The sequence below is a fragment of the Corynebacterium sp. KPL1986 genome, assembly GCF_000477975.1.
Classification (GTDB): Bacteria; Actinomycetota; Actinomycetes; order Mycobacteriales; family Mycobacteriaceae; genus Corynebacterium; species Corynebacterium accolens.
Map to the genome: position 1 here is coordinate 2,392,430 of NZ_KI515719.1, position 56,202 is coordinate 2,448,631.

Consider the following 56,202-nt stretch of genomic DNA (forward strand, 5'->3'; position numbering starts at 1 on the left):
CACCAGATCGCCGGGCTGGAGTTGATCGGCGCTGACCTGCTTGCCGATGGCCTGCTGGTCCGCCGTGCGTGGTATATCCACCCCCGCTTGGGAATAGGCCCACTGGGTAAGCCCTGAGCAGTCAAAGCCACCGTTGCCGGTTCCGCCCCAGGTATAGGGCTGGCCCACCTGGCTCTTGGCCGCGGCCACGGCCGCGCGGCCTGCCTCTGAGCCAGCTTCTGCGCCCGCTGATGCGTGCGGCGCGGGTGCAGCACCGAGCTCCGCCGGAGGAGCCACCGCGGTATGCGTCGCCGCGGCGGCCGTGGCCTGCTGGGGCTGGCCAACGGCTGATTCCACCGGCCGCTGGGAGATGGGCAACAGGGCCGCGGCGGTGGTGGTGAGCTCGTCTTTCAGGCGGTTGACCCGGGCCATCGCCAAGCCAATGTGCTCGTCTATCACGGTGCGAAGCGAGGCAAGGGCCGCGGCGCGGGAGGCGGGATCGAGGGAGATTAATCCCATCGCGATGGGCGCAGCGGCCTGGATGAGCCGCGTGCCGATGCCAAAGATATCGCCGGCAGCCGCCGTAACGAGGCCGCGGGCCTGGTTAAGTACTGCGGAGATGGTCTCGTTATCGCCGGTGAGGAGATCCGCGGCGGCGATAAGCTGCGAGGCATCACCGTGCGCGATATCCGCCAGCGGCTGGGCGGCGGAGAGATCTGGGACGCGGGGAAGTTGGACATCGGGAAGCGGCGAAGGCTGCAGCGCGGCGATATTTTTAATGGCGGTAGCAAGCACTTAGATCGCCGCCCCGAGTAAGTCGCGCAGCGCCGCATCGGAGTCTTCCGCCTCGCGCGACATCTGGAAGGAAGACTGCGCGATGTGCCCCATATCGTGGCGCAGCATGGTCATCCGCGCCCCAATATTGTCTAAGGCGGCATGGACCGCTTCATTGAACCCGGTAAAGGCCGAATCTTCGGGCAATGCCGGGTGGGGTGGATTGTCTCCCTGCGCGTTTGCATGCAGGTCACGGGCTAAATGGCGGGCGTGGGCGGTATCTATCTGAAATGGTCTCATGCCCTATTGGACTGGCCAATGGCCCAAGTGGTTCCCAAAAAGTTTAAAGTAGTGGGCATGGATATCCACGTCGTAGACCACCCGCTTGCCGCTTCCCGCCTGACCCTGATGCGCGATGCGCGCAGTGATAACTCTGCTTTTCGCGCCGCGCTCAAGGACCTGGGAACCATGCTCGTGTATGAAGCCTCCCGCGATTTGGCGGTAGAAAACTTCGCTTGCGAAACCCCGGTTGCCACAGCACAAGGCACCCGCCTGCAGGATCCGCCCATCATCGTGCCCATCATTCGTGCAGGCCTAGGCATGGTGGATCCCGCCTTGTCGATGATTCCGGATGCCCAGGTCGGCTTCATCGGCATGGCGCGCGATGAAGAAACCCACGAGCCCGTGCCGTATTTGGAGGCGCTGCCGCAAGACCTGACCGGGCGCACCGTCTTCGTCGTTGACCCCATGCTGGCCACCGGCGGATCCCTGCTGCATGCCCTGCGCCTCTTGGCCGCCCGCGGCGCTACCGATATCACCGCCATCTGCATGGTCTCGGCCCAAAATGGCGTGGATGCGCTGGAGAAATCGGGCCTTCCCGTCCGCCTCGTCACCGCCGCCATTGACCCTGAACTCAATGCGGATGCCTATATCGTGCCGGGGCTTGGCGATGCCGGCGATCGCCTCTACGGCCCGCGCAATATCGATCTTTAAGCTAGTATTTCTCCCTGAAAGCCCGAAGGCGGCTTTCAAAAAGGGGGAAAAGATCGTGAGTTTTATTCAACTGATGTGGTCGAGCTACGGCTACGGATTTTCGCAACAACTGCGCCGCGTGCGCGAGCGGCGCGGAGTATCACAGCAAGTGCTCGCGGATATTTCGGGGGTATCGCGCAGCCAGATTTCCAACTTGGAACGCAATGAAAATGGCCTACACACCATGGCAGACCCGCAATTATCCACGGTGTACAAGCTGGCGCTGGCTTTAGAAATCCCGCCGGCGGTCCTCTTGCCGGCCGGCGGGGACGTGGTGGAGGGCCACTTGGCAGACTCCGCCGTGCTCGGGGTAGAAGATGTGGCGCCCTTTCCGCAGGACTACATCAACCAGCGGCGCTTTAGTGATACGCGGGGCTAACCACCCTGACTTACTGAACCGCATGGTCTAGTTGTAGACTGCCTCCAAGAGATAGTCCAGCAACAGGGAGGCGTGCGCGTGATCTCGGAGTTTATTAACGAGTGGTTCGATGCTCACCGTGCGGAGGTCATTGCGTGGCGGCGCCATATCCACCGCAATCCGGAAACGGCGAACCAAGAGGTGGAAACCACCAATTACATCGCGAATATCCTTGCGGATTACGGGCTTGAGCCGCAGCGCTTCCCGCACACCGGCCTCATGGTGGATATCGGCCCGGATACAGAGCTTGGCCGCTTGGCCTTCCGCGCCGATATCGATGCCCTGCCCATTACCGAGGTAACTGGGCTGGAGTTTACCTCTGAGAAGCCGGGGACCATGCACGCGTGCGGCCACGATGTGCACACCACCGTGGCGCTCGGCCTGGCTTGCGCGCTGGCGGATTTTCAGCGGGTTAATGAGCTGGAGCTGGGCATTCGCATCATCTTCCAGCCGGCGGAGGAAGTGTGGGTCGGCGGGGCCACCGACGTTATTTCTTGGGGCGCGTTAGAAGGCGTGCATTCCATCTTCGCCATCCACGCCGAGCCGAAGCTGCGCGTGGGGCGCATTGGCATCCGTGCCGGGGCTATTACCTCGGCAACGGACGTGGTGGAGCTCAAGATCAAGGGCCCGGGCGGGCATACCTCGCGCCCACACCTATCCGCGGATGTGGTCTATGCGCTGGGCAAGGTTATTACGGAGCTGCCGGCGCTGCTGTCTCGCCGCGTTGATCCGCGCACCGGCACGGTTTTGGTCTTTGGCCAGGTCAATTCCGGCTATGCCCCTAACGCAATCCCGGAAACCGGCATGCTGACCGGCACGATGCGCACCGCGGATATCACCATCTGGCGCCAGATGCAGGAACTCTTCGCGGAGCTGGTGGATCAGATCCTTGCGCCGGTGGGGGTAGAACACGAATTGTCCTATAACCGCGGCGTGCCGCCGGTGCTTAACGATGACGTCGCTACCGCCATGCTTGCTTCTGCCGCACAGTCCATCGACCCGCAAGCCGTGGTCCAGGCCCCGCAGTCTTCCGGCGGCGAGGACTTTTCCTGGTATTTGGAAAAGGTGCCCGGTTCCATGGCGCGCCTTGGTTGCTGGTCCGGGGAGGGGGAGCAGCACGATCTGCACATGGGTGACCTCATCGTGGATGAGCGGGCAATTGGTGTGGGCATTAAGCTTTTCGGGGCCGTGGTCGAGCAATTTATGGGGGAGAATGCGCAGGCGGACTAACGCGCTGGGGTTACCTACGGGTTAGACTCGTAGGCGACTTTAAAAGTGGAGCCTATAAAGGAGCAATTGCGTGTTGAACCAGACCAAGCGAATTGTCATCATCGGCGGTGGCCCGGCGGGCTACGAGGCAGCGCTGGCTGGCGCCAAGTACGGCGCGGAAATCACCATCATCGAAGACCAAGGCATGGGCGGCAATAGCGTGGTCTTGGACTGTGTTCCCTCCAAGTCCTTCATCGCCGGCGCCAATATTAAAACGGACTTGCGCCGCGCGGATGACATGGAGCTGAACGAGGGCATCGGCAAGGCGCAGCTTTCCATCAGTGCGCTGAACCAGCGCGTGCAGGACTTGGCGGCTAAGCAATCCGGTGATATCCGCAATACCATGGATTCCCTGGGCGCCCGCGTTATCGATGGCCGCGCGCACTTCCCGGAGGATCAGCAGGCCGATGCCTTTGGTGGGCACAAGGTCACCGCGGTCTTCAATGAGGATGGACACGAGGAGACGCTGGATGCGGACCTCGTCTTGGTGGCTACCGGCGCCACCCCACGCATTTTGCCCGGCGCCCAGCCGGATGGCGAGCGCATCCTGACCTGGCAGCAGGTATATAACCTTACCGAGCTGCCGGAGCACCTCATTGTGGTGGGTTCCGGTGTCACCGGTGCCGAGTTTGTCTCCGCCTTCGCTGAGCTGGGCGTCAAAGTTACGATGGTGGCCTCGCGCGATCGCATCTTGCCGCATGATGATGCCGATGCCGCCGACGTCCTCGAAACCGTGCTGAGCGAGCGCGGCGTGGAGCTGGAAAAGAACTGCCGCGTGGAAACCGTTAACCGCACCGAGGACGGTAACGTGCTGGTCACCACGCAGGACGGGCGCGAGATTCACGGCTCGCACGTCATCATGTCCATTGGTTCTGTCCCGAATACCAAGGATCTGAAGCTGGAAAACGTGGGCGTGGAAACCGCGAAGTCTGGTCACATCCAGGTAGACCGCGTCTCGCGCACCAATATTGCCGGCATTTACGCAGCCGGTGACTGCTCCGATCTTTTCCCGCTTGCCTCCGTGGCCGCGATGCAGGGCCGTGTGGCGATGTACCACGCGCTTGGTGAAGGCGTCTCGCCGCTGCGCCTGAAGACCGTGGCTAACGCGGTCTTTACCCGCCCGGAGATCGCCGCGGTCGGCTTTACCCAGGCTGAGATCGAGGCCGGTGAGGTCGCCGCCCGCGCCATTACCATGCCGCTGAATACCAACCCGCGTGCGAAGATGCGCTCGCTGCAGCACGGTTTTGTCAAGCTATTCTGCCGCGCAACGTCCGGCCGCGTGATCGGTGGCGTCATCGTCGCGCCGACCGCCTCCGAGCTCATCCTGCCCATCGCTATGGCAGTGACCAACCAGCTCACGGTGAACCAGCTGGCCGATTCCTTTGCGGTCTACCCATCGCTATCTGGCACCATCACCGAGGCCGCCCGCCGCTTGGTGGCCCATGATGACCTGGAGTAAACCTCGTTCCTAGAACGTGGAGTAAGCATGCTCCGCAGTGCGGTTAAGCTCGATTTTGATCGGCCTATCTGCCTCCGGCAGGGCGCGCTGTGGACAGAATTCGCGGGGGCAGGCCGTACAGCCTGGGCCAATCGGGGTGGCGGCGGAACTGTCCAGGTTCAGGGCATCGGCATAGACGATGCGATCGGCCTGAGTGATATCGCAGCCTAGGCCCACCGCGAATTCCTTGCGCGGGGTGCCCCACGACTTGGCGGTTCCCTGCACGAAACGCCCGATCCACAGGTAGGCGTGGCCATCCGGCATGGCGGCGACCTGCCGGGTAATGCGGTTCGGGGTTTCAAAGGCGCGGTGGACTACCCACAGGGGGCAGGATCCACCAGAGCGCGCGAAGTGAAAGGCGGTAGAGGACTGCCGCTTGGAAATATTGCCCGCACGGTCAGTGCGGATGAAGGAAAACGGCACGCCCTTAAGCCCTGGGCGCTGGAGCGTGGCAAGGCGCTGCGCGGTTGTTTCAAACCCGGTTCCAAAGTAGTTGCATAGCAAGTCGATATCGTAGCGGGTATCTTCTGCCATCGTGAGAAAGCGCTGGTAGGGCATGGTGACAGCCGCCGCGAAATACTGCGCAAGGCCTAGGGTTGCTAAGTCTTGGGATTCGCCTTCGGGCAGTTCAGATACGAGGTTGTCACAGATATCGCCGTAGGCAAGTAAGCAGTATTGCAGGGCCATTTCAAAGACCAATTGCGCCTCAGATAGCCCATCGCGCAGCGAGAGTTCGCGCGTATCTGGGTCGAAGCTGCGCCGAGGTCCAGGCCGGGAAAAGCGCACCGTAACCCCCAGATCCTCATGCATGCGGGAGGCGAGCCGGCCGCGGCGCAGGACGCGATCGCCCAATTGTCCGGCGAGTTCTTCTGCGAGCACGTCGAGCTCGTGGATGTAATTATGCGCGTCATAAAAGAAGTCCCGCACCACTTCAAAGGGGGAGGGGTCCGCGGCGGGCGCGCGGGAAGCAACATCAACAAACCGCGGCATCAACTCGGGAAAGCGAGAGGCGAGATCCGAGAGCGTTTCTTCAGAGGCATCGGGGAAGATGTGGCGGAGCTCGGTAATCGTATGGATATCGCGGTCTTCGGCGAAGTAGCTGGGATCCACGGTAAAGCGCTGGGCTAGCTGCATTAACACGGTGACGGTCAGCGGGCGCTGGTCGTTTTCTAGCTGGTTGAGGTAGCTCGTGGATAACCCCAACTTCTTCGCCATCGCCACCTGGGTGAGCCCGCGCTGCTTGCGCAAAGCGTGAATCCGTGCCCCCGCGTAGTGCTTGGTCATGCGTCCCCGTCCTTCCTTAAAGGCCCCTGCGCTGTGAAAATCACAAGTTTTGCAAATTTCACAAAAGAAGTCCGCTAATTTTCACAAACATTACCTATAGCGTGTACCACATGCAAGCATATACTGTGATGTGCAACGCATTCTTGATGAAGGAGGACGCAACCAGTGAAAAACCATGAGGTACGCACTCATAAATCCGCCGAGGACTTCCCCTACGAGGAGCACTTGGCGTACAAGGTGGCCGAGGTGGCTGCGGACCCCGTAGAGGTCCCGGAAGAAACCACCGAGATGATCATCAACCGCATCATCGATAACGCCGCCGTAGCTATGGCCTCCGTTGCCCGTGGCCCCGTCACATCCGCGCGAGTTATGGCAGAAGCCCACCCCGTGGACAAGGGTGGTTCCACCATCTTTGGCATCGATGGCACCTATTCCGCGGAGTGGGCCGCACTGGCCAATGGCACCGCGGTCCGCGAGTTGGACTACCACGATACCTTCCTTGCCGCCGAGTATTCCCACCCCGGCGACAATATTCCACCGCTTCTTGCCGCAGCGCAGCACAAGGGTCTGAGCGGCCGCGACCTTATCCGCGGCATTGCGACCGGCTATGAAATCCAGGTCAACCTGGTCAAAGGCATGTGCCTGCACGAGCACAAGATCGACCACGTGGCGCACTTGGGGCCATCGGTAGCCGCAGGGCTTGGCACCATGTTGGGCCTGGATAGGGACACGATTTACCAGGCCGTCGGCCAGGCGCTGCACACCACCACGGCAACCCGCCAGTCCCGCAAGGGCCTGATTTCTTCGTGGAAGGCCTACGCGCCGGCCTTCGCGGGCAAGATGGCCATCGAGGCCGTCGACCGCACCATGCGCGGCGAGGGTGCCCCGGCACCGATCTGGGAGGGCGAGGACGGGTTCATCGCCTGGATGCTGCATTCACCAGAGCGCACCTACACCGTGCCCCTGCCAGAAAACGGTGAGGCCAAGACCGCCATCCTGGATACCTACACCAAGGAACACTCCGCGGAATACCAGGCGCAGGCGCCCATCGATATGGCCTTCGCGCTGAAAAAGACGCTGGAGGACAAGGGCCTGAAGACGGCGGATATCGAGTCCATCGTGCTGCACACCTCCCATCACACCCATTACGTCATCGGCACCGGCGCGAACGATCCGCAGAAGATGGATCCTTCTGCCTCCCGCGAAACCCTGGACCACTCCGTGATGTACATCTTCGCGGTCGCGCTAGAAGATGGCGTCTGGGACCACGAAACTTCCTATTCCCCTGAGCGCTCCAACCGCCCGGAGACCATCGAGCTGTGGCAGAAGATCTCCACCGTCGAGGATCCCGAGTGGACGCGCCGCTATCACTCCAACGACCTTGAGGAAAAAGCCTTCGGCGGCAAGGCCGTTATCACCTTCAAGGACGGCACCGTCATCGAAGACGAGCGCGCCGTAGCTGACGCCCACCCGCTGGGCGCCCGCCCCTTCGCCCGCGAGCAGTACATTGCCAAGTTCAAAAAGCTTGCCGATGGCGTCGTCGACGAGGCCGAGCAAGAGCGCTTCCTCACCGCCGTGCAAGACCTAGAAAACCTCACCGATCTAACCGAACTCAACGTGCGGGTCAGCGATGAGCACCTTGCCACCGCGCCCGAGAAACCGGAGGGAATCTTCTAATGGCTGGACTATTTGGTTCTACAATCAGCAACGCAGAAAAGCGCGCGAATTTCCGCAAATCCATCGAATCCGGATCGATCACCACGCTGCCGGGCGCGTTTAACCCGCTGACCGCCCGCCTTATCCAGGACATCGGCGGCTTCGACGGCGTCTACGTATCCGGCGCGGTGCTGGCCAATGATTTGGGCCTGCCCGATATCGGCCTGACCACCTTGACCGAGGTAGCCCAGCGCGCCGGGCAGATTGCGCGCGCTACGGACTTGCCCGTGCTTGTCGATGCCGATACCGGCTTCGGCGAACCTATGTCCGCCGCCCGCACCGTCGCCGCCCTCGAAGATGCCGGGCTGGCCGGCTGCCACCTGGAGGATCAGGTCAACCCGAAGCGCTGCGGGCACCTCGACGGCAAGGAAGTGGTGGACAAGGAAGTCATGGTCCGCCGCATCAGCGCGGCCGTCAACGAGCGCCGCGATCCTAATTTCATCATCTGCGCGCGTACCGATGCCGCCGGTGTCAATGGCATCGATGACGCCATCGACCGCGCTAAGGCCTATGCCGAAGCCGGCGCGGACCTCATCTTCACCGAGGCGCTGTATTCCCCCGCAGACTTTGAAAAGTTCCGCGCCGCCGTAGATATGCCGCTTTTGGCGAATATGACGGAGTTTGGCAAAACCGAGCTGCAATCAGCACAGACCCTCGATGGTCTGGGATACAACGCCGTGATCTGGCCGGTTTCCAGCTTCCGCGTGGCCATGGGCGCTACCGAAGAATTCCTGCGCGACTTGCAAGATACCGGCATCCAGACCGAGTGGTTAGAGCGCATGCAGCACCGCTCCCGCCTGTACGAACTGGTCCGCTACCAGGAATACAACGAGTTTGACCAGTCCGTATTCACCTATTCCAAAGACAGCTACCAACCCACTTTTGAAAGCTAAGGAGCCAGTGACCATGTCCGATAAGAAAAACGAAACCCCAGAAATCCGCAAGGGCCTTTACGGTGTCGTTGTCGATGAAACCGCCATTTCCAAGGTCGTTCCAGAGACCAACTCTTTGACCTACCGCGGCTACCCGGTCCAAGAACTGGCCCGCTACTGCTCCTTCGAAGAGGTCGCTTACCTCTTGTGGAATGGCAAGCTGCCGGGGCAAGAATCCCTCATCCGCTTCTCCGCGCGTGAGAAGGCATTGCGTCACCTGGACCGCCACCTCATTGACTTGATCATGTCCATGCCGCAAAGCTGCCATCCCATGGATGTACTCCGCACAGCCATTTCCTTCATCGGTGCCCAGGACGCGGAGGAATACACCAAGGACTCCGAGCACGTGCGCCGTACCGCGCTCGAACTCATGGCGAAGATCCCCACCATCATCGCGCTCGATATCCGTCGCCGCCGCGGTGAGGGCTACATCGAGCCGTCCCGCAAGAAGGGCTTTGCCGAAAACTTCCTGTGGATGGTTTTCGGCGATGAAGAAGGCTCCCCAGCGGTCAACCGCGCCGATATCGAGGCCTTTGATAAGTCCCTCATCCTTTATGCCGAGCACTCCTTCAATGCCTCCACCTTCTCGGCACGCGTGGTTACCTCCACGATGTCTGATACCTACTCCGCCATCGTCGCCGCCATCGGCGCTCTCAAGGGACCTTTGCACGGTGGTGCCAACGAGGCAGTTATGAAGAACTTCCTCGAGGTGGACGATCCTGCCAAGGTAGAGGAGTGGACCAAGAACAAGCTGGCCAATAAGGACCTGGTCATGGGCTTTGGGCACCGCGTGTACAAGAACGGCGACTCCCGCGTTCCCACCATGGAAGCCGCATTCAAGGAGCTGGCCGAGCAGCACGACCAGACCAAGTGGATCGAGATGTACGACATCATGGCCAAGACCATGGAAGAAAACACCTCGATCAAGATCAAGCCGAACTTGGACTTCCCGGCCGGCCCTGCCTACCACATCCTCGGGTTCGACATTCAGTTCTTTACCCCGATCTTCGTCATGGCCCGCATCACCGGCTGGACCGCGCACATCGTGGAACAAAACGAGAACAACTCGCTGATTCGCCCGCTGTCCGCCTACGTCGGTGAAGACCAGCGCTCCGTTCCACCGAAGTCCTTCTAAGCGCTCGGTTACCCGCGCGTTTGCGTCCCTCGGCTGGCGGACCGTATATGCTCCCCGTGCTTGGCGTGGGGAGCATTTGTGTGTCTTCCGTGCGATAACGGAGCAATCCGCGCTCAAGGATGCTGCAGTTTCGCCTCAGGTATTGCATAGGAGGATGCGCATGGAGCGGCTCAGCCTGCGAAAAATTTGCCGCCTGGAAATTTGCAGAATTTGCAGAATTGTTAGGACTGTTATTACTGGTTGGCTGGCAGAAATTACACATGCGGGGTTTAAGTTGCAGGTGAGTGTAGAAAATCCTGTTGTAGAAAAGGGATGATAAAAACTATTGTTATCTCTAAACTGAGAGACGGATCACCCCAGTGGGGATGTTGCAACGCAGCGTCTTCCAAGTTGAAAGGAACACCCAAGTGGCCAATTCCGCCCTTCCATCGTTCGACAAGATTTTGGTAGCCAACCGCGGTGAAATCGCCGTGCGTGCTTTCCGCGCTGCCTTTGAAACGGGGGCGAAGACCGTCGCCGTCTATCCTCGTGAAGATCGCAACTCCTTCCACCGCGCCTTTGCGGATGAAGCAGTGCGCATTGGTAACGAGGGACAGCCCGTCAAGGCGTACCTCGATATCGAGGAAATCATCCGCGCTGCCAAGAAGTCTGAAGCGGACGCGATCTATCCGGGTTACGGTTTCTTGTCAGAGCGCGCCGATTTGGCCCGTGCCTGCGAGGACAATGGCATTAAATTCATTGGCCCCACCCCAGGCACGCTGGATCTCACCGGTGATAAATCCGCTGCGGTTAACGCCGCGAAGGAAGCAGGGCTGCCGACGCTGCAGGACTCGGAGCCGACCACGGACATCGATAAGCTAGTGGCAGACGCTAGTGACTTCAGCTTCCCGGTCTTTGTTAAGGCCGTCTCTGGCGGTGGCGGCCGCGGTATGCGCTACGTGGAATCGGAATCTGAGCTGCGCGAACGGGCGGCAGAAGCCTCGCGCGAGGCCGAGGCGGCCTTTGGCGATGGCAGCGTGTACCTCGAGACCGCGGTAATTAATCCGCAGCACATTGAGGTGCAGGTGCTCGCGGATTCCCAGGGCAATGTCATCCACCTCTTTGAGCGCGATTGCTCCGTGCAGCGCCGCCACCAGAAGGTCGTAGAAATCGCTCCCGCGCCGTCGCTGGATCCGGAACTGCGCGAACGCATCTGCCAGGATGCCGTGAACTTCTGCGAGCACATCAACTATGAGGGCGCCGGCACGGTGGAATTCCTTGTGGACGAGCGCGGCAACCACGTCTTCATTGAGATGAACCCCCGCGTGCAGGTGGAGCACACCGTGACTGAGGAGGTTACCGGTGTGGACATCGTCAAGGCGCAGATGAATATCGCCGCCGGCGCTTCCTTGGAAGACATCAACCTGTCGCAAGAAAATATCACCATTACCGGCTCTGCCCTGCAGTGCCGCATTACTACCGAAGATCCGAATAACGGCTTCCGCCCAGATACGGGTACGTTGACAGCGTACCGCTCGCCGGGCGGCGCTGGCGTGCGCTTGGATGGTGCGACCTCCGTGGGTGCTGAAGTCTCGCCCAACTTCGACTCCCTCTTGGTGAAGATGACCTGCCGCGGCACCACCTTCGAGCAGGCTGTTCACCGAGCCCGCCGCGCGTTAAACGAGTTCCACGTATCCGGCGTGGCCACCAATATCGGCTTCCTGCGCGCATTGCTCAATGAGTCTGACTTCGTCAATACCCGCGTCGATACCGGATTCATCACCGAACACCCAGATCTGCTCAAGGCCCCACCGGCGGTGGATGAGTCCGGCCGTATCCTGGAATACATCGCGGATGTCACCGTGAATAAGCCCAATGGTGACCGCCCCACCGCGCTGCGCCCATTTGATAAGCTGCCGAAGTTTAATGCGGAAGAGCCGCTCCCGCGCGGTTCCCGCGATGACCTCTTGGAGCTCGGGCCGCAGAAGTACGCGGAACAGATTCGCGCCAAGGATTCCTTGATGGTTACGGATACGACGTTCCGCGATGCCCACCAGTCCTTGCTTGCTACCCGCGTGCGCAGCACGGCCTTGGTCTCTGCGGCAGAAGCCGTGGCGCGCCTGACCCCAGGCCTCTTCTCCGTGGAGGCGTGGGGCGGTGCGACTTATGACGTCGCCATGCGCTTCCTCCACGAGGATCCCTGGGTGCGTCTGGACCTGCTGCGCGAGGCCATGCCGAACCAGAACATCCAGATGCTTCTGCGCGGGCGCAATACCGTGGGCTATACCCCGTACCCAGATTCGGTCTGCCGCTCTTTCGTGCAGGAAGCGGCCAAGTCCGGCGTGGATGTCTTCCGCATTTTCGATGCGCTCAATGATGTCTCCCAGATGCGCCCCGCCATCGATGCCGTGCTCGAGACCAATACCACCGTGGCCGAGGTTGCCATGGCGTATTCCGGTGACCTTTCTTCGCCGAAGGAAGACCTCTACACCTTGGATTACTACTTGAAGCTCGCCGAGCAGATCGTAGAATCCGGCGCGCACATCCTGGCCGTCAAGGACATGGCCGGCCTCCTGCGCCCAGAGGCCGCAGCGACCCTAGTGACCGCGTTGCGCAAGGAATTCGACCTGCCGGTTCACGTTCACACGCACGATACCGCCGGTGGCCAGATTGCTACCTATTTCGCGGCGGCGCGGGCTGGCGCCGATATCGTCGACGGTGCCTCGGCACCGCTGGCTGGCACCACGTCGCAGCCATCGCTTTCCGCGCTCATCGCCGCCTTCTCCAACTCCAAGCGCGATACCGGAATCGACCTGCAAGCGGTCTCGGACTTGGAGCCGTACTGGGAAGCCGTGCGCCAGCTCTATGCTCCGTTTGAAAACGGCATTCCTGGCCCGACCGGCCGCGTGTACAAGCACGAGATTCCGGGTGGTCAGCTGTCGAACCTGCGCGCGCAGGCCGTCGCATTGGGCCTGGCGGATCGCTTCGAGGTCATCGAGGATAACTATGCCGCCGTCAACGAGATGCTGGGCCGGCCTACCAAGGTCACCCCATCTTCCAAGGTGGTGGGTGACTTGGCACTCCACCTCGTGGGCACTGGCGTTGCTCCGGAAGACTTCGCGGCCAACCCTACGAAGTACGATATCCCGGATTCCGTGGACCAATTCCTCCGCGGCCAGCTAGGCACCCCTCCGGGTGGCTGGCCTGAGCTGCGCGATAAGGTCCTTGATGGCCGAACCGAAACCGGTGCGCAGATTAACGATGTCCCGGCTGAGGAACAGCCGCACTTGGACTCGGATGACTCGGATGAGCGTCGCGCCAGCCTGAACCGCTTGCTCTTTCCTAAGCAGTTTGAGGAATTCAATGAGTTCCGCCGCAAGTTTGGCAATACCGAGGCGCTGACGGATACGACCTTCTTCTACGGTCTGACCGAAGGCGAAGAAAAGGTGGTGCATTTCTTCCCAGAAAACTCCACCGATCGCTCCAACCTTAAGCAGATCGTGGTCCGCCTCGACGCGGTGGGTGAGCCAGATGAGAAGGGCATGCGCAATGTTGTGCTCAACGTCAACGGCCAAATCCGCCCGATGAAGGTGCGCGATGAAAACGCCGAGTCCACCGTGGCCACGGTGGAAAAGGCGGACCCGTCCAATGACGGCCATGTAGCGGCCCCGTTCGCCGGCGTGGTGAACCCCACGGCAGAGGCAGGCGACGAGGTCAAGGCCGGCGACCAAATCGCGGTCATCGAGGCCATGAAGATGGAAGCTTCCATTTCCGCCACCAAGGATGGCGTGGTGGACCGCGTGGCCATTGGCCAGGCCACCAAGGTGGAAGGCGGCGATCTCATCGCCGTGATCAAATAGCGCGCTAACTAGCGCAGGCACGTAAATCCCCTCCCTGCTTGGATGAATATCCAGCTAGGAGGGGATTTCTATGCCGTAAGTGTAGCGCGGCGGGTTAGAGAACCATTGGTGCAACGATGACGCCGACGATAGCGGCATTGAGCATATTGGTAAGGAAGCCACCGAAGAGTGCGCGCGGGCCAAGCTTGGCTACTTCACCGCGGCGCTCAGGGATGAGGCCACCGATGGAGCCAATCTGGATGCCGATGGAGGACAGGTTGGCGAAGCCAGCGAGGGCGAAGGAGGAGATCAAGACGGCCTTATCGCTGAGCTCATCGACGCTTTCACCGAATGCGGTGTAGCCAACGAACTCGTTGAGGATGGTCTTTTGGCCGATGAAGTTACCCACCTCGAGGGCCTCGTTCCAAGGCGTACCGATAAGCCAGGCCACTGGGGCGAAGATGATGCCGAAGAGGCCTTCCAGCGACCAGTTATCTTGGCCGAAGAGGGAACCAATGCCGCCGAGGATGGCAGAGAGCATCACGATCGAGGCGATGAAGGCGATGAGCAAGCAGGCAACCGAGATGGCGATCTTACCGCCGGCCATGGCACCGCTACTGATGGCGTCAATGATGTTTTTAGATTCGGTATCGCGGACGTCTTTAACGGTGGCGTCGAGGTTTGTTTCTTCCGTCTCTGGCATAAGGCCCTTGGCGACGAGCAGGGAGCCCGGCGCATTCATGAGCGATGCGGCGAGCAAGTACTCCAGGGGCGCGCCCAAGAGCGAATAGCCGATCAACGTGGATCCGGCCACGGAGGCAAAGCCGCCGACCATACAGGTATAAAGCTCGGATCGGGTGAGCTTGGGAAGGTAGGGTTTAATCCCCAGTGGGGCCTCGGATTGCCCGAGGAAGATCACGGTGGTGGCCCAGACCGATTCCACCTTGGAGGTACCCATGAGCCATTTGATGGCGGAGCCGACGTATTCCACGAAGTACTGGATAACCCTAAGGTAGTACAGGGCGGCGATGATAGCACCCAAGAAGATGATCACGGGCAGCACATTGAGGGCAAAGACAAAGTCGTCACCGAAGAGTCCACCGAAGACGAATTGGGTGCCCTCGTTGGTAAATTCCGTGAGCTTTGTCAGCCCATTGGCGATGCCCTTGAGGGCTTTGAATCCAGGTTCCCACGCGAGGACCAAGAAACAGAAGACCACCTGCAGGACAAGGCCCACGCCAATGGTGCGCCACTTGATATTTTTACGCGAGCTCGACAGGACGTAGATCACTGCAAGAATGGCAATGATGCCGAGCAATCCTTGTAGACGTTCCATATTTTTCTGACCGTTCTTTGAAGGGACTTTTTAGTTAGAGTGACTCTGGGCCAAAGGAATGGGGGAGGATTTCGGCAAAGTCATGGCTGCGGGGCTTTCCATCGACGGAGACGATGACGCGCTCGCAGTTAAACTCCCGCAGGACTTGGCGGCAGGCCCCGCAAGGGTAGCAAGGCGCGGACTTTAAGCCGACAATGGCAACCGCTTTAATCTGCGGAATACTGGGCAAGTGGCCATCGGTGGCCGTTACGTCTGCGGTGGTGACCATGTGTGCAGCGGCGTTGCGTTCGGCGCAAATGCCCAGCGGGCTGGAGGCGTTTTCGACATTGCAGCCGGTGACAATGCGGCCATCGGCAAGCAGCAAAGCCGCACCGACTGGGAAAGAGGAATAGGGTGCCCAGGCGTGGTGGGCTGCCTTTTCTGCGAGGCTGAGCAATTCGGCATCGGTAAAAGGCGCATCCGGGGTAGCGTTCATTGCGGTATGGACTTTCTTTCTACGGGGTGAAGAGAGTGTATTAATTCTCTATTAGAACAAAAAGAAAAATTCTCGTTGACATCTGTTCTATAGGGAATGATAATTGGACGTGGTGAAGTGTACAACCGCTATATATAGTGCAGTAAATCACAATATGTGCTTGTGCGCTTCGGTTTCCAGATCATTACAGGAGGAGTCGTCGTGGCCGAGAAATTCGATGCGGTAGATGTTATTCGCACCAAGCGCGACAAGGGGGTGTTTAGCCCGGAGGAAATCGACTGGGTCATTGATGCCTATACGCGCGGGGTGGTGGGCGATGAGCAGATGGCTGCACTCAACATGGCTATCTTCCTCAACGGCATGAACCGCGAGGAAATCTCGCAGTGGACCAAGGCAATGATTGCCTCCGGTGAGACGATGAGCTTTGACTCCTTGTCCAAGAAGACTGCGGACAAGCACTCCACCGGTGGCGTCGGCGATAAGATCACGCTGCCGCTTGCACCCCTCGTGGCCGCCTTTGGCGTGGCGGTACCGCAGCTTTCTGGTCGCGGGTTGGGCCACACCGGCGGCACACTAGACAAGCTGGAGTCCATCCCGGGCTGGCAGGCGGATATTTCCAATAAGCGTTTGATGGATATCCTGGAGGATCCGGGCTGCATCATCTGTGCGGCAGGTTCAGGGCTGGCACCTGCGGATAAGAAGATCTATGCCTTGCGCGATATCACCTCCACCGTTGAGGCCATTCCACTTATCGCTTCTTCCATCATGTCGAAGAAGATTGCGGAGGGTACCTCGTCTTTGGTGCTCGATGTCAAGGTGGGTTCCGGTGCCTTTATGAAGGATAAGACCTTGGCCCGCGAGTTGGCGCAGACCATGGTGGACTTGGGTAACGACGCCGGTACGGCCACCACGGCACTATTGACGGATATGTCCACCCCGTTGGGCCGAAAAGTGGGCAACGCGCTCGAGGTCGAAGAATCTGTCGAGGTTCTGGCTGGCGGCGGGCCAAGCGATGTCGTCGAGCTGACCCTAGCGCTCGCGCGCGAGATGCTGGAAGCAGCGGGCGTGCACGATGCCGACGTGGAAAAGGCGCTCAAGGATGGCCGCGCCATGGACAAATGGAAGCAAATGATTAAGGCACAGGGCGGAGACCCAGATGCCCAGCTTCCTCAGGCTACGCATACCCATGATGTCATTGCTGAATCCGATGGTTACTTGACTGAACTCGATGCCCTGTCCGTAGGTATAAGCTCTTGGCGCCTGGGCGCTGGCCGCGCGCGGAAGGAAGACCCAGTCCAGGCAACCGCAGGCATTGAATTGCACGCGGTAAAGGGTGAGAAAGTATCCAAGGGCCAGAAGCTTTTCACCCTGCATACGGAGACCCCAGAACGCTTCGAACGCTCCCTGGAGACCTTGCAGCAGGGCTTCAAGATTACGGATGCCCCGCTGGATAAAGAGCGCCAGATCATCCTGGACCGCATTAGCTAATTCAGGATGAACGGAAGCGCAATCGATCCGATGATGATGAGCGCCATGACGACGAGAAAGACCTTCGCCTGCCACGTGGCGTAGTTGAAGGAAATTCCGACGCCTAGGCGCCTTTCCACCAGCACCGCTGGGTCATCGGGGTTGTAATACAGGATCCCCCACTTATAATGCTCGTCATTATCGGGGGATTCCTTGTTGTCATCGGGAAATTTCACTCCGCGCAGCTGATCCTCGAGCCGCGATTGGGCGCGAAGGATCATCGCCACGATGGCAATGGAGCCACCAATGGTCATCACAAGCATAGTGATAATGGAGAGTCCTACTAAGTCCTGATAGCCCGGTAGCGGGCCGGTGATCTGCATAAAGGACAGCCCGAGGGACATGAGAAGCAGCAAAATGCCCATCGCTTCATTGGAGGCTGCTAGATTTGCTTGATTGCGCAGCCGCGCCTTGATGGAGCGCTCCGAGCGCGGGCGTACCGCGGCGTATTGGATAAACCAGCAGATGGCTGCGAAAAGCAGCCACACCCCCAGTGCAATAAACGTGAGGAAAAAGACGCTGCCTATAGACTTTTCGCTCCAACTATCGGGCTCCATAGAACCATCCCAGTGCACCGGCACGGGATTGGGGATAGTGGACCAATTGGCGGCGACGATGAGTGCGCCAGCGATGATGGCAAGCAAGGAACCTAGCATGGTTAGCCAGGGAAAAGACGGGGTTGGTACATCAATATCCTGCACAGCGTCAGCGTCCCGCCCTGCTACTCGGGCACTGACGGCGGTTTCTACCCCGTCGAACCAGCCGCCCTCCTTCTTGGCCGCGATGATGTAGCGGCGCTGGGAGAGGTAAGCCCACATGCTACCGAAGACGACCAGCAGGGAAGACAGGGCCGCCACCCACGAGTGGTTAACGTAGAAAAGCGAAATAACCGTTGCGGCGATGCCCACTATCCACGTCCGGGTTTTAAAACCAGAAATGGCGCCGACCACAACCGGATCAGAAAGATGACTCTTAGGAACGCGGACGCCGAGCGGGGCCCCTTGCGCCGTAAGGGCCGGGATTGTGGTCATTATCCACGTTATTGTCAACGTGGTGGCGGCCATGAGGACGGTAAGAATCATGCAAGCTCCTTCAGTGTGGAATCGAGATAGCTGTGGAGCTCCTCAGTGGAAAAGCCCTGGGCGCGGGCGAGGGTTGCCACGCGGCGCAGGCGTTGCCGAACCTGCTGTTCTTGCGCCGCGGTGTGCGCGCCGGGCCGGACGATCGATCCGGAGCGACCCGCGGTTTCGACGAGGCCATCAGCAACGAGCAAGTCGTAGGCGTGTTTTACGGTGGCCGGGTTGATACCAATATCCGCGGCGACCTGGCGCACGGGATCGAGCTTGTCGCCGGCAAAAAGCTGCCCGCGGGCGATGGCCAGCACGATTTCATCGTGAATCTGCTGGAAGACCGGCACATCCACGTCGGGGTTGAGTGTGATGAGCATGAGCTACCTCCTCCGACTATTTTTGTATTACTAATAGTAGCACAAACTGTACTAGTGGGAGTGATACAGAGTGAAGGCTGAGGGAGCTAGATATGAACCTGCGAGGTTAAGCTGAGCTCGTTGCAGAAGCCCTCATCATGGCTGACCAGCAAGTACGCACCCTCGTAGGACTCGAGGATCTGCACGAGCCACTTTATGGTGGTGATGTCCAAATTATTGGTGGGCTCATCAAGCAAGAGGAATTGCGGGCTGGGCTCGGCCAAGAGCACCCGGGCAAATTCTGCGCGGAAGCGTTCGCCGCCCGATAGTAGGCCTGCGCGGCGGTGCACTTGGTCCTCGCGAAATAATAGCTGCGCCAATTGATCGCGGATGGATTGTGGGCTAGCAGAGGGATTAGCCTCCGTGACCATTTCTAAGATTGTGCGGTCTTCTGGCAGGGTGATTTTCTGCCGCAAATATCCACAGTCCAAGCTGTATTCAACGTCACCGCGCGAAATCGCATTAAGGAATGTAGTTTTCCCGCTGCCGTTTGGTCCCATTAGGCGTACATGTTCAGGTCCGGTTAAATCCACGATGCTGCTGGTGAGCACGCGGGTGCCATTAGGCAACCGCGTTCCTGGGAGATCGAGGTGGACATGTTCGTCAGGGCGGATCTTATTTTGCGCAGCTTGATAGGCATCAAATGCTGTCTTTACCGAATCGGATGCCTGGGCTGAGCGCTTAGCCGCGGTATTTTGGGAGCGATTCTTGTCGTTTCCCATCGCCAGTCCGGGTTTTCGGTGGTTGTGAGAGAAGGCTGTGCCGCGGCGTTGGTCCCTGGAAATGCGCACCTGCATTGCCGCGCGCTCGCGCACCTGCTTGCGGTGCTCGGCTTTGGCTTCGCGAGTTTCTGCTTCAGCAACGCGCTGTTCGGCTTCAATTGCCTGCCGGTAGGAGTGATAATTTCCGGAAAATATTCTCAAATTTCCCGCGTAGAGCTCTGCAATGTACTCGACATGGGAAAGTAGGTCTAGATCATGGGAGATGACCAGAATGGGCGTAGGGGAGCTGGAGATAAGCTCGGTGACCTTAGATTTTCCTGCTGCGTCAAGGTTATTGGTCGGCTCATCGAGGATGACAAAGTCTGGGTGATCAAAAAACGCGGCGCTTAGCGCGATGGTTACCGCTTCGCCCCCGGAAATCGTGCCGATGGTGCGATCTAGCTGATATGGGATCCCCGCGTTATGAAGGCAGGCATGAATCCTGTCTTCGATATCCCAGTCATTGTCAATAGTTTTCAGCAGATCCTCGGAGTAATTTCCCGCTTCTAGTGCATGGAGCGCGGCAATCTTTTCCGCCGCGCCAAAAACTTCAGCGATGGTTAAAGAGTCATGCAAGCCAAGATTTTGGTCCACGTACGTGACCTCTGGCGCCGAGAACGTGCCCGAGGATGGTGCGATCTGGTGGGAAAGGACCTTAGCAAGGGTTGATTTTCCGGATCCATTATCGCCAATCATCCCGGTGATCGAGTCAGGGATTGTTCCGGAAAGCTGAGAGAAGCAGGGTGTACCGTCTGGCCACGACAGGCTGAGTTGCGAAAAAGAAATCGGCATGAAGAATCCACCTTTAAAACGAGTGTGCAAGGGACGTCGTATTAGGCGGAAATCTTCATAGCCTTTAACTGTAGTAGCGATGGTGAAGAATGCAAGGCTTTTCGTTAAAACTTATCTCTTACTGGCGCCGCAGGCCTGCCAGAAAAAGCGCCAGACTAGAAGCGGCGGAAGAACTTACCTGGGGTGAGCTCCTCGAAGCCCGGTAGCGGCGTGGCGGATGCGATGCCGGGGGCGGTTTGCTCGGCCGCGAGGTCTGTAGCGTTGGCAACGAGCAGGTCGTGGACGCGGGAAGCCTCGTCGTCGGTGCCATTCGTGGCGACGATGAGCTCGGGGATGTCCTCGGGATCGAAGGGGGTGAGCCAAGCGGCATCGTCAAGCGGGTCAGCTTCCGGATCACCCATGAAGGCTGGGCCCTTCGTAGCGGCGGGGTAGTAGCGCAGGAGCGCGGCCCCCACGGGCTCTACGGTTGGGTCCTCGTTGGCGGCAAGGGGCAAAGCGATGACGCCGCCATCGACGATGGGGGACCAGTCCGCGATATGGGAAGGGAAAAGGCCCGCGAGGTAGTCGCGGTCCTCTTCCTTGGCCAAGCGAACACCAAGAGAAGAATCAGTCATTCTTCCAGGTTAGCTGGCACAGCTATTTAATTTCCAGCAGCTGCGCGCCCTTGGTGGTGGATGCACCGGCCTCGACCTCCAGGCCGGTCACGGTGCCGGACTTGTGGGCCTTGACGGGGTTTTCCATCTTCATGGCCTCGAGGATCATGACGATGTCGCCCTCTTCTACCTCTTGGCCTTCTTCCACGTTGACCTTGATGACCGTACCTTGCATCGGTGCGGTGACGGCATCACCGGAAACCGCGGCCTTAGCGCCGGTGCCCTTGCGCTTTTTCCGCTTGCGCGCGCCGGTAATGCCAAAGGTGGCGGGCAGGGCAACTTCGATGCGGCGGCCATCGATTTCTACGGTGTGGACCTGGGAGGCCTCGGGTGCGCCGGCTTCCGCATCGGTGGAATCATCATGCGGCGTCAGCTGGTTATCCCACGCCTCTTCGATCCACTTGGTGTAGACATCGAAGGAACCGTTTTCCGCGGTAAAGGCGGGATCGGCGACGATAGCCCTGTCAAAGGGGAGCACGGTGGGCAGGCCCTCAACCTGGTATTCAGCCAGGGCGCGGGCGGAGCGCCGCAGGGCGGTTTCGCGGTCCGGTCCCCAGACGATGAGCTTGGCCAGCATGGAGTCGAATTGCCCGCCGATGACGGAGCCCTCGACGACGCCCGAATCCACGCGCACGCCCGGGCCGGCTGGCTCGGAGTACTTGACGATGGTCCCGGGAGCGGGCATGAAGCCGGCCGCGGCGTCTTCACCATTGATGCGGAACTCAAAGGCATGCCCGCGCGGTGCCGGGTCCTCGCTGAGCGAAAGCTTTTCGCCCTGGGCAATCCGGAACTGCTCGCGCACGAGGTCCAGCCCGGTGGTCTCCTCCGAAACGGGGTGCTCCACCTGCAGGCGGGTATTGACCTCGAGGAAGGAAATCAGGCCATCGGCGCCGACCAAATACTCCACGGTGCCGGCGCCGCAGTAGTCAGCTTCGCGGCAAATGCGCTTGGCGGACTCGTGAATGGAGGCGCGCTGCTCGTCGCTCAGGAAAGGTGCCGGCGCTTCCTCTACGAGTTTTTGGAAGCGGCGCTGCAGGGAGCAATCGCGCGTGCCGACGACCACCACATTGCCGTGCTTATCCGCCAAAACCTGGGCCTCCACGTGACGGGCCTTATCGAGGTAGCGCTCGACAAAGCACTCGCCGCGGCCAAAGGCGGAGGTGGCCTCGCGGGTCGCGGATTCAAAAAGCTCCGGAATCTCTTCGGCGGTGTGCGCGACCTTCATGCCGCGGCCGCCGCCACCAAACGCCGCCTTGATGGCCACGGGTAGGCCGTGCTCATCCGCGAAGGCCTTGACCTCGTCCGCATTGGCTACTGGGTCCTTGGTGCCGGGGGCCATGGGGGCGTCGGCGCGCTCGGCGATGTGGCGGGCCGTGACCTTATCGCCCAAAGCGCGGATGGATTGGGGAGGCGGGCCGATCCAGGTCAGGCCGGCATCGATAACGACCTGAGCAAAATCGGCATTTTCGGACAAGAAACCATAGCCGGGGTGGATGGCATCCGCGCCGGACTTAGCGGCAGCGTCCAGAATCTTGTCAAAGACAAGATAAGAATCAGCAGAGGTGGAACCGCCGAGGGAAAAGGCTTCATCGGCAAGCGTGACGAAGGGCGCCTGCGCATCCGGTTCGGCATAAACGGCGACTGAGGAGATCCCGGCATCGCGAGCAGCACGAATGACGCGCACGGCGATCTCACCTCGGTTCGCTACGAGAACCTTGGAGATCTTCTTGGTTTCTACTGCCACGGCAGTAACCTCCTGAATACACTTCGTTTACTACGGGATCTATTGTTGCACACCAAAATATTAATTCGTCCGTTTGGCAATAATTGTTACGTTTAAACAAAAATAAACCCACATCGTCACGATGTGGGTAATTAATGACCGGACGAAAATCTACTTTTCAATCGGCATATTGACCATGTTGCCCCACTCAGACCATGATCCATCGTAGACCTGCGCCTTTTTAAAGCCCAAAAGGTAGGTCAGTACGAACCACGTAAACGCGGCCTGCGCGCCCACGTGGGAATACAAGATGGTGGGGGTATCCGGCTCCAGCATGCCGTAGTTGACCTTGAGGTCATCAACGTTGCGGAAACAGGAGTTGGGGTAGGTTGCGCGATCCCACTCCAAATTGATCGCACCCGGAATGTGGCCGTGACACATGGTCGTGCCATACGGCGAGTTTCCATTCGGGTCGAACTCCGTCGCTTCACCCGCGAATTCCTCCGGCGGGCGGGTATCAACCAGGGAACCGGTTGCCTCGCGGACATCGGAAACAAAGGCGCGCAGGAGGGAATCGTCCCGGGCTACCTCGGGATAATCCGACTCCGGGAATTCCGGGACCATAAAGGAGGTATCGCGTTCTTCTGACATCCACGCATCGCGCCCGCCATCGAGGAGGCGGACGTCCTTGTGTCCAAAGAGGGTAAATACCCACAGCGCATAGGCCGCCCACCAATTGGACTTATCGCCATACAAAACAACGGTATCGTCTTCGTGGATGCCCTTTTCCCGCATCAAGCGGGTAAATTCCTCGCCGTTGATAAAGTCGCGCGTCAGCGAGCTCAACAGCTCGGTGCGGAAATTAATCCGCGTGGCCGTGGGAATGTGCCCGATATCGTACAAAAGGGAGTCTTCATCGACCTCGATGACGCGCAGCCCTTTAACGCCCAGGCGCGCAGACAGCCACGGAGCGGAGACAAGCCGCTCTGGGTGCGCATATTGCTGGAATGGGGGATAGGGGTCTACTTCTGCCACTGCCCGCCTGCCTTTCTAATAAAACGGGATGATTCGCTCCCACCACTCTAACCCGATGAATGCCAAATTGATCACTTGGGAGGCCGTAGTGTGGTATTCCATACAATAAAACAGCCGAGTGGGCGGGTCAGCATTTAACATAATAGTGCTTTTACTCGAGGTCGCGATTCTACAAGTTTTCCCGCTGCATTACTCAAGTCGCGCCCCCAGTACCTCTTCAGCGCTACGTGGAGCCGCGAATTTTAATCAATTTCACACCACGCCAGGCAATGAAACGGTCTATAGTCAGATCGTTCTGTTTTCTCCCTAGACCTAGGAATATGGGCTGCGATTATGGCTGATCATAGCGACAACACCACCAATGACAACGAGGAGTTCTCGAAGGGCTTCGTTGCCCGCGATTTCTCTGAGGGACCGCGCCAAGACGGTACTGAGGACTTCGGTGCTTTTGCGGACAATGATGCGCGGGCATTCGGCCCCCACGGCACCCCGCAGGCTGGCCAGGAACAAGGCTCGCAAAGCAGCCAAGAGCAGCACCCGCAATCGGGCCAGGAACAGGCGGCTTATCAGCACCCCGAGTACTCGCAGCAACCGGGTCCAGCGCAACCGGGGCCCGCGCAGCCGCCGCATTCCTATCCAGAACAGGGCAATTCTTGGCAGGGACAGCAGGCGTGGAACGCGCCGAATGGGCAGCAGCCAGGATTTACTGCGTATCCGAATAACAGCGGGCAGTTCCCGCCACAGGTTCCGCGCACGAAGACGCCAACCGATGGCTTCTTCTCCGGCCTCTTGGACTTCAGCTTCGATAAATTCATCACCGTAGGCTATGCTTCGGCGATTTATGTCATCGGCATGATCATCCTTGGCTGCACGTGGTTGTTGGGCCTACTTTTAGGATTCGTTTTCTTTGGTCCGTTCGGGATTATCACCGCCATCTTGGTTACGCTTATCTGCTTTGGCGAGCTCATTGGCTTGAGGCTCTTTTTAGAGTTCGCAGTCGCAAATATCCGGACGACGCAATATACCCGCGAAATCCTGCACCGGCTGAACTAGGCATAAGCTACAAGAAAAGCACATTCTCCTCTGGGATTGAACAGGGAGAATGTGCTTTTTATATTGGCCTAATAAGCCGCAGTGTGGGCTTAGTCGAGCAGCTGGGCAACGCTATCGGGGTCGGCATCGGAAAGCATCTGGCGAATGCGGTCGTATTCGTCGTCCTCGCCGATGGCCTTGGCGGCGCGGCCAAGCGCCGCAATCGCGCGCAGGACACCCTGGTTGGGCTCGTGGGAGAAGGGGACCGGGCCCCATCCCTTCCAGCCGTTGCCGCGCAGGCGGTCTAAGCTGCGGTGGTAGCCGGTGCGGGCGTAGGCATAAGCGGTGATGTACTCGTTGGGATCCGCGCCCTCGAGCTTGTCGAGCTCCTGCTCTGCGAGCATGGCCCACAGCAACGGGGAATCCGGGTGGTCTACGATGCCGGCCGCAGGCGCGGCGGCGTCCTTAGCGCCGGGATCGGCGGGCAATTTAATCGGTTCTGGGGCAAGCATGTCTTTCATTTCCATAAGACACACTCTAGCGATGCTCGTGCGGGCCTACCAGAAATCAGAAACGCTGAGCCCAAAAGAGTAGAGCGCGCGGCGCACCACCGGTAGGGACAGCCCAATGACAGAGGAGGGATCGCCGTCGATACTATCGATAAACCAGCCACCCATGGCCTCCAAGGTAAACGCGCCCGCGCATTCTAAAGGCTCGCCGGTGCGGGCGTAGGCCTCAATATCGGTGGCAGAAGCCTCTGCGAAGCGGATGGTAGTGGTGGAGGTTTCCACGTGGCGCTGCGCGCCAAAAATCAGGCAATGGCCGGTAAGCAGCTGCGCGGTGCGGCCTGCCTGGTGGTGCCAACGCTCGATGGTGGCGTCGACGGTGTGCGGTTTGCCCTGCAGTTGGCCATCCAATAGCAGCATGGAATCGCCGCCGATGACCGGCTCGTCGGGGTACCGGGAAGCAACCTTCTCGGCTTTGGCGGTGGCAAGCTTTGCCACGGTATCGGCAGGTGAGTGCCCCACCAACTGGTTTTCTAGGGCGCGCTCGTCAATTTCGGCGGGCTCGAGCACCGGTTCCACGCCGGCCCCGCGCAGGATGGCGGCGCGCGAGGGCGACTGCGAGGCCAAAATGAGGCGCATTAGTAATACCGCACGGTGTGGAAGGCGGAAGGATTAAAGACGCGCTGCGCGCCGTAGTGGTCGAAGCGCTCACCGGGCCTGCCCCAGTGGTTGCGATCCCCAAAGGCACCGGAGTGGTCCTTTTTCATCTGCTTGAGCACCGTCGATAGCGCGGCGCGCTCTTCTTCCGTGGGGTTTCCCTTCAGGACTTTGATTTCGGTTTCAGACATTTTTTCCTAAACAGTTCCGTGCTTCTTGGGTACCTGGGCCACGACCTTGCGCTCTAGCAGGCGCAGGCCTTCAACCAGGTAGTGGCGGGTGGCGGAAGGCTCGATGACATTATCGGCCAGGCCGCGCTCGGCGGCGGCGTAGGGGTGCAAGAAGAGCTCGTCCATCTCTTCCTGCTTATCCTTATCGCCGTAGATGGCCAGCGAGGTCTCGGCCGCCTCGGCGACGGAGATTTCCGCGGTCGGCCAGGCATAGACCAAATCCGCGCCCAGATCCTTGGACCCCATAAACGCGTAGGCCGGGCCAATGGCCTTGCGGGTGACCACCGTAAGCTTGCCGACGCTCGCCTCCGCCTGCGCATACGCAAACCCCGCCGCCCGGCGCAGGAGACCGGCCTTTTCTTCCTCCGGCGTGGCAACGAAACCGGGCGAGTCCACGAACTCGATGATCGGGGTATTAAAGGCATCGCACAGGCGCACAAAGCGCGTCGCCTTTTCCGTCGCGGCCGAATCCAACGCGCCGCCAAGTGAAAGCGGTTGGTTGGCAACGATGCCCACGGCGCGGCCATCCACGAAGGCAAAGCCGGTAATGATATTGGGCGCAGCCTCGGCCGAAAGCTCAAAGAAGGAGCCCTTATCGACGACCGCGTTGACCACCTCGCGCATGTCATAGGCATCCTCTGCTGAATCCGGGATGACGGTATCCAGATCGAACTCGGCGACCTCGCGCGTATCGATGCGCGTTGCCTCGGCGCGGTTATTGGCCGGCAGGTAAGCCAGTACGTCGCGAACTAGCGCGAGGGCTGCCTGCTCGCTCGGGGCGCTGAGCTGCGCGGTACCGGACTGCGCGTGGACTGCGGCACCACCAAAGGTTTCCGGTTCCGCGTCGGCCACCTCGCCGGCTGCCTGGTGCAGGCTGGTGCCGTGGGTGACAATGAGGACATCGGCAAGCGTGGGCGCAAAAGCCGCAATGCCGCTTGTATCCCCGGCCACCACGGAGATCTGTGGAATAAGGCCGGAAGCCTCGGTTGCGCGGGCGAGGATGCGGGCGTAGCCGGCCAGCGTGACGATGCCCTCTTGCACGCGCGGGCCGGTGGAATCATAGATGCCGACGAGGGGCACGCCGGTTTTCAGTGCAAGGTCATAGACCTTGGTGAGCTTTTCCGCATAAACCTCACCCATCGTGCCATCAAAGACGGTGGCATCCTGGCTGAAGATGCACACGCGGCGCCCATCGATGGTGCCGTAACCGGTGACGATGCCATCGGTGTACGGGCGATCGTGTTCGCGGCCAAAGTCGGTGGAGCGGTGGCGGGCCAGTGCATCGGTTTCTACAAAGGACCCCTCATCGAGCAGCTGATTCACGCGGGTGCGGGCGGCTGGCTCGCCTTCCCCCAACGGCGCGCGGGACTCGGCGAGCTTGTTGTCCAGGTCCTCAATCTTGCCAGCGGTGGTCTTCAGGTCAGTCATAGGCGTTGAGTTTACTAGTGGAAGGCTAAAGATGCGGAACTTGTCTGGTTTCGCGCATCACTACAGGCTCGGTGGCGGTGGGCTGTCGGTGCGGTATAGGCGCGGCATCGGTGGGGCTGGGCCTTTAGGAAGCATTAGATCCCCTTTATTGGGGGATGGGGCGCGTGGCAATCTCTGGCATTTCTTACCAGTAAGACGGTATTTTCCCACCGCACGGCGGGTGAGAAGGCATGGGTGAAAAATTCTGTAACTGTTGAGGACTTATAACAGCGGGCTTAATATTAGCTGCGTCTTCACGAATAATTTCTTGTATATTTCACAACCACAAGGATGGTCTTCAGGTGATTTCAAAGAGACTGAGATTCATCGCCCCACTTGCCATCGCGGCGCTGATTGCCCCGGCGGCACAGGCGCGCGATATTCCTCCAATGCCACAGGCATATCCCATTACCAATCTTTACAAAAGCTGCAGTGCCGCCGGAGATAACGCCGAGCGCGAATGGCGTTTTGCTGAAACCGGGCGTCGCTATTTAAGCGATGGCACCCTGCAATTTAAAAACAGCACCGACCAGGAAGTGCCGTATACCGCAGAGGTAGAAACCGGCACCAACCACGAGATTGATGCCAATTCCAAGGCCAAACTGCCCTCTGGCTGGGATACCACCGCTAAATCCGATATCGGCCTAAAGCTGGCCAACGGCTGGCGAGACAAGGAAACCTTTGGCCCCGTCAAGCTCAAGCCGGGCGAATCCTTCCGTGTGGAATACGGCGTGGTGGAAAAGGACTTTATTTCCATGTTCGTCGGCTGCAATGATGATCGCCTGGAAAACATTCCCGGGTCCAACGTCATCCGCGGTAAAGGCCCAGCAGAGCGCTATGCCTTTGCCTATATCATCAAGGCCGATGGCTCCGTATCGGATCTGGCCATGGAAATTCCTTCCCGCTCCGGCAGCACGAATTCCAAGCCCATCGAAGGAAACTACACCGCGGTCTCCGGCCCCAGCCTGGAAAAGATTGCTGACCCAGACAAAGACGAGATCGTGCAGCCGGCCGCCGAACCCCAACGTGATCCCGCGTGGCCCAAGGAAGGCGATACGTGCGAGGCCAAAGATAAGTCCTGGTACCCGCTGGATATCACCGCGGTGCAGCCAACCTTCCGCAAGCCCGGTTATTCCACCGACTTCCTCAACTGGTCGCACGGGGACTATGAATTTGCGCCAGTGACCGACTTCGTCGTCGGCGCCCAGCACGATCCGTATACCAATTGGCGGGGCAATAGGGGCGATATCCCACAGGGCTGGCTCGAATCCGTCGGTGCCGTCAAGCGCGCCTATATGCCTGTTGGTACTGAGCTTAAGCACGTACACCTCGAGCCCGGGGAACGCGTGCGCGTGGAGTACGGCACCACCATGACCCGCATCAACTACCGTGAGGTGCACTGCGGAAAATCCGGCAAGTACGACCTCACCTCGAACTATAAGCAGACCACCGCCCCGAGCGGTTTCTGGGCCGAGGCCACCATCACCTCCAAAGATGGCAGCACCCGCACCGTAGACGTCACCCCTGACGAATACCGCGACCTGCCCGTACCCACCCAAACCATCTACTAACTACCTTTTAGGAGCACACCTCATGCGCATGTCCAAGATTGCGTCCACCGCCGCGGCTTTGGCCGTTGCCACCGGCGTATTCGCTGCCCCAGCCGCTCACGCATTGCCGCAGCGCGACCTGGGCCCAGCAAACCCCACCACCATCGGCGAGCGCTGCGCTAACCCCGGCGATACTGGGCAGACCGTCGACATCAAGCGCACCTATTTCGACGGCTCCGCCGGTACCTGGACCATCTCCAACTACAACGACGAGCCGCTTCCAGTGACCCGTTCCATCAAGGAAACCAAGACCAAGGAATGGAACGTTTCTGCTGGTGTGGACTTCAAGCTGCTGGATCTGATTAACTTCACTTTCTCCTCCAGCTACACCTCGAGCCAGTCCTATGAGGTTGGCGAACAGATCGGCCCATACGATATCGCGCCGGGCAAGACCGCTGTGCTGAAGGCCGGATGGGTAGTTTCTGATTTTGAGGGCCAAAAGACCGTGTGCGGTTCCGACCACACCTGGCAGGCCAACGGCGATACCTTTACCGCAACCCTGCCCAAGGAACGCCACGTCGCGGTCTCCACCCGCGATAACGACGATTGGGGTTAAACCGTGAAGGCGAAGTCCATCGCTAGTGCGATCGCGCCGCTGAGCCTGGTGGCCGTCCCCGTCGCCCACGCCTCTGACTTCGGCGGAGACTTTGAGCTGCCCCAGCGCTGGAACGATGACTTTAAGCCCGGCACGCATTGCGCAACGCCGGGGGAGAACTCCACCTATGTCACCGCGAAGCGCCGCTGGTTCAAGCAAACCGATGCCGCCAGCGTGGCAAACCACAACGCTGAGCCGCTGCCGGTTAAACACACCGTATCCAAAGCGCGAACGGAAACCGTTCAAGTGTCTGGCTCCGTGCGCGGTGAAGGCGATCTGGCCAAGATCCTGACCAAGACCTACGGCTTCAACTACGTCAGCGAACAGCACTGGAAGATTAACCAGGTAGTTGGGCCATATACCTTGCCGGCAAATTCCCAAGGCAAGTTGGTGTGGGGCTTTACCATGCTGGATACCGACGGCCAGGATGTGCGCTGCAATCAAGATCAAGTATGGGAAACGGTGGGCAAACCATACTCGGCCACCGTTCCAGAGTCCCGTTATTCCGAGCTGCGCTTAGAAGACGCCCCGGACTGGAGTTAAGTCATAAGGAAATGAGCCCAGCCGCACCCTGTGAATGGGGGTGTGGAGCTGGGCTCTTTGTGTGGCGGCTCAGCGCGCACTACCCGTGGCGCGCACAACCCGTAGCGCGCACCGCCCGCTTTGTAGAAGTGCATCCTCCAAAGTGCACATTCCAAAGTGCAGGGTCCCCTGCAACAGTTGAGGAAGGTTTGCGATATCTGAGGGCTGGGTTTGCTCAGTTATCGCAGTGGAGGATGCTCAAAGTTAAGCCGGCAACCACGCGTACCCGTAAGGCCCGACCTCGACGGGGCCTAGGTCAACGGAGCGGTCGCTGAAATTGTGCAGGCACAAAAGGTCGCCGCGCTGGTAACCCAGCACGCTTTCTTTTCCGGTTTCCACCGGCTCGCAGGGTGCCGTGCCCAGCTCGGGGTGCGCGTGGCGCTCCGTGATCATGGTGCGCACGCTGTGCAGCAGGGAAGTGGCATCATTGAGCTGCGATTCCACGGATGTGCCGCCGACGATGGGCAGCCGCGCCGGGGTGCGGGAACTAAAGCCCGCGGTTTGGCTATCGTCCCATTGCATAGGGGTGCGAACGGCATAGCGGTCCGGCAAAGAGGTGTCATCGAGCATGCCAATTTCATCGCCATAATAAATAAAGGGCGCACCCGGCAGGGTCATCAGCAGCGAAAACATCAGCTCCACCTTCCGGCGGTCCCCGCCCATGAGCGGCATGAGCCGCCTGGCGATGCCCACATGCGCCCGCATCCCTTCTTCTGGCAGGTAGGTCTGATACATCAGCTCGCGGACGTCATCGTCGACCATTTCCAAGGTCAATTCATCGTGGTTGCGCAGGAAGGTACCCCACTGGCAGCCCTCGGGCAGCGGCGGTAGCTGGTCGAGGATGTCGTAGACGGGGGTGGCATCGCCAAGCGCGAGCGCCTGGTACAGCCGCGGCATGACCGGGAAGTTGAAGACCATGTGGAAGCGATTGCCGGAGCCGTAGTACTCCATCGTCTCCTTGGGTGGCTGGTTGGCCTCCGCAATGAGGACGGCCTCGGGATAGTGGGTATCCATAAAGGAGCGAATCTTTTCCACGAACTCCACCGTCTCCGGCAGGGATTCGCCGCCGAGCTCATCGCGCTCGAAGAGGTACGCGATGGCATCGAGGCGCAGGCCGTCGAGGCCCTTGTCCATCCAGAAGGACAAGATATTAAAGACCTCATCCTGCACGTCCGGGTTATCGTAATTGAGATCCGGCTGGTGGGAGTAGAAGCGGTGGAAATAGTACTGCTGGCGCTCCTCGTCCCAGGTCCAGTTGGAGGTCTCGACGTCGGTGAAAATGACGCGGATTTCGGGGTAGCGCTCGGGGTCATCGCCCCAGACGTAGAAATCCCCAAACGGGCCATCCGGGTCGGACCGCGATGCCTGGAACCACGGGTGATCGGAGCTGGTGTGGTTGAGCGCCAGGTCCGTCATGATGCGCATATCGCGGCGGTGCAATTCCTCGACCAGTTCCTCGAAATCCGCCATCGTGCCGTAATCGGGGTGGATGGAATAATAATCGGCGATATCGTAGCCGTCATCGCGCAGCGGCGAGGCATAAAACGGCGAGAGCCAGAGGCAGTCCACGCCCAACCACTGGAGGTAATCCAGCTTGTCGATGACCCCGCGCAGCGTACCGATGCCCTTATTCTCGGCCTCGTTATTGCTGGAGTCCTTAAAGGAGCCCACGAGGGCTTGATAGAAGACGGCGTTGTGGTACCAGCTCATTGCAGATCCTTTCTTTTTGCCCGCCAGGCAAGGTAGGTCAGTGCGCACAGCGCGTCGGCCACTAGGCCGGGCCATACGGCGGGAGAGTCTTCAAATAGGTTCACTACGGCTTGGATAACCGCAAGGCACGCGAAGAAGCCGAGGAATCCGAGGAGCGAATCCCACAGCAGGGACCGGCGCATTAGGCCTTGACACCTCCTGCGGTAAGCCCGGCGACGATGCGGTGCTGGAAAATGAGCACCATGATGATAAGCGGAATGGTCACCAATGCACCAGCCGCCATGGTTGCGGCATAAGGGTACTCGAAGGCCGAGGGGCCAGAGAAACGGGCGATGGCCACCGTGACCGGCTCGGTGCCCGTCGTGGATAGCTGCTTGGCCAACATGAATTCATTCCACGTGGTGATAAAGGCAATGATCGCGGTGGTAAAGAGCGCCGGTGCGGCCAACGGCAGGAGGATGAGGCGGAATGCCTGGGCGCGGGACGCGCCATCCACGCGGGCGGCCTCCTCGAGCTCCCACGGCAGTTGCCGGAAGAAGCTGAGCAGGGTATAGACCGTCAGAGGCAGTGCGAAGGAGATATTTGGGATGATCATCGCGCGGTAGGTGCCGATCCACTCTAGGCGGCCAAAGAGCTGGAAGAGCGGGGTAACCAGCGCGATGGCAGGGAACATGGAAGCTGCCAGGATGATCCCTGTGACAATGCCCTTGCCGGGAAAGTCATAGCGGGAGAGCGCATACGCGGTAAATACGCCGACCAAGACGGCTACCGCGGTGGTTGCGAGCGAGATGAACAGCGAATTGCCTAGCGCGCCGAGGAAGTCATTGCCCTTATCCGTCGCGAGGGCATCGCGGAAATTATCGAGCGTGATATGCGTTGGCCAGGGCGTGGTATCAAAGGTGAATTCCTGGCTGCGCAGGGCGGTGACCACCATCCAATAAAAGGGGGCAAGGCCCCAGAACATGATGAAGATAATGCCCGCGTAGTGTCCGAATTTACGCATTATTTTGCACCCTTTCTACCGGAGACATCCGCGCCGAGGAAGCGGATGAGGATGAAGGCGACGAAGAAGATGAGCAAGAAGATAAGGGTGGACAGCGCCGAGGCGGAATTGAAGTTACCTTGGCGCATATCTTCCACCACCAGCTGGGAAATGGTGGCGGTAGGGGAGTTAGACGAGCTCGAAATCATGATGACGGGAAGGTCATACATACGCAGCGCATCCAGGGTGCGGAAGAGCACGGCCACCATCAGGGCTGGGCGCACCAACGGCAGGGTGATGCGGAAGAAGGTTTGGATGCGGTTGGCGCCATCGACGCGGGCGGCATCGTAGACGTCCTTGGGGATCATCTGCAGGCCAGCCAGGATGAGCAGCGCCATAAACGGCGCGGTCTTCCACACGTCTGCGATGATGACGGCAAAGCGCGCATAAAACGGGTCCGTGGTCCAGGCGATATTCGTACCAAGCAAGGAATTGACTATGCCCTCCGGGGCGAACATGAACTGCCATAGCTTGGCCGTCACGGCGGTAGGAATGGCCCAGGGGATGAGCACGGCGGCGCGCACTAAGCCACGGCCGCGGTATTCGCCGTTCATGATGATGGCCATGAACATGCCGAGGATGGTCTCCAGGGCGACGGTGACCACGGTGAAAAACAGCGTGATTTTTACGGCGGGCCAGAAGTCGGTGGCGATAACACCGGGCGGGCACGTCGTGATTTCACCCGCACCGGAAACACAGCGGTTATTGATCCAGTACAGGTAATTGTCTAGGCCGGCGAAACCGCCTTCTTCAAAGATGCCCGTTTGTGGATTAAGCTGCCGGTTGCCCTGGAAAGACAGGATGACCGCGCGCACGATGGGATAGCCGATGATAATGCCCAGCACGATAAGCGCCGGGGCGATCAGCGCGGCCGGCCGCCCGAAATTGGCAAACCTGCTGGAGCTAGGGCTGCGCTTGGGTTTCTTCGATGATGGGTGCGTCTGTTGCGTCGGCGAAGTGGTGACCACGGTTATTCGCCTTTCTGGTTCAGATAATTTCTGGTGCGCTAGATTCTATCCCCAACTAGGGTGGGAAAACCACAAAGGGTGAGGCTATGGCGTATGCGCCTTCCTCACCCATTTGTGCACTAGCGGTTCGCTATGTATTTCTCGGTTTTCAGCAGGCTCCCTGCTCGTGGGATACGAGGGGCAGGGAGCGTATCTTTAACCCTGCGAAGCAGAATCGATGGCCGCCTTCATATCGGAGGTGGCATCCTCGACGGACTTGCCATCGGTCAGCGCGGCATAAGCGTTGTCCTGAATGGCCTTAGAGATGGCGGAGTAGAACGGCGATACCGGGCGCGGTGCGGCATTTTCCAGGGATTCCTTCAGCGCTGGCAGGTAGGGGAACTCCTCCTGCAGCTGCGGGTCATCGTAGATGGAGGAAAGAACCGGCGGGAAGGACTGCTCAGCAAAGGACTTCTGGTTTTCCTCATTGATGATGAAGTTCATGAAGTCCAGGGCGGTGCCCTTGTTCTTGGAATTGATATTGATGCCGTTGTTGTAGCCGCCCAAGGTGGACACGCCAACGCCGTCCTTGCCCAGCGGTGCCTGGACCTCAACGTCGATGCCGGCATCTACGGCATTGGTGTACATGTAGGGCCAGTTTACTGCGAAGGCGGTCTTGCCCTCGGTGAAGGCCATGTTGGTCTCTTCCTCGGTGGCGGCGGTGGAGTCCTTGGAGATGATTTCGTCTTCATACGCATCCACCATGGCCTGCAGGCCTTCCTGGGCTTCCTTGGAATCGACGGTGGCATTGCCGTCATCGTCAAGCACCGAGCCGCCCCAGCCCTCCATGAAGCCGGCGGTGTTCAGAGCCAAGCCCTCGTACTGCTTGAGCTGGGTGGTCAGGCACTTCTTGCCATCTTCCAGGGCCTTGCAGGCGGATTCGAGGTCAGCGAATTTCTCCGGGGTAGCGTCCGCGAGCTCAGTATTGCGGAAGAGGAGCTGGCCATTGGTGTTTTGCGGCAGCGCATACAGCACGTCATTGTAGGTTGCCGATTCCACGGTGGCCGGCAAGAGCTCCGAAGTATCGGTCTCGAAGTCACCATTGAGCGGCTGGAGCCACTGGTTGGCGGCGAATTCCGCAGTCCAGACCACATCGAGGGCCATGACATCGTAGTCATCATTGCCAGCCTGGAGGGACTGCACCAGGGTCTCGCGCTGGGCATCGGCCTCGCCCGCGAGCTCCTTGAGCGTGACCTTTTCATCCGGATTTTCTTCATTCCACTTATCGATGATGGGAGTGATCTTATCCGTGTCGTTTTTGCCCATGGCAAAGGTGATGGGGCCGTGGGAGTCAGCGCCGGAACCGGAACCGGATGCGGAGCCATCCGCGTTATCTGCACCATCGTCAGACGTGGAGCAGCCGGCAAGGGCCAGTACCGCCGTGGTGGCGACTGTGGTGCGAATGAAGTACTTCTTCATGGGGGATTCACCTTTCAGAAAGCTTGGGTGTTCCTTAAAAATAATTTACAAACACCGCGCGCTGAATAGATTTTGATTATTCACCTCTATACGGGGGTGCTTTAGGTGGTGATGCGCTGCCCGGTTTCTGGATCGAAGCGGTGTGCGGCGCTTTCATCAAAGGTCAATACAACCTCCTCGCCGCGCTGCGGCGGGGTGCCTTCGCAGCGGGCAACGAACCGCGCACCGTCCACAGTGGCGTAGACAAAAGATTCGGAACCCAATTCTTCAACTAGGTCGACCACGCCGCGGAGGCCCTCCGCCTCCTCATTGAGGTGCATGTTTTCCGGGCGCACGCCCAAACGCTCGCCGTTGTGGTCAAAAATATTCATCGCAGGCGATCCGATAAAGCCAGCCACGAACTCGTTGGCTGGCTCCGCATAAAGCTCGCGCGGCGGGGCAACCTGCTGCAATACGCCATCTTTGAGCACCGCTACCCGATGCCCCAGCGTCATCGCCTCGACCTGGTCATGGGTGACATAGACCGTGGTGGTGCCCAGCCGCTGCTGTAGGCTCGCAAGCTCCGTACGGGTTTGCACGCGCAGTTTCGCATCCAGGTTAGATAGTGGCTCATCCATGAGGAACGCCTTAGGGTTACGCACAATGGCGCGGCCCATGGCTACGCGCTGGCGTTGGCCGCCCGAGAGATCCTTGGGTTTGCGCTTTAAAAATTCGCTTAAACCCAGCATCTCCGCTGCATCCTGGACCTTTTGTTTGATCTCACCTTTGGGGAGCTTGGCCAGTTTGAGCGAAAAGCCCATATTTTCTTCCACCGAGAGGTGCGGGTAAAGCGCATAATTTTGAAAGACCATCGCGATATCGCGATCGCCTGGTTCAAGGCCCGTGACGTCTGCATCATCAATAGAAATCCGGCCACTAGAAATTGGTTCAAGGCCCGCCAGCGCGCGCAGGGTCGTGGACTTGCCGCAGCCAGAGGGGCCTACCAAGACAAGGAATTCGCCGTCCGCGATTTCTAGGTCTAAGTCCTTGACGGTGGGCGCCGCAGCGCCGGGGTAGGTGATATTTACCTTTTCAAAAGTGACCTTTGCCATGCGCAACACACTAGCACCACCGACGGGCGGTATCTTGGAATCTATGACTGCACTTGATAAGCACCGCATCCGCACCGCCCTGGCAGAGGACTTCACCACCATCGATTTTGTGGATCAGACCGGTTCCACCAATACCGATCTGATGCAGGCCACCAACATCGCCGATGGCACCGTGCTGCTTGCCGATGAGCAGCTATCCGGCAAGGGTCGCCTCGGCCGGGCGTGGACGGCGCCGGCCGGATCCCAAGTGATCTTTTCCGTGCTGCTCTTGCCCGATTCCCTCGATTACTTGGGGACGCTTCCGCTGGCTGCCGGCCTGGCCGTGACCGATTCCATCGAGGGTTCTGTGCTCAAGTGGCCGAATGATGTGCATATCGATGGCAATAAACTCTGCGGCATCCTTGCCGAGGCCGGTCCCGTGGGCCAAGCCTTCAAGTCCGCACCGAAGACCGAGATCAATAAGGCAGAACTCAATAAGACTGAGTTGAACAAGGCCGAGATGAATAAAGCTGAAGTCAATAAAGCCGAGGTAAATAAGGCCGTCGGCGGGCAGGCGCCCTCCGCGCGCGTGGTCGTAGGCATGGGCATTAATGTCACGCTCACCCGCGAGGAATTGCCCATTGAAAAGGCGACCTCGCTGGCGCTTGAAGGCCGCGATACCGACCGCACCGAGCTGGCCATTACCGTGCTGAAAAACCTGCGCCGGCGCATTACGCAGTGGGAGAACCAGGATCCGCAGCTGATGCAGGATTACCGCGCGGTGTGCTCATCCATTGACCAAGAGGTGCGGCTGGAGACCCCGACTGGCGATGTCATCGGCCGCGTCGAGGGCATCGGCGATGACGGCCGCATTAACGTCGCGGGCGAGTACTACTCCGCCGGCGACGTGACGCATCTGCGTCCGGCGCGATAAGCGCCGCACGATAGGCATCGCGCGGCAGGCGCTGCGGAATCCGCGCAGTCCGAGAAGCACTGCCTCGCACTGGTACTATCCATGGCTATGGGATTGATGAAGATGGGCCAAGGCGAGGTAAAGCGCGCGGACGTATCCGCGCCGTTTCGCGCGCTCGTTTTCCCATTCTTGGAGCTCATCCTCATCACCGGCGTGCTGTGGATTGCCATCGGCTGGTGCGATGCCGAGGGGGTAGAACCAATACTGCGCAATGGGCTCGTCGTTTTGTGGGCTGGGCTGAGCACGTGGCGCTTCCTTATTCCTTTATATAAGGCCCGCCGCAAGCGGTTCATCGTTACCAATCGCCGCGTCATCGTGCGAGAGGGCCGCCACATCGATTCGATTCCGCTGGAAGATATTCGCGGCGCCCGCAAGCGCCGCGGCGGTATCTCCATTGCGCTCAACGGCTGGGACAGGGCCATGTATTTTCCCACCGTGGCCAAGTCAAAGCAGGTGGCGGAGATTATTAATGATCGCCCCTGGTTTTAACCTCGGTGGAGTGCAATTGCTTATCAAGATCCTCCGGCGCGAGGTTTGCGCGGCCGAATTCTTGGGTCAGCGGCAGGCGCAGTTCTAGATCGGAACCGGGGCAGAGCTCGATTTTCGCCTCATCCACGGTGTAATCCAGCACGTGTCCGCCGGACTTACGCGCGGCGTCGATAAAGTGCACGTGGCAGCCGGGCACCGAAATCCCGCGCTCATATACGGGAGTGCGGAAGCCACCGATGACGCCTTCGACATCGCTAAAGAGCATCTCTTTATCGCCGCCGACCGCCTTGGTCATTGGGGGATAGGGCTTGGTTTGTTTGACCACGGTGCGCGTTGAGACTTCAGAAAACCTGCCCGTGATGCGGACGGCGTACATGTAGTTGGCGGAAGGCTCCACCTCGTCGATGAAGGCGGAAAGCTCGTTGCGGCGCAGGCCCCGTGGGGCATCGACAAGAATGCGAGGCACAAAGTTAGTGGCCACGGCATAAGGAGTCTGCTGGTCCAAGTCCGCTACCCGCGCGGAGCCATCGCCGCGCAGTTGGTAGCAGGTCCCGTCCAGAATGATCATTTCACCATCGAGGCCGTTAAAGGTACCGATGCCAAAATTGCCCTTTCCTAGCAGTTCAGAAATGGTCATCTCGCCGTCATAGATGCCATCAAGGAGGGCGCTCATGAGGGAGTTCTGGAAGATCGAATGACGGGTAAACATGGTATCCAAGCTAATATTGTGTGCGTGAGTGTCTCAAAACCTATTGTAACTGTCTGTGGCGATGGTCAGTTGGCGCGCATGATGCAGCCTGCCGCCGCGGAACTCGATATTCATCTGCGGATTCTTGCTGGTAGCCCGGATTCTTCTACCGCGCAGGTCACCCCGGATATTGTGGTGGGCGATTACCACCACTACGAGGATTTGCTCGCAGCAGCACGCGGCGCGGACGCCATTACCTTCGAGCATGAGCATGTGCCCAATGAGCATTCCGCCGCGCTTATCGATGCCTCCTTTAACGTCCAGCCCCAGCCCAGCGCCCTGCGCTATGCCCAGGACAAGCTGGACATGCGCGAAAAGCTCTCCGCTCTGGGTGCGCCCGTTCCGCGGTTTAGCGCCATCGAATCCGTTGCTGATGCCCGCGCTTTTTTCGATGCCGTAGACGGGCGCGTTTGCCTCAAGGCCCGCCGCGGTGGCTATGACGGCAAGGGCGTGTGGTTCCCTTCGGATGCTGATCTCGATGACCTCGTCGCCGAGCTATTAGATGCCGGCACGCCGCTCATGGCCGAAGAGAAGGTGGATCTGACCCGCGAGCTATCCATCTTGGTAGCGCGCCGCCCATCCGGTGAGGCCAAGGTCTGGCCCATTACCCAGTCCCGCCAGGCCAACGGCATCTGTGCCGAGGCCATCGCGCCCGCGCCCGATCTCTCGCCTAAGCTGGCCGAACGCGCCTCTGCGCTGGGGCTAAGCATTGCCGAATCCCTTGGCGTGACCGGCGTGCTGGCCGTGGAGCTTTTCGCCTTCAACGGTGAAGGTGGCGAAGATATCTCCGTTAATGAATTGGCCATGCGCCCGCACAATACCGGCCACTGGACCCAGGATGGCTGCGTGACCTCGCAGTTCGAACAGCACCTGCGCGCCGTACTCGACCTGCCCTTGGGTGCGGTGGACGCCCTTGCCCCGGTGACCGTTATGGCCAATGTGCTCGGCGCGGATGCAGATCCCAAGATGCCTATGCCGCAGCGTGTTCGCGAGGTCATGGAACGCTACCCACACGCCAAGATTCACCTGTACGGCAAGGACCACCGCGCTGGCCGTAAGATCGGCCACGTCAATGTCGCTGGTACTTCTCTTGAGGAGACCCGCGATGCTGCTGGCCAAGCTGCGCACTTTCTCATGCACGCGACCTGGGCTTAACCAATTCTAGAAAGGACATTATGGAACCGCAGGTAGGAATCATCATGGGCTCGGATTCGGATTGGCCCACCGTCGAACCCGCAGCGGAAGTCCTCGCGGACTTCGGCATCCCCTTTGAGGTTGGCGTGGTCAGCGCCCACCGCACCCCGGAAAAGATGTTGGCCTACGCCAAGGGAGCGCACTCCCGCGGCCTTAAGGTCATCATCGCCTGTGCCGGTGGCGCCGCCCACCTGCCGGGCATGGTTGCTGCGGCCACGCCGTTGCCCGTTATCGGCATCCCGCGCGCACTCAAGGACCTCGATGGCCTAGATTCCCTGCTTTCTATCGTGCAGATGCCTAGCGGCGTTCCCGTGGCCACCGTCTCCATCGGCGGCGCAAAGAATGCCGGCCTGCTGGCCGCCCGCATCCTGGGCGCCGGAGACTCCGCCCTGCAAGACAAGATGGTCGCCTACCAAGAAAAGATGGCAGAAGAAGTTGAGCAGAAGGATAAGAACCTGCGCTCGAAGCTGCTAGGGGAGTAGGGAGGAGCTCCCCTTTCTTTTTCGGCTGAAAGAGAGGGGACTCCAGTCAGCTACCGTTTAGAATTCTTGGAGTCGTCGTGGAACCACTCTTTGATCTGCATCCAGAGCAATCCACCAATAAAAACGACGAAACCTAGTATATAAGAAACCCAGAATTCTTTCGGTACCGATTCTTCGCCATTGAAAAGCCACTCAGTGCCGCCAAGGTAAAGAGCAAAAGGTAAGGGGACAAGCAGAAATATCAATAGCGAGATTAAAAAGGCTTTCCATTTTTTAGGCTCGCTCTTACCGCTTCTCTCATTATTCTTTCCAAGGCTCTTATGCATGATGGCTGATGCGACCTTCCATTGCAGTGACTTTATAGCTGGACGCTTCTATTTCTGCGTGACCTCTGGCAACCTCGAAGAGGTCGTGGGATAGGACGGCTGGGCGCCGGCGCTGGTGGCGGCGAAGGCACCGACGCGGGCGGCGAAGGTGGCGGCATCGACAAGCGTGGCGCCTTCAAGGAGCTTGGTGCAAAATGCTCCGGCAAAGGCATCGCCGGCGCCGGTGGTATCGACCGCGGCGATCTGTGGGGTGACGATGTCCGTGTTGGATTCGGGCGTTGCCACGTAGGCGCCTTCGGCCCCGAGGGTCAGCACCACCGATTTAAAGCCGGCGGAAACGAGGCGGTGGGCGAGCTCGCGCGGGGTGCCGGTGGAAGAAAGGCCTAATTGTTCGAGGATAAGCCCTGCTTCGTGCTCGTTGGCCATGAGGGGATCTGCGTGGAGGAGGGCATCGCGATCCACCTCGATGACAGGGGCAAGGTTTACCACTACGCGTCCTTGGGCAGCGTCGACTACGGCTTTGAAACCGGAGGCAGGAATCTCGCCTTGGAGTAGAACCACGTCCGCATCAGCGATGGTGGATTGGCGGGCGGTGACGAAGGGGGCATCGACAAGAGCGTTCGCGCCGGGGGAGATGACGATGGTGTTTTCGCCATCGGCGGAGACCGTGATGACCGCCAAACCAGTAGTGGTATCGGACTGTTCCACCGCGCTGAGATCGATGCCCGACCGCCGCATGTAGTGCATGGCGGGCTCGGCATAAGGATCGGAGCCGACAGCACCGACGAAAGCTACGTTGGCGCCCAACTGTGCGGCGGCGACCGCTTGGTTAGCGCCCTTGCCGCCAGCTAGAATCTCACCGCCAGAGCCCAGCAGGGTTTCGCCGGGGTGGGGGTGGCGCTCGGCATGGACGATGAGGTCAGCATTGATGGAGCCGACGACGGTTAGCTTGCTCATTGGAATTCCTCCACGGTGTCTTTGGTGACGGTAATTACCTCTACAGGGACATTCTTTTCTGCGCTTTCGCCATGTAGAAGCGCTGCTGCTTGTTCAATTGCGCGGGCGCCAAGCTCGGCAGGCTGCTGGGCGATTGTGGCTTCCAGCTTGCCATCTTTTACGGCTTTGAGTCCGTCAAAAGTGCCATCGAAGGCAACAATTTTGACTTCCTTGCCGGCTCTGGAGCCGAGGGCTTCAACAGCTCCTAAAGCCATCTCATCGTTTTCTGCAAAAATGGCGCTGATATTCGGGTTCGCCTGCAGCAGATTGGTCGTTACGTTGAGGCCTTCAGTGCGGTCGAAATTCGCGGACTGTTTGCCGGCGATCTTGATGCCGGGGTACTGCGCGATCCTTTCCTCAAACCCCTTGCCTCGTTCGCGCGAGGCAGAGGTACCAGCGGTTCCCTGCAGGATCAGAATTTCGCCTTCTTCTCCGATAGATTCTGCGAGCTTATCCGCCGCTTGGGCACCACCGGCCTCGTTATCAGAAGCCACCATAGAATCTAGTTCCACGCCGTTGACGTCTCGGTCGACTCCGATGACTGGCACACCATCATTTTTGATGCTGCGTACAGCGGGGGCGACGGCATCAGAGTCGGTGGGATTAATGACCACCACTTTTGCGCCCATGGATGTCGCATTTCCCAACTGATTGACCTGTTGAGCCGGGTCATCGGAGGCATCTTGGATATCGAGGGGAACGTCGAGCTCTTTGGCCTTATCCTGCGCGCCGTGGAGTAATTCTACGAAGAATGGATTAGTTTGCGTCGATACGGACAGGGTGATGCGGTTTCGATCCTCCTCGGAGCGGTTGCACGAGGCTAGACCCAACGCTAGTGCTGGGACGATGAGTGAGGCTAAAAGTTTCTTCATGGTCTCCTGCCTAATTCGCGGTCTTATTACGGAATACGTCGAAGCCCACGGCTAGGGCGATGACCAAGCCGATGACAATCTGCTGCCAGAAAGAAGAAACATTGAGCAGATTCAATCCGTTGCGAATCACGGCCAAAAGGATGGCGCCAACGAGTGTGCCCGTGGCTTTGCCTTGTCCGCCGGAAAGGGAGGCACCACCAATGACAACGGCTGCAATAGCATCTAGCTCATAGCCGGTTCCGGCTTGTGGCTGTGCGGATTCAAGGCGGCCCGCCATAACCATTCCTGCCCAGGCGGCGAAAAATCCGGAAAGCGCGAATACTGCGATTTGGATACGCCTTACTGGTAGACCAGACAGGCGCGCGGCTTCAAGGTTTCCGCCAATGGCATACATCGAACGGCCAAGGACGGTGCGCTCTAAGATAAACCAACAAATAACGCCAGCGATGACCATCATGATGATGGGAACAGGGAAGCCGAATACGTCACCGCCGAAAGCGTTAACTGTGGGTGCAGTTTCGATGGGCGAACCCTGTGAAATTACGAGCGTGATGCCGCGGGCGATGGACATCATGGCCAGAGTTGCAATGAAAGAGGGAATTTTTCCCCAAGCAGTGGCCATACCGCAGATAGCACCGGCGAGCGCACCGACGAACAAACCGATAAGCAGAGTAAGCCAGCCGGGAAGCCCAGCGTTGGAGAACATGTAGGCCGAAACCATTGCTCCCAAGGCCGCCACCGAGCCAACAGAAAGGTCAATGCCTGCAGTGACGATGACGAAAGTCATGCCGAAGGCCAAGATGGCCACCGTGGCAGCTTGAATACCTACGTTGAGGAGGTTAGCCACCGTAAGGAAATAGGGAGTGGCGATAAAGAGCGCGATACACAAGGCGATGAGCCCCACGAGCGCGCCATTATTCATGGCCCAGTTGGCAATGCGATTCTTGGTCATGAGTATTCCTTATTTTGTAGAGGCGGAAGGTGGTGTGGCGGATTCGGTGTTGACTGCGGAGACTTCCGTAGCGGCAGCTACGTTGGAAACGGCAAGTGCCATGACCTCGTCTTGAGTGGAATCCTTGGGTAGCTGTCCCACCAGTTGGCCACCGGACATTACGAGGATGCGGTCAGACATACCGAGGATTTCGGGCAGATCAGAGGAAGCCATGAGTACTGCTCCGCCTTCTGCAGTTACTTCGTTGATGATGTTGTAGATTTCTACCTTTGCACCAACATCGACGCCGCGAGTTGGTTCATCAAGCAATAAGACTTTGGAGCCGGCCAGTACCCACCGGCCGAACACAGCCTTCTGCTGGTTACCACCCGAGAGATCACGGATGGGTTGGTCCAGCCCGGCCATACGGATCCGAAGGGTTTCGGCAACCTCACCGGCCCGTTGGTGTTGCCCCTTGCGGTCTGCGAGCCCTGCCTTCGCCGTGGGATACAAGGTGGCAAGGCCAAGGTTGTCGGATACTGAAGCATCGAGAATCAAGGCCTGAGATTTACGGTTTTCCGGAATATGGCCTACCCCTGCAGCGATAGAGGAACTGATATCACCGTTGGGTAAAGCATTTCCTGCGACGTATATGGTGCCCGAATCATACGAATCCGCACCGGCGATAGCGCGGATAATCTCGGTACGGCCCGCTCCCACAAGGCCGGCCAGCCCGACCACTTCGCCGGCGCGCACTTCAAACGAGACATCGTGAAATGCGCCTTCGGAGGACAGGTCTTTAACTTCAAGCAGTGCCTCGCCAGGCTGAGCCGAAGCTTTTCGCGGATACTGATTTTCAATCTCACGGCCAACCATGAGGCGCACCAGCTCGTCCTTTTCGGTATCAGCGGGGACTTCAGCGATGAAGGCGCCGTCTCGCAGCACACTGATGGTTTCTGCGATTCGCGCCAGTTCATCGAGGTGATGGCTGATAAAAACCATCGCGACGCCCTTGGCTTTCAGGTCCTCTAATACCGTGAAAAGGGCATCGACCTCTTTGCCCGTCAATGCCGCGGTTGGCTCATCAAGAATGAGGATGCGCGCATTCATCGATAGGGCTTTGGCTATTTCTACCAATTGCTGCTTGGCGATGCCCAGCTCGCTTACCGGTTGATTTAAATCAACGTCCAAGCCGATGAGGTCTAATGCTGCTTTAGCTTGTGCTTTGAGGTGTTTTCTGTTGACTAGGCCAAACTTATTCGGCGTCCGCCCGAGCATGATGTTTTCTGCCACAGACATCGTGGGAACGAGATTGAGCTCTTGATGGATTGTGGCGATGCCAAGCGCTTCGGAGGCTTTGGTATCGGGGATTTTCACCTCGGATCCATCAATGAGGATTCGTCCTGAATCCGGCTCGTGTACGCCTGCGATCATCTTGATGAGTGTGGATTTCCCGGCACCATTTTCACCGAGGAGGGCTTGAATCTGCCCATAGCGTACGTCTAAATCTACGCCTTTGATGACCTCGACTGGTCCGAAGGACTTAGTAACGTTGTCGAGTTTGAGGACGGTATCGCTCATGTGTTTTCTCCCTGCACCTCGTGGGCTGTGGACATCCGCGGAATATAGCGGGTGGGAAGGACTTTTCCTTGGGGTTGTCGTTTGTCTTCGATGGATGCGATGAGTTCAGCAGCGGCGGCTCGGCCCATGCAGGCGACATCTTGGTCCACCACGGAAATTGGGGCTGCTTGAAACCGCAGATAGATAAAATCATCGAAACCAACGAGCGCTACTTCTTGGCCGATGGATTTACCGGCGTTATGACAGGCCTCTAATGCGCCGGCAGTCATCATGAAATCCCCGGCAACAATTGCGGTGACTTCTGCTTGCAGCAGTTCGATGGCGCCCTTATAGCCTTCCTTGTGCCGAAAGTTGCCTTGGTGGATGTGTATATCCATTCCCTGAGCGGCCTGCTTAAACACTTCGAGGCGCTGGCGACCAGTAGATGTTTCCTGCGGCCCTGAGAGATAACCAATCTTGGTATGGCCCTTGTCCTTGAGTTGGGCCACGGCGTCGTTGATTCCAAGGGAGGGGTCCGAAACCACGGCTGGCAGCGAGTCGAGTTCGCGGTCAATGAGAACGAGGGGGCGTTGTTCCTGCGATTGCGCCAGGGCATCCTTTGCTCCAGCGAGTGGTACGGCGATGATGCCGTCGACTCGTCGTTGTCCCAATGCTTCCAGTGCTGTCACTAGGCGTTCCGGATCTTCCCCGCAACTGGTAATGATGGTGGCGATGCCTTGGGCGTTTGCTTCTTTTTCCACCGCTGCTGCCATGGCGGCGAAGTAGGGGTTATCCAGGTTGGGAATGATGAGCCCGATGGCGTGTGAGCGCGCGCTGCGCAGGGCCCTCGCTTGAGCATTGGGCCTGTAATTAAGCTTATTGGCGATGTCTTGAACCCGAGTCCGCGTGGCTTCTGAGATCGAGGTATTTCCCGCCAAAGAGCGTGAGGCGGTGGAAATGGACACCCCAGCAGCCGCGGCGACGTCTTTCAGCGTGGTTGTAGCCATGCCGAGCTCCTCATAGATGGGAAATTAACGACTAAGTGTGCAATCGTTTGCACGATTATTTTAACTCTACGGTTTGGCTCTTATAGGTGTCAAGGGTTCCCGCCGGTCTAAGCTAATAATCATGGACAATTCCCAGCGCGATCCGCTCCTTGTTTTGGGCTCCCGTGTCACCCACGGTCACCCGGGCGCCATGCTGCGGTCGCGCTTGGATAAGGCGCTCGAACTCTATTCTGGACAGACGGTCATCGTCTCTGGCCGCGGGGAAGCGGGTGCGATGGCTGAGTACTTGATCCAGCGGGGTGTGGATCCTGCGGATGTACTTGTGGAACCGGCCGCTACCAGTACAAATGAGAACCTAGAAAACACGCATAGCCTCGCACCAGATGCTGTGTTGCAGGTGGTTACCAACGATTTCCATGCACTGCGCACCACATTGTGGGCCTGGCATTTGGGCATTGCGATCAACGTTCATCCCGCACGCACGCCGTGGCTCTCGATGCCGAGCAATTACCTGCGCGAGCTTGTGGCGACCCCGCATTCCGCGGCGCGCATCCTGTGGCGGCGACTGTGCAAGTAGTGGGAAGCGATTGTGCAGGGGGTGATCTCGTCTGGCTTGGACTGCTGGGAGGCCAGTATTCCTCGCATTCTGGGGGAGAGGTAAAAATCAATCTCAGGCATGTGGGTACGCAATGGTGTGGGTATGTACACCGCAGTAGCCCTGAAATGGGTCAATCTTGCAGTGGCCGAGCTGGCCAAATGCTCCTTTTAAGGAGATGGTTGTGCAAACGATTGACTTGATTTTGCGCGAGATCTTAAGCTGATTTCAATCACACGTTATAGCCAGAAAGGTCGTTAATATGACCGGTTATACATCGAATGAAGAGCGCGCCGACATTGAGTGCGTCAGCATCTCTCATGGCGATTACTTAGCCGAAATTGCCCTATGGGGCGGCGGCGTGAAGTCCCTGACCTTTCAGGGACGGCCGCTGTTAGAAACCTATAAGGACAAGCCCCCGATGATGGCTGGGGTGGTACTGGCGCCGTGGCCTAACCGCACCGAAGACGGTCAATTCACCTGGCAGGGCGAGCACTACCAGCTGGGCATTACAGAACCAGAGCGCAATAACGCTATTCATGGGCTTGCAGTGGACTGGTGGAAGCTAGTTGAACAGCATAAAGACGAGGTCACGCTAACTTTTAGCATTGGGCCCCACAATGGCTGGCCTTGGACTGTAGAGCTAGTAGCCACCTACGCCGTGGATGACAGCGGCTTGCATTCTCATGTGAAGGCCGTGACCGAGCACGCCGAGGAGATTCCATTTGCTTATGGGCTTCACCTTTACTTGTCTGCGCAGGGTGCGCCCACGCACGAGTGCGTGCTCAACCTGAATGTAGATGAGCACCACCTTCTGGGTGAAAGAAACCTGCCCACCGGTGAGGTGCGCCCGGCGAAGTTGGTGGACACACCGCTGGACCGTGTGAACTGGGATGACTGTTTTCACGGACACGGCCCGCTTGTAGCGGACTATACCGCCGATGGCCGCGGGGTCCGCTTGGCCATGGATAGCGGTGTGGAGTGGGTGCAACTGTATACACCGGAGAATTTTCCCCGCGATGTAGCACCATCGGGCAAGGCCTTGGCAGTTGAACCTATGAGTGCGCCACCTAATGCCTTGCGCAGTGGGATAGATCTTGTGCGACTAAAGCAGGGGAAACCGCAAGTTTTTAACCTACATTTGTCTGCCGTAGAAAAATAAAATCGAGAAAGGTCAGCGATGGAAACAGCTGAATCCGTATTGAGGCTGGATGCCTCATGGGTGGACTACCTGTTGGTAGCCATTTACTTCCTATTCGTTTTGGGCATCGGCTGGGCGGCAAAGGCCCGGGTCTCAAACTCCATTGACTTCTTTCTATCCGGAAGGGGTCTGCCGGCTTGGGTAACCGGGTTGGCCTTCGTTTCCGCCAATCTGGGTGCGGTAGAAATTATTGGTATGTCCGCCAATGGTGTGGAGTATGGCTTCCAGACCATGCACTACTTCTGGATCGGTGCCGTTCCCGCCATGGTATTTCTTGGCATCGTGATGATGCCGTTTTATTATGGCTCCAAGGTGCGTTCGGTCCCAGAGTTCATGCGCAAGCGGTTTGGCAACGCAGCACACTTGGTGAATGCGATTTCCTTTGCCATCGCTCAGCTGCTCATTGCCGGCGTGAACCTCTACCTTCTAGCCACCATCGTAGAAGCCTTGCTGGGATGGCAGATGTGGGTATCTCTGCTGGTAGCCGGGATTATCGTGCTGTCCTACATCACATTGGGTGGCCTTTCCGCAGCCATTTATAACGAGGTATTGCAGTTCTTTGTCATCGTGGCGGCACTCGCACCTTTGACGATTATCGGCCTTAACCGAGTCGGCGGATGGAGCGGCTTGAAAGATGTCGTTGCTGATGAATCGCACTTTCACACGTGGCCGGGCACGGAAATTTCCGGTTTCGAAAACCCCGTGTGGTCGGTCATCGGAATCGTCTTGGGTTTGGGCTTTGTGCTGTCTTTCGGCTACTGGACCACGAACTTCGTCGAGGTGCAGCGAGCAATGGCCTCAGATTCCATTTCCGCTGCTCGCAAGACTCCGATTATCGGTGCCTTCCCAAAGATGTTTATCCCATTCTTGGTGGTAATTCCGGGCATGGTGGCTTCGGTATCGGTTGCGGACCTGATGGAACAACGGGCTGAACCGAATGATGCCATCTTGTTGCTGATGCGTGATTTGCTGCCTAATGGCCTTTTGGGCGTGGCCATTGCGGGCTTGTTGGCATCCTTTATGGCTGGTATGGCCGCCAATATCTCTGCCTTTAACACAGTTATGTCCTATGACATCTGGCAAACGTATGTGGTTAAGGATCGTGAGGACGATTATTACCTCAAGTTCGGGCGATGGGCTACGGTAGCGGCGACGGCGATTGCGATTTTCACCGCGTTGTTGGCGAAAAACTTTGGCAATATCATGGATTATCTGCAAACGCTCTTTGGATTCTTTAATGCGCCGCTCTTCGCCACGTTCATCTTGGGCATGTTCTGGAAGCGGATGACTCCGCACGCCGGTTGGTCGGGCTTGGTTGCCGGTACGGCTTCGGCGATTGCGTTCTGGTACGTAGCTACCTTCACTGACGCCATTAATCTTCCGGGGCAGGGAACTGCGTTCGTTGCTGCTGGTGTCGCCTTCGTTGTGGATATCCTTGTGTCCATCATCGTCAGCATGTGCACCCAGCCCAAACCTGACAGCGAGCTCGTGGGCTTTGTTTCTTCCGTGACGCCTAAGGGCCACTTCGAGGACTACACCGAAAAGTCCCTGCCGTGGTACCAGCAAACTGTCCCATTGGGCATTATTTGCCTCGTTATTGCCGTTGGCCTCAACATCATCTTTGCCTAAGGAGTAGCTCATGTCTGATAAAAAGCACGCAGGCGCGTTTGACCTGCGCAATGTGATTGGCGCCTTATTAGGCCTGTACGGAATTATTCTCATTGCTTGTTATTTCTTCCTTGACCCTGGCGTCAACCCGGATACCGCAATGCCAAAAGAGGCGGCGAATAACCTGTGGGCAGGCCTGGCAATGCTCGCGGTAGCAGCGCTTTTTGTTCTGTGGGCGCGCCTGAAACCAATCAGGATCCCAGGAGAAGACTAATGGTTGATATCACTCACGCTCAGCTTGCCGATGGCCGCGAGATCATCTACTTCGACGATCAGCCGCATTCCGACCGCGTGCTTGATGATGCCCGCGATATTCCCACCGTTGCTCCCGCTTCCGAAATGCGGCGCGATCCATTGACGGGAGATTGGGTTGCTTTTGCCGCACACCGCATGAACAGGACCTTCATGCCGCCGGCAAATGAGAACCCTCTAGCCCCGACGCGGCCAGACCAACTGCCTACTGAGATTCCCAGCCCCAGCTATGACGTGGTGGTTTTTGAAAACCGCTTTCCCTCTTTCTCCATGGCCGCCACGATTGAGGAACCGGATAAAGATGAGCTCCTCGGCATGGTCCCGCGTCTGCCAGCCCAGGCCCGTTGCGAGGTGGTGTGCTTTACCGAAGACCCAACCCTTTCATTCCGCGATCTGCCTGAATCCCGTATTCGCACCGTGATCGAGGCCTGGGCACACCGCACCGCCGCATTATCCGCCATCGATGGAATACAGCAAGTATTCCCCTTTGAAAATCGCGGGGAAGAAATTGGGGTTACCCTCCAGCACCCGCATGGCCAGATTTATTCTTACCCGTTCCTTTCCCCGCGGTTGCGCTCGATTGTGGATTCGGTTCGCGCCTATGACGGCGATCTTTTTCAGGATCTTCTCGATAGGGAACGGGAAGCAGGCGATCGCATCATTGCGGAGACTCAATATTTCACGGTCTTCGTCCCCGCGGCCGCTAAATGGCCGCTTGAGGCGATGGTTCTGCCCAATGACGATGTCCCAGACTTTTCGGCGCTTAATGAAGCACAACGCGCCGACCTTGCTGGTGTGGTGAAAAAGCTTTATTCCGCGGTCGATCGCTTTTTTGAGGGCGTGGAAAAGACGCCATATATTGCCGGCTGGACACAAGCCCCGGTGGATCCGGAGCTACGTTCGGGCGTCCGCATGCATTTGCAGCTATTTTCGCTCATGCGCTCGCCAAATCGCATGAAGTATCTTGCCGGGTCTGAATCCGCGCAGGGAGTGTGGATTAATGACACCACCCCAGAACGCATCGCTGCACGCTTTAAGGAGGTCTGGGATGCCTAATTGGTTTACTACGCGCACGGACGAGGAACTCGCAACCGCTGCCCATCGGCTTTTCGTGGAGACTTTCGCTGAAGATGAGGCAGGTGCTGCTGCCCCTGAGCCGGTGGGGGTGTGGGCGGCTCCAGGGCGGGTGAACCTCATCGGCGAGCATATTGATTATGCCGGTGGCGCATCCATTCCTTTTGCCTTGGAACAAAATACGGCCGTGGCCGTGCGCCCGCGTACAGATGGCGCAATACGCATCGCTTCAGAATTCGATGGTTCCGTCGCTCAGGCCTGTGTTCCGCTTTCTAGCGTACAACCGGGGCATCCCGCTGACTGGTCAGGCTACGTCGCAGGAGCCATCTGGGCGGCGGTCGAGGCCGATCTATTGCGGTGCGATGGACTCGACGTCGCGATTGTATCGGACGTTCCCGTTGGCTCTGGTTTATCCAGTTCTGCAGCGTTGGAGTGCTCTATTGCCGTAGCGGCTTATGAACTCGACCATGGGCATTTACCCGATGATGCTGCCCGCGCTGGGTTGGTTGAGGCGTGCATGCGCGCAGAAAATGAAGTGGTGGGCGCCTCTACCGGGGGACTGGATCAAAATGCCAGCCTCTTTGGGCAGCGTGGAAAGGCCTTATTCCTCGATTTTGCTACCGGTGCCGTCGAACGCATCCCCTTCGATATCGCCTCCCAAGACTTGGTGCTGCTCATTGCGGATACCAACGCGCCTCACACACTTTCCGATGGCCAGTACGCCTCCCGCCGCGGGATTATCGATGATGTGCAATCCGCGGCTGGGTGCACCATTCGCGATATTCCGGATGCTGTGGATTTTGCTGCAACCGTCGCCGAAAAGTCCTCGGATTCGGCCGAGCTGTACCAAAGGCGCGTGCGCCATGTGGTGGAAGAAACCGAGCGCACCTTGAGCGCTGCTTCCGCCTTGTGCGCATCTGATTTGGACACATTTCGCCAGCTGATGCGCGATAGCCATGGCTCGCTGCGGGATCTTTACGAGGTCACAACGCCCGAACTCGACTCTGCTTTTAACGCGGCAGGTGAGCTCGGTGCGCGCATGACTGGCGGTGGCTTTGGCGGCGCAGTTATCGCCCTAATAGCGAAGAACGACGTGGACGCGACCGCGCAGGCTATTGAAGAAGCAGCGGCACAGCAGGGCTTTCCCGCTCCGACCTTCGTGGTGGCCCGCCCTGGAGAGGGCGCGCGCCGATTGCACTAAGCGTGCTGCGGCGGTAACCGTTACCGGGGCTTTACCGCCTTGAGCGCCTTGCTGATCCCGCTTTGCAAGGTAGGCCGCGATTGCTTCATGGGGTGGGCAATGGCGCGCAGCCCCATATACGCAATCTGATCGGCGGCGCGATTGAGCGGATCCCCAGCATGGCCGAGCACCCTGCGAATATCCACCTCGCAGGTGCCTTCGAGGTCGCCCCAGGCCTGTTGGAACCGGGAACGCGCGCCAGACGAGACACCGCGCCACCTGCGTCCAGATCGTGCCGCCTTCGAGCCTTTCTTGTGCACAATGTGGTTGACCGCATCCAATGCCGCAACAGAATCGGATTCGATGACAGCCTTTGTCGCACCTACCTTGAGCAGGTACTTTAACGCGAGCGTGAGCGCTTCTAGTTCCAGTTCGTCCGTGCTAGCTTTCGTCTCGCGGGTGCGCAGGCGGTAGTCACCGTTTCCCGCCACGAAACACATCGAGCCCTTGAATACGGTATCGGAGGAGGCGTCGGTAGCGATGCGCGCTACCGCGCCCGCCGGCCACGACGTCGTGTGCGAGAAGTTGGGCCACCATTTCGCCTCTGGCGTTTCGACGTGGTTGGCTTCTTTCTTTTTCGGGGCCTCGCCCAGCTTGCGCGCCTTCCGCGCGGTCAGGCCAGCTTGTTTGCGGCGTGCGGAGCTCGCGCTTGCCGATGCCCGATTCTCCCCCGCAAAGCTCCCCGTCACCGTATAGCCGCGCTTCTCGAGCGCCGCTCGGAGCGCATTTTGCCTGCGCCCGGTGACAATCCAGGTGCGCCCATCGATTCCGTGCAGGGCGCGTTGCAGCTCGCGTACCGCAACTTTAACGATATCGCCTTTTTTGATCTGGCCTTTGCGCACGAAGCGTGCCTGGGCGGTATTGACCGCAATGACCCACCCCTCGATGGTTCCATCCTCCGCTGAATCCCAGCGTTCATCCCACAACGCGATCGCCACATGGACCGGCGCAGACACCATGTCCTTGGTGATTTTGCGGGTGCCATAGGTGCGCGATTGCGTGCCGGTAAGTGCTGAGAGCTCGAGGGGTTCCATTGGTTCTAGTAAATCATTTCTGCTTACTAGTGCTGCAATAACGTTGCCCTTTTGTGGGAAACTGGTGGGAAGATGGGGGCGGCATCGGCAAGCATATGAGCGCAGCGCCCCGTGGAGCGGCTTAGGTAAGTTGCCGCAGGGCAAATTGGCCGTACATCGCGCCCAATTCTTCGGCGGAATACGCGCCCTCTGGGCTGAACCACTGAGCCACGCCGATGCCCATATCAATGAGAGCCCAGCAGGCAATCTTCAGGTTTTCGGCGTGAAAATTTCCTTCATTGACCACGGACATCCACCGCGCAACATAATCGCGGCGAAGCTGAAGCACGACGGATTTATGCGGCTGCTCTAGATTATTGAGCTCGTTATTGACTACGCGGACTCGCCGAGCGTGGGTGGCATGAAAGATGACATGCACCTTCATCGTCTCGACGAGTCTTTCGCGCGGATCTGTAAATCCCACCAGCCCGGTGGCATTGGCGCGCAAAAGGTCTTCCATGGTGGCAATTGTGACCTCAGAAAGCAGCTCTTGCTTGGAAGAAAAGTGGTTATAAAGGCTGGAAGCGCGCATTCCTACAGCCTGTGCGATATCCTGCATTCCCGTGGCGTGGTAGCCGCGCTGATCGAAGAGATCGAGCGCGGCAGCAGCGATTTGGTCGCGACGTCGCTGGTTAGCCACCGTGGAATCCTCCTTTTGTTGTTTTACGGAGGATACTATACGCCCTCAGCCACCGTGTACTCCGCTTCGGTGTTCTCTGCTACGTCTTCCTTAGTGACGTTTGGTGCCAGTTCCTTAAGCACCAATCCGTCTTCGGTGATATCAAAGACACACAGACTGGTGATGACGGTTTTAATAGCGCCCTTTGCCGTGAGCGGGAGGGTGCATTCGGTGCGGATGCGGGAGGAACCATCGGGCGCGACGTGGTCCATAATCGCGATGACCCGCTGCGCGCCCTTGACCAAGTCCATGGCTCCGCCCATGCCCTTCATCTTCACACCCGGGATGCCCCAATTGGCGATGTCGCCATTTTGCGAGACCTCCAATGCACCCAAGATGGCGGTATTGACGTGGCCGCCGCGAATCATAGTGAAACTTGTGGAGGAGTCGAATACGGAGCCACCGGGAAGAATCGTGGCGCATTCTTTGCCCGCGTTGATGGTATCCGGGTCCATCTCTTCCTTCAACGGATAAGGTCCCGTCTTGAGGATTCCGTTTTCGGATTGCAGGGTGATATCGATGTCTTTGGGCACGTAATTGGCCACCGCGGTTGGCATGCCGATGCCGAGGTTCACGTATTCGCCGTCTTGCAGTTCTTGGGCCGCACGTTCTGCAATTTGCAGGCGGGACCAGCCCTTGTCCGGAATATTGAGATCCTCGGGGCGCTCGTCTCCATTATCCGATTTAACTCGGTACGTAGGGCGCTCAATCTGCTTATTGGCTGCTTGTTCTGGGGTTAGCGGCAAGAGCCTGTCCACAAAGATTCCGGGAACATCGATGTCATTGGGTTCGAGTTCGCCGCTTTCTACCATGTGCTCTACTTCAACCACCGTTATATTGCCGCACTTCGCGGCATCGGCATTAAAGTTTCCGGCGGTATTGCGGAACACGAGATTGCCTTCGGGGTCGGCCTTCCATGCGCGAAGGAGCGAGAAGTCAGTGACTAGGGAATCCTCGAGGACGTATTTTTGCGTCTTACCGTTAAACGTAAATTCCCGGGTTTCTTTGGGCTTGGATTCTTGAACGAGCGTGCCGGACCCGTCGGAGGAATAGCGTTCAGGCAGGCCGCCATCGGAGCGCGCGGTATCGACGCCCGAGGCGGTGTAGAACGCCGGGATTCCCGCTCCGCCCGAACGCATCATCTCCGCCAAAGTTCCTTGCGGGATGAGGTCAACCTCAAGCTCACCGGCGAAGAATTGACGTTCAAATTCCTTGTTGAACCCGATGAAAGAACCGCCGAATTTGGCAACTTGGCGCGCATTGAACAGGAGGGCGAGGCCTAGGTGCTGATTGTCGATCTGTGTTCCGGGATTATTGGAATAGACCTCAAGGCCAGTGACTTTTGTGCCTACTATGCCTTCGAGCAGGACCAAGGGATTTCCGCAGATGCCGAACCCGCCTACAGCCATGGACATGTTGTCCTCTAGGCCTTCGAGTGCAGCATTGATATCTTTGACGACTTTGTTTGGCATGGGATGCAAACTCCTTGCTTTGCAGGGACATTCTTACGAATCATGATTCGTCGTAGTTCACATACTACAACTCAAACCTGTGTCCGCAACCACATTTATTGGAATTTGTGAGCTGGATTCCTTGACAGTTCATGTGATGTAGGTCAAAAATGGTAACTAATAATTGTTCGCCTCTTACCGTTTGGAGAACCTTTCATGTCCCATAATCAGTTCCCAGCAACCACCGATTTCCTTGGTGTCTTTGACAATCTTTCTGAATCTGATGCCGCCGGTTGGCAGCGCGCCGCTCAGTTCCGGAAGTACTCCGATCCCGTCATCAATAAGCATTGGGAGGCCGCAGAGTACCCACTTGATTTGGTCAAGCGGCTCGGCGAATTGGATGTCATGACGGATGGTCTCTCCATTGAGGGACATGACAAGATGTCCACCTTGGGTGCGGGCTTGGCGCTCATGGAAATAACCCGCGCGGATGCGTCCATGGGAACAGTCATCGCTGTCCAGGCTGGCCTAGCCATGCGGTCTATCGACATGCTGGGCTCTGAGGAGCAGAAGGCCGAGCACCTGCCCAAGATGGCCAATTGCGAATTGCTTGGTGCCTTTGGTCTGACCGAGCCTAACCACGGTTCCGACTCAATCGCGCTGGAAACGACCGCGGTTCGCGATGGTGACGAGTGGGTACTCAACGGCGAGAAGAAGTGGATTGGAAGCGGTGCTTCGGGCGGTATCACGATAATCTATGCTCGCCTCGAAGACGGCAACGTCAGCGGATTCATCGTCCCGCAAGAAACGCCGGGCTATAC

General features: G+C 58.6%; 55 protein-coding genes (2 of these 55 only partly in view). 24 read left to right on the forward strand and 31 right to left on the reverse strand.

All coding sequences use genetic code 11. The features are described 5' to 3' along the window. Positions 1–774, reverse strand: partial view of a C40 family peptidase gene (locus tag HMPREF1287_RS11090; RefSeq protein ID WP_023016832.1) — the 5' portion only. Its footprint begins 135 nt before the window's first position; the window shows 774 of its 909 coding nt (coding positions 1–774); it begins with the start codon at positions 772–774; its stop codon lies beyond the left edge, outside the window. Then, positions 775–1,053 (reverse strand): hypothetical protein, encoded by a 279-nt coding sequence (locus HMPREF1287_RS11095; protein WP_005277346.1) that lies wholly within the window; start codon positions 1,051–1,053, stop codon positions 775–777. Between the two features lie 57 nt (positions 1,054–1,110). Between HMPREF1287_RS11095 and upp the strand changes: the two genes are divergently transcribed. The 4 genes from upp to HMPREF1287_RS11115 all read left to right on the forward strand — a co-directional run bounded on the left by upp (position 1,111) and on the right by HMPREF1287_RS11115 (position 4,931). Next, the gene (upp, locus tag HMPREF1287_RS11100; protein WP_034653796.1) at positions 1,111–1,746 is read left to right on the forward strand and encodes a uracil phosphoribosyltransferase; all 636 of its coding nucleotides are present in this window, start codon (positions 1,111–1,113) and stop codon (positions 1,744–1,746) included. 55 nt (positions 1,747–1,801) lie between these two features. Next, positions 1,802–2,164, forward strand: coding sequence for a helix-turn-helix domain-containing protein (locus tag HMPREF1287_RS11105; RefSeq protein ID WP_051137926.1), 363 nt, complete (start codon positions 1,802–1,804; stop codon positions 2,162–2,164). Positions 2,165–2,242: 78 nt separating this feature from the next. Further along, positions 2,243–3,433 carry a M20 family metallopeptidase gene (locus HMPREF1287_RS11110; protein WP_023016834.1) on the forward strand — a complete coding sequence of 397 codons (1,191 nt, stop codon included), beginning with the start codon at positions 2,243–2,245 and terminating at the stop codon, positions 3,431–3,433. Between the two features lie 70 nt (positions 3,434–3,503). Continuing rightward, the gene (locus tag HMPREF1287_RS11115) at positions 3,504–4,931 is read left to right on the forward strand and encodes an NAD(P)H-quinone dehydrogenase (protein ID WP_005281545.1); all 1,428 of its coding nucleotides are present in this window, start codon (positions 3,504–3,506) and stop codon (positions 4,929–4,931) included. 9 nt (positions 4,932–4,940) lie between these two features. Here the strand turns inward: HMPREF1287_RS11115 and HMPREF1287_RS11120 are convergent, their stop codons facing one another. Then, a complete protein-coding gene (locus tag HMPREF1287_RS11120) occupies positions 4,941–6,254 on the reverse strand; it encodes a short-chain fatty acyl-CoA regulator family protein (protein WP_023016835.1) in 1,314 nt (437 codons plus the stop codon). 165 nt (positions 6,255–6,419) lie between these two features. Between HMPREF1287_RS11120 and prpD the strand changes: the two genes are divergently transcribed. From prpD to HMPREF1287_RS11140, 4 genes are all read left to right on the forward strand, one after another. Continuing rightward, complete coding sequence (prpD, locus tag HMPREF1287_RS11125) at positions 6,420–7,931, forward strand: 2-methylcitrate dehydratase PrpD (protein WP_005277360.1); 1,512 nt, start codon at positions 6,420–6,422, stop codon at positions 7,929–7,931. Next, positions 7,931–8,863: a methylisocitrate lyase gene (prpB, locus tag HMPREF1287_RS11130; protein WP_023016836.1), complete on the forward strand. Its 933-nt coding sequence runs from the start codon at positions 7,931–7,933 to the stop codon at positions 8,861–8,863. The genes prpD and prpB overlap by 1 nt, the downstream gene beginning before the upstream one ends. A 13-nt stretch (positions 8,864–8,876) precedes the next feature. Beyond that, the gene (locus HMPREF1287_RS11135) at positions 8,877–10,037 is read left to right on the forward strand and encodes a bifunctional 2-methylcitrate synthase/citrate synthase (protein ID WP_023016837.1); all 1,161 of its coding nucleotides are present in this window, start codon (positions 8,877–8,879) and stop codon (positions 10,035–10,037) included. A gap of 407 nt (positions 10,038–10,444) precedes the next feature. Beyond that, complete coding sequence (locus tag HMPREF1287_RS11140) at positions 10,445–13,876, forward strand: pyruvate carboxylase (RefSeq protein ID WP_034653467.1); 3,432 nt, start codon at positions 10,445–10,447, stop codon at positions 13,874–13,876. A gap of 94 nt (positions 13,877–13,970) precedes the next feature. Here the strand turns inward: HMPREF1287_RS11140 and HMPREF1287_RS11145 are convergent, their stop codons facing one another. Both HMPREF1287_RS11145 and HMPREF1287_RS11150 read right to left on the reverse strand, forming a co-directional pair. Then, the gene (locus HMPREF1287_RS11145; RefSeq protein ID WP_023016840.1) at positions 13,971–15,191 is read right to left on the reverse strand and encodes a NupC/NupG family nucleoside CNT transporter; all 1,221 of its coding nucleotides are present in this window, start codon (positions 15,189–15,191) and stop codon (positions 13,971–13,973) included. Positions 15,192–15,225: 34 nt separating this feature from the next. After that, positions 15,226–15,666, reverse strand: coding sequence for a cytidine deaminase (locus HMPREF1287_RS11150; RefSeq protein WP_023016841.1), 441 nt, complete (start codon positions 15,664–15,666; stop codon positions 15,226–15,228). Positions 15,667–15,867: 201 nt separating this feature from the next. Here HMPREF1287_RS11150 and HMPREF1287_RS11155 point away from each other — a divergent pair, with 201 nt between their 5' ends. Beyond that, on the forward strand, positions 15,868–17,154 hold the full coding sequence (locus HMPREF1287_RS11155; RefSeq protein ID WP_023016842.1) for a thymidine phosphorylase: 1,287 nt from the start codon (positions 15,868–15,870) through the stop codon (positions 17,152–17,154). On the opposite strand, the gene HMPREF1287_RS11160 is transcribed toward HMPREF1287_RS11155, so the two are convergent. From HMPREF1287_RS11160 to HMPREF1287_RS11185, 6 genes are all read right to left on the reverse strand, one after another. Then, entirely contained in the window at positions 17,151–18,275 is a 1,125-nt protein-coding gene (locus tag HMPREF1287_RS11160; protein WP_023016843.1) for a DUF1648 domain-containing protein, read from the reverse strand. The genes HMPREF1287_RS11155 and HMPREF1287_RS11160 overlap by 4 nt on opposite strands. Further along, on the reverse strand, positions 18,272–18,640 hold the full coding sequence (locus tag HMPREF1287_RS11165; RefSeq protein WP_023016844.1) for a GntR family transcriptional regulator: 369 nt from the start codon (positions 18,638–18,640) through the stop codon (positions 18,272–18,274). Before HMPREF1287_RS11165 ends, HMPREF1287_RS11160 begins: the two co-directional genes overlap by 4 nt. Before the next feature lie 86 nt (positions 18,641–18,726). Continuing rightward, positions 18,727–20,232: an ATP-binding cassette domain-containing protein gene (locus tag HMPREF1287_RS11170; protein ID WP_023016845.1), complete on the reverse strand. Its 1,506-nt coding sequence runs from the start codon at positions 20,230–20,232 to the stop codon at positions 18,727–18,729. A gap of 155 nt (positions 20,233–20,387) precedes the next feature. Further along, positions 20,388–20,846, reverse strand: a complete 459-nt coding sequence (locus HMPREF1287_RS11175) for a hypothetical protein (protein WP_023016846.1) — start codon at positions 20,844–20,846, stop codon at positions 20,388–20,390. Positions 20,847–20,868: 22 nt separating this feature from the next. After that, entirely contained in the window at positions 20,869–22,629 is a 1,761-nt protein-coding gene (locus tag HMPREF1287_RS11180) for an acetyl/propionyl/methylcrotonyl-CoA carboxylase subunit alpha (protein WP_023016847.1), read from the reverse strand. Between the two features lie 150 nt (positions 22,630–22,779). Further along, the gene (locus tag HMPREF1287_RS11185) at positions 22,780–23,643 is read right to left on the reverse strand and encodes a sulfurtransferase (RefSeq protein WP_005277377.1); all 864 of its coding nucleotides are present in this window, start codon (positions 23,641–23,643) and stop codon (positions 22,780–22,782) included. Positions 23,644–23,976: 333 nt separating this feature from the next. Between HMPREF1287_RS11185 and HMPREF1287_RS11190 the strand changes: the two genes are divergently transcribed. Then, the gene (locus HMPREF1287_RS11190) at positions 23,977–24,696 is read left to right on the forward strand and encodes a DUF4282 domain-containing protein (protein ID WP_005277379.1); all 720 of its coding nucleotides are present in this window, start codon (positions 23,977–23,979) and stop codon (positions 24,694–24,696) included. 89 nt (positions 24,697–24,785) lie between these two features. On the opposite strand, the gene HMPREF1287_RS11195 is transcribed toward HMPREF1287_RS11190, so the two are convergent. The 4 genes from HMPREF1287_RS11195 to HMPREF1287_RS11210 are packed head-to-tail and all read right to left on the reverse strand — an operon-like array spanning position 24,786 to position 27,496. Then, on the reverse strand, positions 24,786–25,202 hold the full coding sequence (locus tag HMPREF1287_RS11195; RefSeq protein ID WP_005277381.1) for a DUF3151 domain-containing protein: 417 nt from the start codon (positions 25,200–25,202) through the stop codon (positions 24,786–24,788). 30 nt (positions 25,203–25,232) lie between these two features. Beyond that, the gene (locus tag HMPREF1287_RS11200) at positions 25,233–25,820 is read right to left on the reverse strand and encodes a nucleoside triphosphate pyrophosphatase (RefSeq protein WP_023016848.1); all 588 of its coding nucleotides are present in this window, start codon (positions 25,818–25,820) and stop codon (positions 25,233–25,235) included. Beyond that, positions 25,820–26,029 (reverse strand): acyl-CoA carboxylase subunit epsilon, encoded by a 210-nt coding sequence (locus HMPREF1287_RS11205; protein WP_005281605.1) that lies wholly within the window; start codon positions 26,027–26,029, stop codon positions 25,820–25,822. Before HMPREF1287_RS11205 ends, HMPREF1287_RS11200 begins: the two co-directional genes overlap by 1 nt. A gap of 6 nt (positions 26,030–26,035) precedes the next feature. Further along, on the reverse strand, positions 26,036–27,496 hold the full coding sequence (locus tag HMPREF1287_RS11210) for an acyl-CoA carboxylase subunit beta (protein ID WP_023016849.1): 1,461 nt from the start codon (positions 27,494–27,496) through the stop codon (positions 26,036–26,038). Positions 27,497–27,837: 341 nt separating this feature from the next. Here HMPREF1287_RS11210 and HMPREF1287_RS11215 point away from each other — a divergent pair, with 341 nt between their 5' ends. Genes HMPREF1287_RS11215 through HMPREF1287_RS11225 form a run of 3 tightly spaced genes read left to right on the forward strand, consistent with a single transcriptional unit; the run spans position 27,838 to position 30,283 of the window. Continuing rightward, on the forward strand, positions 27,838–29,106 hold the full coding sequence (locus HMPREF1287_RS11215; protein ID WP_023016850.1) for a hypothetical protein: 1,269 nt from the start codon (positions 27,838–27,840) through the stop codon (positions 29,104–29,106). A gap of 22 nt (positions 29,107–29,128) precedes the next feature. Next, the gene (locus tag HMPREF1287_RS11220; RefSeq protein ID WP_023016851.1) at positions 29,129–29,701 is read left to right on the forward strand and encodes a hypothetical protein; all 573 of its coding nucleotides are present in this window, start codon (positions 29,129–29,131) and stop codon (positions 29,699–29,701) included. Between the two features lie 3 nt (positions 29,702–29,704). Further along, entirely contained in the window at positions 29,705–30,283 is a 579-nt protein-coding gene (locus HMPREF1287_RS11225) for a hypothetical protein (RefSeq protein WP_023016852.1), read from the forward strand. A 243-nt stretch (positions 30,284–30,526) separates the two neighbouring features. On the opposite strand, the gene treS is transcribed toward HMPREF1287_RS11225, so the two are convergent. From treS to HMPREF1287_RS11255, 6 genes are all read right to left on the reverse strand, one after another. Continuing rightward, a complete protein-coding gene (gene treS / locus HMPREF1287_RS11230) occupies positions 30,527–32,032 on the reverse strand; it encodes a maltose alpha-D-glucosyltransferase (protein ID WP_023016853.1) in 1,506 nt (501 codons plus the stop codon). Beyond that, on the reverse strand, positions 32,029–32,214 hold the full coding sequence (locus HMPREF1287_RS11235) for a hypothetical protein (RefSeq protein WP_023016854.1): 186 nt from the start codon (positions 32,212–32,214) through the stop codon (positions 32,029–32,031). Before HMPREF1287_RS11235 ends, treS begins: the two co-directional genes overlap by 4 nt. Beyond that, entirely contained in the window at positions 32,214–33,035 is an 822-nt protein-coding gene (locus HMPREF1287_RS11240) for a carbohydrate ABC transporter permease (RefSeq protein ID WP_023016855.1), read from the reverse strand. Before HMPREF1287_RS11240 ends, HMPREF1287_RS11235 begins: the two co-directional genes overlap by 1 nt. Next, complete coding sequence (locus HMPREF1287_RS11245) at positions 33,035–34,042, reverse strand: carbohydrate ABC transporter permease (protein WP_005277403.1); 1,008 nt, start codon at positions 34,040–34,042, stop codon at positions 33,035–33,037. Before HMPREF1287_RS11245 ends, HMPREF1287_RS11240 begins: the two co-directional genes overlap by 1 nt. A 195-nt stretch (positions 34,043–34,237) precedes the next feature. Beyond that, on the reverse strand, positions 34,238–35,500 hold the full coding sequence (locus tag HMPREF1287_RS11250; RefSeq protein WP_023016856.1) for an ABC transporter substrate-binding protein: 1,263 nt from the start codon (positions 35,498–35,500) through the stop codon (positions 34,238–34,240). A gap of 101 nt (positions 35,501–35,601) precedes the next feature. Beyond that, positions 35,602–36,591 (reverse strand): ABC transporter ATP-binding protein, encoded by a 990-nt coding sequence (locus tag HMPREF1287_RS11255; RefSeq protein ID WP_023016857.1) that lies wholly within the window; start codon positions 36,589–36,591, stop codon positions 35,602–35,604. 43 nt (positions 36,592–36,634) lie between these two features. On the opposite strand from HMPREF1287_RS11255, the gene HMPREF1287_RS11260 reads away from it, so the two are divergent. Both HMPREF1287_RS11260 and HMPREF1287_RS11265 read left to right on the forward strand, forming a co-directional pair. Further along, on the forward strand, positions 36,635–37,504 hold the full coding sequence (locus HMPREF1287_RS11260; protein WP_023016858.1) for a biotin--[acetyl-CoA-carboxylase] ligase: 870 nt from the start codon (positions 36,635–36,637) through the stop codon (positions 37,502–37,504). Between the two features lie 87 nt (positions 37,505–37,591). Then, the gene (locus HMPREF1287_RS11265; protein WP_034653800.1) at positions 37,592–38,032 is read left to right on the forward strand and encodes a membrane protein; all 441 of its coding nucleotides are present in this window, start codon (positions 37,592–37,594) and stop codon (positions 38,030–38,032) included. Here HMPREF1287_RS11265 and budA read toward each other — a convergent pair. Further along, positions 38,010–38,741: an acetolactate decarboxylase gene (gene budA / locus HMPREF1287_RS11270; protein WP_023016860.1), complete on the reverse strand. Its 732-nt coding sequence runs from the start codon at positions 38,739–38,741 to the stop codon at positions 38,010–38,012. The genes HMPREF1287_RS11265 and budA overlap by 23 nt on opposite strands. Here budA and HMPREF1287_RS11275 point away from each other — a divergent pair. Both HMPREF1287_RS11275 and purE read left to right on the forward strand, forming a co-directional pair. Beyond that, positions 38,727–39,935, forward strand: a complete 1,209-nt coding sequence (locus HMPREF1287_RS11275) for a 5-(carboxyamino)imidazole ribonucleotide synthase (protein ID WP_042404012.1) — start codon at positions 38,727–38,729, stop codon at positions 39,933–39,935. The genes budA and HMPREF1287_RS11275 overlap by 15 nt on opposite strands. 20 nt (positions 39,936–39,955) lie before the next feature. Then, positions 39,956–40,456: a 5-(carboxyamino)imidazole ribonucleotide mutase gene (gene purE, locus HMPREF1287_RS11280; RefSeq protein WP_034653477.1), complete on the forward strand. Its 501-nt coding sequence runs from the start codon at positions 39,956–39,958 to the stop codon at positions 40,454–40,456. 50 nt (positions 40,457–40,506) lie between these two features. Here the strand turns inward: purE and HMPREF1287_RS11285 are convergent, their stop codons facing one another. The 6 genes from HMPREF1287_RS11285 to HMPREF1287_RS11310 are packed head-to-tail and all read right to left on the reverse strand — an operon-like array spanning position 40,507 to position 46,148. After that, positions 40,507–40,782 carry a hypothetical protein gene (locus HMPREF1287_RS11285; RefSeq protein ID WP_005277417.1) on the reverse strand — a complete coding sequence of 92 codons (276 nt, stop codon included), beginning with the start codon at positions 40,780–40,782 and terminating at the stop codon, positions 40,507–40,509. 48 nt (positions 40,783–40,830) lie between these two features. Continuing rightward, the gene (locus HMPREF1287_RS11290) at positions 40,831–41,739 is read right to left on the reverse strand and encodes a ribokinase (RefSeq protein WP_023016863.1); all 909 of its coding nucleotides are present in this window, start codon (positions 41,737–41,739) and stop codon (positions 40,831–40,833) included. Then, positions 41,736–42,650 carry a substrate-binding domain-containing protein gene (locus tag HMPREF1287_RS11295; RefSeq protein WP_023016864.1) on the reverse strand — a complete coding sequence of 305 codons (915 nt, stop codon included), beginning with the start codon at positions 42,648–42,650 and terminating at the stop codon, positions 41,736–41,738. Before HMPREF1287_RS11295 ends, HMPREF1287_RS11290 begins: the two co-directional genes overlap by 4 nt. A 10-nt stretch (positions 42,651–42,660) precedes the next feature. Beyond that, positions 42,661–43,602, reverse strand: a complete 942-nt coding sequence (locus HMPREF1287_RS11300) for an ABC transporter permease (protein WP_023016865.1) — start codon at positions 43,600–43,602, stop codon at positions 42,661–42,663. Between the two features lie 9 nt (positions 43,603–43,611). Then, positions 43,612–45,162: a sugar ABC transporter ATP-binding protein gene (locus tag HMPREF1287_RS11305; protein WP_023016866.1), complete on the reverse strand. Its 1,551-nt coding sequence runs from the start codon at positions 45,160–45,162 to the stop codon at positions 43,612–43,614. Then, the gene (locus HMPREF1287_RS11310; RefSeq protein WP_023016867.1) at positions 45,159–46,148 is read right to left on the reverse strand and encodes a LacI family DNA-binding transcriptional regulator; all 990 of its coding nucleotides are present in this window, start codon (positions 46,146–46,148) and stop codon (positions 45,159–45,161) included. Before HMPREF1287_RS11310 ends, HMPREF1287_RS11305 begins: the two co-directional genes overlap by 4 nt. A 121-nt stretch (positions 46,149–46,269) precedes the next feature. Here HMPREF1287_RS11310 and HMPREF1287_RS11315 point away from each other — a divergent pair, with 121 nt between their 5' ends. From HMPREF1287_RS11315 to galK, 6 genes are all read left to right on the forward strand, one after another. Continuing rightward, on the forward strand, positions 46,270–46,725 hold the full coding sequence (locus HMPREF1287_RS11315) for a YdcF family protein (protein WP_023016868.1): 456 nt from the start codon (positions 46,270–46,272) through the stop codon (positions 46,723–46,725). 280 nt (positions 46,726–47,005) lie between these two features. Further along, entirely contained in the window at positions 47,006–47,905 is a 900-nt protein-coding gene (locus HMPREF1287_RS11320) for an aldose 1-epimerase family protein (protein ID WP_023016869.1), read from the forward strand. Positions 47,906–47,923: 18 nt separating this feature from the next. Then, complete coding sequence (locus HMPREF1287_RS11325) at positions 47,924–49,573, forward strand: sodium:solute symporter family protein (protein ID WP_023016870.1); 1,650 nt, start codon at positions 47,924–47,926, stop codon at positions 49,571–49,573. A 10-nt stretch (positions 49,574–49,583) separates the two neighbouring features. Then, positions 49,584–49,826, forward strand: coding sequence for a hypothetical protein (locus HMPREF1287_RS11330; RefSeq protein WP_023016871.1), 243 nt, complete (start codon positions 49,584–49,586; stop codon positions 49,824–49,826). Then, the gene (galT, locus tag HMPREF1287_RS11335; RefSeq protein ID WP_023016872.1) at positions 49,826–50,920 is read left to right on the forward strand and encodes a galactose-1-phosphate uridylyltransferase; all 1,095 of its coding nucleotides are present in this window, start codon (positions 49,826–49,828) and stop codon (positions 50,918–50,920) included. The genes HMPREF1287_RS11330 and galT overlap by 1 nt, the downstream gene beginning before the upstream one ends. Continuing rightward, positions 50,913–52,139, forward strand: a complete 1,227-nt coding sequence (gene galK, locus HMPREF1287_RS11340) for a galactokinase (protein WP_023016873.1) — start codon at positions 50,913–50,915, stop codon at positions 52,137–52,139. The genes galT and galK overlap by 8 nt, the downstream gene beginning before the upstream one ends. A gap of 20 nt (positions 52,140–52,159) precedes the next feature. On the opposite strand, the gene HMPREF1287_RS11345 is transcribed toward galK, so the two are convergent. The 3 genes from HMPREF1287_RS11345 to HMPREF1287_RS11355 all read right to left on the reverse strand — a co-directional run bounded on the left by HMPREF1287_RS11345 (position 52,160) and on the right by HMPREF1287_RS11355 (position 55,402). Next, on the reverse strand, positions 52,160–53,212 hold the full coding sequence (locus HMPREF1287_RS11345) for a hypothetical protein (RefSeq protein ID WP_023016874.1): 1,053 nt from the start codon (positions 53,210–53,212) through the stop codon (positions 52,160–52,162). 121 nt (positions 53,213–53,333) lie between these two features. Continuing rightward, positions 53,334–53,891 (reverse strand): TetR/AcrR family transcriptional regulator, encoded by a 558-nt coding sequence (locus HMPREF1287_RS11350; protein ID WP_023016875.1) that lies wholly within the window; start codon positions 53,889–53,891, stop codon positions 53,334–53,336. Between the two features lie 35 nt (positions 53,892–53,926). Further along, positions 53,927–55,402: a 3-oxoacid CoA-transferase gene (locus HMPREF1287_RS11355; protein WP_023016876.1), complete on the reverse strand. Its 1,476-nt coding sequence runs from the start codon at positions 55,400–55,402 to the stop codon at positions 53,927–53,929. 195 nt (positions 55,403–55,597) lie between these two features. Between HMPREF1287_RS11355 and HMPREF1287_RS11360 the strand changes: the two genes are divergently transcribed. Beyond that, a protein-coding gene (locus HMPREF1287_RS11360) for an acyl-CoA dehydrogenase family protein (RefSeq protein WP_023016877.1) crosses the window boundary here: on the forward strand, positions 55,598–56,202 show its 5' portion. 571 nt of this gene lie beyond the right edge of the window; only the first 605 of its 1,176 coding nucleotides appear in the window; the start codon lies at positions 55,598–55,600; the stop codon falls past the right edge of the window.

What these genes read in the sequence shown, in the direction of transcription:
- HMPREF1287_RS11135 (WP_023016837.1), top strand. Translation starts at nt 8,877, where the DNA reads ATGTCCGATAAGAAAAACGAAACCCCAGAAATCCGCAAGGGCCTTTAC.
- HMPREF1287_RS11200 (WP_023016848.1), bottom strand. Translation starts at nt 25,820, where the DNA reads ATGCGCCTCATTTTGGCCTCGCAGTCGCCCTCGCGCGCCGCCATCCTG.
- HMPREF1287_RS11345 (WP_023016874.1), bottom strand. Translation starts at nt 53,212, where the DNA reads ATGGAACCCCTCGAGCTCTCAGCACTTACCGGCACGCAATCGCGCACC.
- HMPREF1287_RS11330 (WP_023016871.1), top strand. Translation starts at nt 49,584, where the DNA reads ATGTCTGATAAAAAGCACGCAGGCGCGTTTGACCTGCGCAATGTGATT.
- HMPREF1287_RS11240 (WP_023016855.1), bottom strand. Translation starts at nt 33,035, where the DNA reads ATGCGTAAATTCGGACACTACGCGGGCATTATCTTCATCATGTTCTGG.
- HMPREF1287_RS11220 (WP_023016851.1), top strand. Translation starts at nt 29,129, where the DNA reads ATGCGCATGTCCAAGATTGCGTCCACCGCCGCGGCTTTGGCCGTTGCC.
- HMPREF1287_RS11195 (WP_005277381.1), bottom strand. Translation starts at nt 25,202, where the DNA reads ATGGAAATGAAAGACATGCTTGCCCCAGAACCGATTAAATTGCCCGCC.
- upp (WP_034653796.1), top strand. Translation starts at nt 1,111, where the DNA reads ATGGATATCCACGTCGTAGACCACCCGCTTGCCGCTTCCCGCCTGACC.
- HMPREF1287_RS11250 (WP_023016856.1), bottom strand. Translation starts at nt 35,500, where the DNA reads ATGAAGAAGTACTTCATTCGCACCACAGTCGCCACCACGGCGGTACTG.
- HMPREF1287_RS11260 (WP_023016858.1), top strand. Translation starts at nt 36,635, where the DNA reads ATGACTGCACTTGATAAGCACCGCATCCGCACCGCCCTGGCAGAGGAC.
- HMPREF1287_RS11315 (WP_023016868.1), top strand. Translation starts at nt 46,270, where the DNA reads ATGGACAATTCCCAGCGCGATCCGCTCCTTGTTTTGGGCTCCCGTGTC.
- HMPREF1287_RS11150 (WP_023016841.1), bottom strand. Translation starts at nt 15,666, where the DNA reads ATGAACGCTACCCCGGATGCGCCTTTTACCGATGCCGAATTGCTCAGC.
- HMPREF1287_RS11210 (WP_023016849.1), bottom strand. Translation starts at nt 27,496, where the DNA reads ATGACTGACCTGAAGACCACCGCTGGCAAGATTGAGGACCTGGACAAC.
- HMPREF1287_RS11320 (WP_023016869.1), top strand. Translation starts at nt 47,006, where the DNA reads ATGACCGGTTATACATCGAATGAAGAGCGCGCCGACATTGAGTGCGTC.
- HMPREF1287_RS11205 (WP_005281605.1), bottom strand. Translation starts at nt 26,029, where the DNA reads ATGTCTGAAACCGAAATCAAAGTCCTGAAGGGAAACCCCACGGAAGAA.
- HMPREF1287_RS11295 (WP_023016864.1), bottom strand. Translation starts at nt 42,650, where the DNA reads ATGAAGAAACTTTTAGCCTCACTCATCGTCCCAGCACTAGCGTTGGGT.
- HMPREF1287_RS11305 (WP_023016866.1), bottom strand. Translation starts at nt 45,162, where the DNA reads ATGAGCGATACCGTCCTCAAACTCGACAACGTTACTAAGTCCTTCGGA.
- budA (WP_023016860.1), bottom strand. Translation starts at nt 38,741, where the DNA reads ATGTTTACCCGTCATTCGATCTTCCAGAACTCCCTCATGAGCGCCCTC.
- treS (WP_023016853.1), bottom strand. Translation starts at nt 32,032, where the DNA reads ATGAGCTGGTACCACAACGCCGTCTTCTATCAAGCCCTCGTGGGCTCC.
- galK (WP_023016873.1), top strand. Translation starts at nt 50,913, where the DNA reads ATGCCTAATTGGTTTACTACGCGCACGGACGAGGAACTCGCAACCGCT.
- HMPREF1287_RS11175 (WP_023016846.1), bottom strand. Translation starts at nt 20,846, where the DNA reads ATGACTGATTCTTCTCTTGGTGTTCGCTTGGCCAAGGAAGAGGACCGC.
- HMPREF1287_RS11300 (WP_023016865.1), bottom strand. Translation starts at nt 43,602, where the DNA reads ATGACCAAGAATCGCATTGCCAACTGGGCCATGAATAATGGCGCGCTC.
- prpB (WP_023016836.1), top strand. Translation starts at nt 7,931, where the DNA reads ATGGCTGGACTATTTGGTTCTACAATCAGCAACGCAGAAAAGCGCGCG.
- HMPREF1287_RS11325 (WP_023016870.1), top strand. Translation starts at nt 47,924, where the DNA reads ATGGAAACAGCTGAATCCGTATTGAGGCTGGATGCCTCATGGGTGGAC.
- HMPREF1287_RS11285 (WP_005277417.1), bottom strand. Translation starts at nt 40,782, where the DNA reads ATGCATAAGAGCCTTGGAAAGAATAATGAGAGAAGCGGTAAGAGCGAG.
- HMPREF1287_RS11235 (WP_023016854.1), bottom strand. Translation starts at nt 32,214, where the DNA reads ATGCGCCGGTCCCTGCTGTGGGATTCGCTCCTCGGATTCCTCGGCTTC.
- HMPREF1287_RS11165 (WP_023016844.1), bottom strand. Translation starts at nt 18,640, where the DNA reads ATGCTCATCACACTCAACCCCGACGTGGATGTGCCGGTCTTCCAGCAG.
- HMPREF1287_RS11190 (WP_005277379.1), top strand. Translation starts at nt 23,977, where the DNA reads ATGGCTGATCATAGCGACAACACCACCAATGACAACGAGGAGTTCTCG.
- HMPREF1287_RS11265 (WP_034653800.1), top strand. Translation starts at nt 37,592, where the DNA reads ATGGGATTGATGAAGATGGGCCAAGGCGAGGTAAAGCGCGCGGACGTA.
- purE (WP_034653477.1), top strand. Translation starts at nt 39,956, where the DNA reads ATGGAACCGCAGGTAGGAATCATCATGGGCTCGGATTCGGATTGGCCC.
- HMPREF1287_RS11255 (WP_023016857.1), bottom strand. Translation starts at nt 36,591, where the DNA reads ATGGCAAAGGTCACTTTTGAAAAGGTAAATATCACCTACCCCGGCGCT.
- HMPREF1287_RS11160 (WP_023016843.1), bottom strand. Translation starts at nt 18,275, where the DNA reads ATGATTCTTACCGTCCTCATGGCCGCCACCACGTTGACAATAACGTGG.
- HMPREF1287_RS11145 (WP_023016840.1), bottom strand. Translation starts at nt 15,191, where the DNA reads ATGGAACGTCTACAAGGATTGCTCGGCATCATTGCCATTCTTGCAGTG.
- HMPREF1287_RS11290 (WP_023016863.1), bottom strand. Translation starts at nt 41,739, where the DNA reads ATGAGCAAGCTAACCGTCGTCGGCTCCATCAATGCTGACCTCATCGTC.
- HMPREF1287_RS11275 (WP_042404012.1), top strand. Translation starts at nt 38,727, where the DNA reads ATGACGGGTAAACATGGTATCCAAGCTAATATTGTGTGCGTGAGTGTC.
- HMPREF1287_RS11120 (WP_023016835.1), bottom strand. Translation starts at nt 6,254, where the DNA reads ATGACCAAGCACTACGCGGGGGCACGGATTCACGCTTTGCGCAAGCAG.
- HMPREF1287_RS11170 (WP_023016845.1), bottom strand. Translation starts at nt 20,232, where the DNA reads ATGCCGATTTCTTTTTCGCAACTCAGCCTGTCGTGGCCAGACGGTACA.
- HMPREF1287_RS11095 (WP_005277346.1), bottom strand. Translation starts at nt 1,053, where the DNA reads ATGAGACCATTTCAGATAGATACCGCCCACGCCCGCCATTTAGCCCGT.
- HMPREF1287_RS11355 (WP_023016876.1), bottom strand. Translation starts at nt 55,402, where the DNA reads ATGCCAAACAAAGTCGTCAAAGATATCAATGCTGCACTCGAAGGCCTA.
- HMPREF1287_RS11310 (WP_023016867.1), bottom strand. Translation starts at nt 46,148, where the DNA reads ATGGCTACAACCACGCTGAAAGACGTCGCCGCGGCTGCTGGGGTGTCC.
- galT (WP_023016872.1), top strand. Translation starts at nt 49,826, where the DNA reads ATGGTTGATATCACTCACGCTCAGCTTGCCGATGGCCGCGAGATCATC.